48 protein-coding genes (1 of these 48 running past the window's edge) are annotated in these 57,671 nt (G+C 31.1%); 43 read left to right on the top strand and 5 right to left on the bottom strand.

Features of this window, described 5'->3' with window-relative positions:
• Positions 1–409 carry the 5' portion of an ABC transporter ATP-binding protein gene (locus FGK85_RS02710; protein ID WP_138203531.1) on the bottom strand. It extends 494 nt beyond the left edge of the window, so the window shows 409 of its 903 coding nt (coding positions 1–409); it begins with the start codon at positions 407–409; its stop codon lies off the left edge, out of view.
• A gap of 11 nt (positions 410–420) precedes the next feature.
• A complete protein-coding gene (locus FGK85_RS02705) occupies positions 421–792 on the bottom strand; it encodes a GntR family transcriptional regulator (protein WP_138203529.1) in 372 nt (123 codons plus the stop codon).
• 208 nt (positions 793–1,000) lie between these two features.
• On the opposite strand from FGK85_RS02705, the gene FGK85_RS02700 reads away from it, so the two are divergent.
• Entirely contained in the window at positions 1,001–1,813 is an 813-nt protein-coding gene (locus FGK85_RS02700; protein WP_243122784.1) for a YihY/virulence factor BrkB family protein, read from the top strand.
• A gap of 578 nt (positions 1,814–2,391) precedes the next feature.
• Here FGK85_RS02700 and pepT read toward each other — a convergent pair.
• Both pepT and FGK85_RS02690 read right to left on the bottom strand, forming a co-directional pair.
• Positions 2,392–3,612: a peptidase T gene (gene pepT, locus FGK85_RS02695; RefSeq protein WP_138203526.1), complete on the bottom strand. Its 1,221-nt coding sequence runs from the start codon at positions 3,610–3,612 to the stop codon at positions 2,392–2,394.
• A gap of 138 nt (positions 3,613–3,750) precedes the next feature.
• Positions 3,751–5,265, bottom strand: a complete 1,515-nt coding sequence (locus FGK85_RS02690; protein WP_138203524.1) for an FAD-dependent oxidoreductase — start codon at positions 5,263–5,265, stop codon at positions 3,751–3,753.
• A 234-nt stretch (positions 5,266–5,499) separates the two neighbouring features.
• Between FGK85_RS02690 and FGK85_RS02685 the strand changes: the two genes are divergently transcribed.
• The 18 genes from FGK85_RS02685 (at position 5,500) to FGK85_RS02600 (ending at position 22,412) form a co-directional block, all read left to right on the top strand.
• Entirely contained in the window at positions 5,500–6,450 is a 951-nt protein-coding gene (locus tag FGK85_RS02685) for an AAA family ATPase (RefSeq protein WP_138203522.1), read from the top strand.
• Between the two features lie 11 nt (positions 6,451–6,461).
• Positions 6,462–7,553: a DUF58 domain-containing protein gene (locus tag FGK85_RS02680; RefSeq protein WP_138203520.1), complete on the top strand. Its 1,092-nt coding sequence runs from the start codon at positions 6,462–6,464 to the stop codon at positions 7,551–7,553.
• Positions 7,553–8,803, top strand: a complete 1,251-nt coding sequence (locus FGK85_RS02675) for a hypothetical protein (protein WP_138203518.1) — start codon at positions 7,553–7,555, stop codon at positions 8,801–8,803. The genes FGK85_RS02680 and FGK85_RS02675 overlap by 1 nt, the downstream gene beginning before the upstream one ends.
• Before the next feature lie 227 nt (positions 8,804–9,030).
• The gene (locus tag FGK85_RS02670) at positions 9,031–9,384 is read left to right on the top strand and encodes a DUF6514 family protein (RefSeq protein WP_243122783.1); all 354 of its coding nucleotides are present in this window, start codon (positions 9,031–9,033) and stop codon (positions 9,382–9,384) included.
• Between the two features lie 377 nt (positions 9,385–9,761).
• Positions 9,762–10,166 (top strand): holo-ACP synthase, encoded by a 405-nt coding sequence (gene acpS / locus FGK85_RS02665; protein WP_138203516.1) that lies wholly within the window; start codon positions 9,762–9,764, stop codon positions 10,164–10,166.
• A complete protein-coding gene (locus FGK85_RS02660) occupies positions 10,138–11,637 on the top strand; it encodes an NAD(P)H-hydrate dehydratase (protein WP_138203514.1) in 1,500 nt (499 codons plus the stop codon). Before acpS ends, FGK85_RS02660 begins: the two co-directional genes overlap by 29 nt.
• A 63-nt stretch (positions 11,638–11,700) precedes the next feature.
• Complete coding sequence (locus FGK85_RS02655; protein ID WP_138203512.1) at positions 11,701–12,282, top strand: germination lipoprotein GerS-related protein; 582 nt, start codon at positions 11,701–11,703, stop codon at positions 12,280–12,282.
• 20 nt (positions 12,283–12,302) lie between these two features.
• A complete protein-coding gene (gene alr, locus FGK85_RS02650; protein ID WP_138203510.1) occupies positions 12,303–13,463 on the top strand; it encodes an alanine racemase in 1,161 nt (386 codons plus the stop codon).
• Positions 13,464–13,604: 141 nt separating this feature from the next.
• Entirely contained in the window at positions 13,605–13,922 is a 318-nt protein-coding gene (locus tag FGK85_RS02645) for a CopG family ribbon-helix-helix protein (RefSeq protein WP_138203508.1), read from the top strand.
• Positions 13,882–14,235: a type II toxin-antitoxin system PemK/MazF family toxin gene (locus FGK85_RS02640; protein ID WP_138203506.1), complete on the top strand. Its 354-nt coding sequence runs from the start codon at positions 13,882–13,884 to the stop codon at positions 14,233–14,235. The genes FGK85_RS02645 and FGK85_RS02640 overlap by 41 nt, the downstream gene beginning before the upstream one ends.
• A gap of 149 nt (positions 14,236–14,384) precedes the next feature.
• Positions 14,385–15,209, top strand: a complete 825-nt coding sequence (locus FGK85_RS02635; RefSeq protein ID WP_138203504.1) for a transketolase — start codon at positions 14,385–14,387, stop codon at positions 15,207–15,209.
• Positions 15,209–16,147: a transketolase family protein gene (locus FGK85_RS02630; protein WP_138203503.1), complete on the top strand. Its 939-nt coding sequence runs from the start codon at positions 15,209–15,211 to the stop codon at positions 16,145–16,147. The genes FGK85_RS02635 and FGK85_RS02630 overlap by 1 nt, the downstream gene beginning before the upstream one ends.
• Positions 16,148–16,305: 158 nt before the next feature.
• Positions 16,306–16,662, top strand: a complete 357-nt coding sequence (locus tag FGK85_RS02625) for a hypothetical protein (RefSeq protein WP_138203501.1) — start codon at positions 16,306–16,308, stop codon at positions 16,660–16,662.
• A 178-nt stretch (positions 16,663–16,840) separates the two neighbouring features.
• Positions 16,841–17,716: a YitT family protein gene (locus tag FGK85_RS02620; protein ID WP_138203499.1), complete on the top strand. Its 876-nt coding sequence runs from the start codon at positions 16,841–16,843 to the stop codon at positions 17,714–17,716.
• Between the two features lie 155 nt (positions 17,717–17,871).
• Positions 17,872–18,558: a cell division ATP-binding protein FtsE gene (ftsE, locus tag FGK85_RS02615; RefSeq protein WP_138203497.1), complete on the top strand. Its 687-nt coding sequence runs from the start codon at positions 17,872–17,874 to the stop codon at positions 18,556–18,558.
• Positions 18,548–19,447: a permease-like cell division protein FtsX gene (ftsX, locus tag FGK85_RS02610; RefSeq protein ID WP_138203495.1), complete on the top strand. Its 900-nt coding sequence runs from the start codon at positions 18,548–18,550 to the stop codon at positions 19,445–19,447. Before ftsE ends, ftsX begins: the two co-directional genes overlap by 11 nt.
• 436 nt (positions 19,448–19,883) lie before the next feature.
• Positions 19,884–21,080, top strand: a complete 1,197-nt coding sequence (locus FGK85_RS02605; RefSeq protein WP_138203493.1) for a S41 family peptidase — start codon at positions 19,884–19,886, stop codon at positions 21,078–21,080.
• Positions 21,081–21,119: 39 nt separating this feature from the next.
• The gene (locus FGK85_RS02600) at positions 21,120–22,412 is read left to right on the top strand and encodes a PDZ domain-containing protein (RefSeq protein WP_138203491.1); all 1,293 of its coding nucleotides are present in this window, start codon (positions 21,120–21,122) and stop codon (positions 22,410–22,412) included.
• Positions 22,413–22,688: 276 nt separating this feature from the next.
• Here FGK85_RS02600 and FGK85_RS02595 read toward each other — a convergent pair whose 3' ends face one another.
• The gene (locus FGK85_RS02595; protein WP_138203490.1) at positions 22,689–22,877 is read right to left on the bottom strand and encodes a hypothetical protein; all 189 of its coding nucleotides are present in this window, start codon (positions 22,875–22,877) and stop codon (positions 22,689–22,691) included.
• Between the two features lie 376 nt (positions 22,878–23,253).
• On the opposite strand from FGK85_RS02595, the gene uvrB reads away from it, so the two are divergent.
• The 24 genes from uvrB to FGK85_RS02475 all read left to right on the top strand — a co-directional run bounded on the left by uvrB (position 23,254) and on the right by FGK85_RS02475 (position 57,562).
• On the top strand, positions 23,254–25,251 hold the full coding sequence (uvrB, locus tag FGK85_RS02590) for an excinuclease ABC subunit UvrB (protein WP_171011304.1): 1,998 nt from the start codon (positions 23,254–23,256) through the stop codon (positions 25,249–25,251).
• A complete protein-coding gene (uvrA, locus tag FGK85_RS02585; RefSeq protein WP_138203486.1) occupies positions 25,241–28,063 on the top strand; it encodes an excinuclease ABC subunit UvrA in 2,823 nt (940 codons plus the stop codon). Before uvrB ends, uvrA begins: the two co-directional genes overlap by 11 nt.
• A 58-nt stretch (positions 28,064–28,121) precedes the next feature.
• Positions 28,122–28,565 (top strand): FHA domain-containing protein, encoded by a 444-nt coding sequence (locus FGK85_RS02580; protein ID WP_138203484.1) that lies wholly within the window; start codon positions 28,122–28,124, stop codon positions 28,563–28,565.
• 17 nt (positions 28,566–28,582) lie between these two features.
• Entirely contained in the window at positions 28,583–29,785 is a 1,203-nt protein-coding gene (locus tag FGK85_RS02575) for an FtsW/RodA/SpoVE family cell cycle protein (protein ID WP_138203482.1), read from the top strand.
• 2 nt (positions 29,786–29,787) lie between these two features.
• A complete protein-coding gene (locus FGK85_RS02570) occupies positions 29,788–31,215 on the top strand; it encodes a peptidoglycan D,D-transpeptidase FtsI family protein (RefSeq protein WP_138203480.1) in 1,428 nt (475 codons plus the stop codon).
• A gap of 27 nt (positions 31,216–31,242) precedes the next feature.
• Positions 31,243–31,848 carry a metal-dependent hydrolase gene (locus tag FGK85_RS02565; RefSeq protein ID WP_138203478.1) on the top strand — a complete coding sequence of 202 codons (606 nt, stop codon included), beginning with the start codon at positions 31,243–31,245 and terminating at the stop codon, positions 31,846–31,848.
• Positions 31,849–31,911: 63 nt separating this feature from the next.
• Positions 31,912–33,798, top strand: a complete 1,887-nt coding sequence (uvrC, locus tag FGK85_RS02560; protein ID WP_138203476.1) for an excinuclease ABC subunit UvrC — start codon at positions 31,912–31,914, stop codon at positions 33,796–33,798.
• A 1-nt stretch (position 33,799) separates the two neighbouring features.
• Positions 33,800–34,534 carry a phosphatase gene (locus tag FGK85_RS02555; RefSeq protein WP_138203474.1) on the top strand — a complete coding sequence of 245 codons (735 nt, stop codon included), beginning with the start codon at positions 33,800–33,802 and terminating at the stop codon, positions 34,532–34,534.
• A gap of 59 nt (positions 34,535–34,593) precedes the next feature.
• A complete protein-coding gene (gene murB, locus FGK85_RS02550; protein WP_138203472.1) occupies positions 34,594–35,508 on the top strand; it encodes a UDP-N-acetylmuramate dehydrogenase in 915 nt (304 codons plus the stop codon).
• A 110-nt stretch (positions 35,509–35,618) separates the two neighbouring features.
• A complete protein-coding gene (gene hisC / locus FGK85_RS02545; protein WP_138203470.1) occupies positions 35,619–36,707 on the top strand; it encodes a histidinol-phosphate transaminase in 1,089 nt (362 codons plus the stop codon).
• 164 nt (positions 36,708–36,871) lie between these two features.
• Positions 36,872–37,756 carry an RNase adapter RapZ gene (gene rapZ / locus FGK85_RS02540; protein WP_138203468.1) on the top strand — a complete coding sequence of 295 codons (885 nt, stop codon included), beginning with the start codon at positions 36,872–36,874 and terminating at the stop codon, positions 37,754–37,756.
• Positions 37,753–39,090, top strand: coding sequence for a gluconeogenesis factor YvcK family protein (locus FGK85_RS02535; RefSeq protein ID WP_138203466.1), 1,338 nt, complete (start codon positions 37,753–37,755; stop codon positions 39,088–39,090). The genes rapZ and FGK85_RS02535 overlap by 4 nt, the downstream gene beginning before the upstream one ends.
• A 1-nt stretch (position 39,091) precedes the next feature.
• Positions 39,092–40,042 carry a DNA-binding protein WhiA gene (whiA, locus tag FGK85_RS02530; RefSeq protein WP_138203464.1) on the top strand — a complete coding sequence of 317 codons (951 nt, stop codon included), beginning with the start codon at positions 39,092–39,094 and terminating at the stop codon, positions 40,040–40,042.
• An 8-nt stretch (positions 40,043–40,050) separates the two neighbouring features.
• Entirely contained in the window at positions 40,051–41,349 is a 1,299-nt protein-coding gene (locus FGK85_RS02525; protein WP_138203462.1) for a DRTGG domain-containing protein, read from the top strand.
• 94 nt (positions 41,350–41,443) lie between these two features.
• Positions 41,444–44,920: a DNA polymerase III subunit alpha gene (locus FGK85_RS02520; protein WP_138203460.1), complete on the top strand. Its 3,477-nt coding sequence runs from the start codon at positions 41,444–41,446 to the stop codon at positions 44,918–44,920.
• A gap of 345 nt (positions 44,921–45,265) precedes the next feature.
• On the top strand, positions 45,266–46,225 hold the full coding sequence (gene pfkA / locus FGK85_RS02515) for a 6-phosphofructokinase (protein WP_138203458.1): 960 nt from the start codon (positions 45,266–45,268) through the stop codon (positions 46,223–46,225).
• Positions 46,226–46,312: 87 nt separating this feature from the next.
• Positions 46,313–48,067 carry a pyruvate kinase gene (pyk, locus tag FGK85_RS02510; RefSeq protein ID WP_138203456.1) on the top strand — a complete coding sequence of 585 codons (1,755 nt, stop codon included), beginning with the start codon at positions 46,313–46,315 and terminating at the stop codon, positions 48,065–48,067.
• Between the two features lie 753 nt (positions 48,068–48,820).
• A complete protein-coding gene (gene rlmD / locus FGK85_RS02505; RefSeq protein ID WP_138203454.1) occupies positions 48,821–50,251 on the top strand; it encodes a 23S rRNA (uracil(1939)-C(5))-methyltransferase RlmD in 1,431 nt (476 codons plus the stop codon).
• A 175-nt stretch (positions 50,252–50,426) separates the two neighbouring features.
• Complete coding sequence (locus tag FGK85_RS02500) at positions 50,427–51,020, top strand: helix-turn-helix domain-containing protein (RefSeq protein WP_138203452.1); 594 nt, start codon at positions 50,427–50,429, stop codon at positions 51,018–51,020.
• Positions 51,021–51,039: 19 nt separating this feature from the next.
• Positions 51,040–52,557, top strand: a complete 1,518-nt coding sequence (locus FGK85_RS02495; RefSeq protein ID WP_138203450.1) for a class I SAM-dependent DNA methyltransferase — start codon at positions 51,040–51,042, stop codon at positions 52,555–52,557.
• The gene (locus tag FGK85_RS02490) at positions 52,547–53,803 is read left to right on the top strand and encodes a restriction endonuclease subunit S (RefSeq protein WP_138203448.1); all 1,257 of its coding nucleotides are present in this window, start codon (positions 52,547–52,549) and stop codon (positions 53,801–53,803) included. The genes FGK85_RS02495 and FGK85_RS02490 overlap by 11 nt, the downstream gene beginning before the upstream one ends.
• Positions 53,800–54,003 carry a hypothetical protein gene (locus FGK85_RS02485; protein ID WP_138203446.1) on the top strand — a complete coding sequence of 68 codons (204 nt, stop codon included), beginning with the start codon at positions 53,800–53,802 and terminating at the stop codon, positions 54,001–54,003. Before FGK85_RS02490 ends, FGK85_RS02485 begins: the two co-directional genes overlap by 4 nt.
• A 25-nt stretch (positions 54,004–54,028) precedes the next feature.
• A complete protein-coding gene (locus tag FGK85_RS02480; RefSeq protein WP_138203444.1) occupies positions 54,029–57,292 on the top strand; it encodes a type I restriction endonuclease subunit R in 3,264 nt (1,087 codons plus the stop codon).
• Between the two features lie 12 nt (positions 57,293–57,304).
• A complete protein-coding gene (locus FGK85_RS02475) occupies positions 57,305–57,562 on the top strand; it encodes a hypothetical protein (protein ID WP_138203442.1) in 258 nt (85 codons plus the stop codon).
• Positions 57,563–57,671 lie beyond the last annotated feature (109 nt).

Below are 57,671 nucleotides of genomic sequence, written 5' to 3'. Positions count from 1 at the left end.
AAGAAACTTTAGTTTTCATTCCCTTAGAAAGTTCTCTTATCCTTTTTTCTATAGGTATTTTGAATATATTATTTAGCTTGTTAAACTTTTCTATAGAAAATTTGGTATAAGTCATATTGTAAAAGTCCAAGAGTTCTTTTACTTTAAAATAAGATAAAAGGGAATTTTCATCGGAAACATATCCAATACAACTTTTAACTTCTACATTTTCAAAAACATCCTTATTATCTATAAGGACAGCACCACTGTCAACCTGATAGATACCCGTTAAGCATTTAATCAAAGTGGTTTTACCAGCACCGTTTTCCCCAATAAGACCAAATATACTTCCTTTTGGAACCTTCAAATTTATATTTTTTAATATTTTATTTTCTCCTATGTTTTTATAAAGATTAGTTATTTCTATCACGAGTACACCCCCTAAAATTCATTATATATATCATTTAAAAGATTTGATAAATAGTTTTTGTCTAAACCCATGTAATGAGCTTCTATCACTATCTTTTTCATAAGTTCCTTTAATTCTTCTAATTTATCATCTGTGGGTGAAGGAGTGTAGTTTTCTGCTACGAAAGTTCCTTTTCCCCGTATAACTTCTATGGTTTTACTCCTTTCCAATTCTTTATACGCCTTAGCCACTGTATTTGGATTGGCAGTAATCATGGTAGAAAGCTCTCGTACGGAAGGCAACTTGTCTCCAGGCTTTAATATGCCTTTTAAAATACACTCTTTTATTTCATTGATTATTTGCTCATATATGGGTGTACTACTTTTGCTATTGATTTCAATCAAAATCTCACCTCCTAAATACGAATGTGTATTATGTGTACTATATTATATAGTACACATATAATTTATCATTTATTACCTATTAAGTCAATAAGTTTTAGGAAATTTACTAAACAAATTCCATTATTTGAATATATAATGGAAAATGGTTATAATAAATATATCTCAATTAAATAACGATTTCATGTAGTAAATAGAAAGGAAGATTATTTTGTTAGAAGATATAACTTTGCTTATAAAAAGAATAATAGATGATGATGTATTTGCATTGGGGGCACAATTGGCATATGGATTCATATTATCTTTTTTTCCATTTTTAATATTTTTATTAACTATAGTGGGATATAGCTCTGTGAATAGTGCGGATATATTATCCAGTATACAACTTATATTACCTACAAATGCCTTTGAACTAATAAAATCTACAGTTATAGAAGTAGTAGATTATAGGCAAGGGAATTTGTTATCTTTTGGTTTAATAGGTACTATATGGGCAGCATCTACAGGATTTAGAGCGGTAATAAGAGGATTAAACAGAGCCTATGACGAAGAAGAAAAAAGGCCTTACTGGAGAGTATTTGGTATATCAGTTTTATGTATTTTTGGACTAATTTTAATTATTATGAGTGCATTTTTATTGATAATATTTGGAGATATATTAGGAGGCTACATATATAGATGGTTTAATCTTACAAATAACTTTTTTTATTTTTGGAATTCTCTTAGATATGTAATAATGGTTGTATTTATGATATTTGCTTTTGCAGCGATGTATCACTTTATACCAAGTAAAAGAATGGGATGGAAGGAAGTAATGCCAGGAGCTACTTTTACTGCTTTAGGATGGTTAATATCCTCCTTGTTATTTTCTTATTATGTGAACAATTTTAATAATTATTCTAGAGTATATGGAAGTATAGGAGCAGTTATAGTGATAATTTTATGGCTTTATATAACTTCAGTTATAATATTGATTGGCGGAGAACTTAATGCAGTACTCTCTTACAACAACGCCAAGAACTAAGTGACAAGTGACAATGGACAAGTGACAATGGACAATTGACAATTGACAATTAAGTAAGAAGTAAAAGATTAGGTACTGGGTACTAGGTGCTAGAAAAGGAGGATTTTCCTCCACTGCGTTACGGGAAATCTTTAATTGAATATAAGAAATGGTATAGTAGGAAAAGGTATAACTGATTCATTAAACGAAGTGGTTATACCTTTTCTTTTAAGCCCTTTCAAACTATACCATTTATTTAATTAAAGATTTTCCGTAACGAAGTGGAGGAAAATCATCCTTTAGTAGGCTACCCTCTCCCCGTGACTATATACGCATGAACTGAAAAATGTGATTTTAAGGGAACAATAAATATATTTTTTTAGACTATTGAGCTAGCTTTAGAAATTCTTTGTTTTCAAATTTGAATACCCGTTAAGAAGCTTTCATTGCCTGAACGAGGAACGAGTGAGTTTGAAAGCTTTAGGGTATTCAAATTTGAAAACATTAGAATTTTTTAGCGTACTGCGAACAGGCTAAAAAAATATATTTATTGTGGACTTAAAATCACATTTTTCCTATGCTATTACTTCACAATTTTCCTATTTAGCATATAGTTCTACTATTTTAAGAACTACGTCTACTGCTTTTTCCATAGCGAAAGTTGGAATATACTCGAATTTGCCGTGGAAATTGTGGCCGCCTGTAAATAGGTTTGGAGTTGGAAGACCTTCGAAAGAAAGTCTAGCACCGTCAGTACCACCTCTAATAGGAACTACTGCTGGCTCTATGCCTACTTCCTTCATAGCTTTATAAGCAGTATCTACTATATGTTTAACTGGTTCTATTTTTTCTTTCATATTGTAGTATTGATCTTTAATTTCTAGGTGTATTACATTGCCATATTTTTTATTTAGTTCTTCAACTAGCTTTTCCATATTGATTTTTCTTTGTTCAAATATTTCTCTATTATGATCTCTTATTATAAAAGAAAGTTTAGTTTCTTCTACATCACCTTGGAAGGAGCATAAATGATAGAAACCTTCATAATGTTCAGTGTGTCCTGGAGTTTCAACTGCTGGAAGCATATTTACAAGTTCACAACCTATAAGTGCAGAGTTTATCATTTTATTTTTTGCAGAACCAGGGTGAACATTTCTTCCTGAAATTTTAATTTTTACACCAGCGGCATTGAAGTTTTCATATTCTAATTCTCCAATGGTACCGCCATCTACAGTATAAGCAAAGTCAGCATTGAATTTTTTTACGTCGAAGTGATCAGCACCTCTTCCAACTTCTTCATCTGGTGTAAATCCAACTTTAATAGTTCCATGTTTAATTTCTGGATGAACTGCTAAATGCTCTACAGCAGACATGATTTCAGCAATACCAGCTTTATCATCGGCACCTAAAAGAGTTGTTCCATCAGTAGTTATTAGGGTTTTTCCTACATAATTTTTTAACTCTGGGAACTCAGATGGAGAAAGAACTACATTATTTTCTTTGTTTAATACAATATCTCCACCGTCATAATTTTCTACAAATTGAGCATTGACATTTTCACCAGATATTTCTGGAGAAGTATCCATATGCGCTATAAATCCAATAGTAGGAACGGATTTTTCTAAATTTGATGGCAATGTAGCCATAATGTATCCGTTTTCATCCATGGAAGCGTCTTGTAAACCTATAGCTTTTAATTCTTCTACTAAATCTTTACCAAGTATTAATTGTTTACTAGTACTTGGCACAGTATTAGAATCTTCATCTGATTTTGTGTCATACTTTATGTATTTTAAAAATCTTTCAACAACTTTTGACATAAATTCATCTCCTTATGCATAATTTTTACAATATAAAGTTATTATACTATTTTTCTACTTCTAATTCAATTATATAAAATATAAAAAATGAAAGCAATCTTGCCTAAATACAACAAGATTGCAATAAAAACGTGAATATTAGAAATTATTTATTATATCATTTATTTCTTTCTCTTCTTTAATATAGTTAATTATATTTATAGATTTTGAAGAATCACCTATTAATATACAACCAACAATTTTTTCATCCTTAAAGAAGAGTTTTTTATAAATTTTCTTAAGAGTATTGTTTAGTATAACTGTAGTAGTAGATTCATCTTCAGTTATATTTCCACAGGAGAATATCGTAGTATTTAAAGCTTGCAACATAGTGGATGCAACAAAGTTTTTAAATACTAAATTATCGCCTAAACAATTGGCTCCAGCAGTAGTTCCCATTTGATCTGCAGCTGTCCAAGTTCCAAAAACTAAGCCATTTAGTTCCGCTATGTCTCCACAAGCATAAACATCTTTTGTATTTGTTTCCATTTTATCGTTTACTACCACGCCTCTGTTCATTTCTAGAGTTGTGTCTTTAAATAAATTTATATTAGGAGTAATGCCAACGGAGAATAAAACTAAGTCTGTGTTTAAAACTTCACCACTAGATAATTTAAGTCCAGTAACCTTAGTATCACCTAACACTTCTTCAGCATTTGCATTTTTTAATACTTTTATTCCAGTGTTTTCAACTATATTTTCAAATAACTTAGAACCTGTATCATCTAGTTGTCTTTTTAAAAGCCCAGATGACCTTTCTAAAATAGTCACTTTAAGGCCTAGATTTTGAAAACTTTCAGCAGCTTCTAAGCCTAAAAGACCACCACCTATTATAGCTACTTTGGTGCAAGAATTTACTTTAATATAATTTTTAATATCTATTAAGTCGTTTAAATTTCTTAATGTAAAAGCTCCTTCTTTATCATTGCCAGGTATAGGAGGAACAAAACTGCTGCTGCCGTTAGCTAAAATTAGCTTGTCATAGGTTAATTCTTCCCCAGATTCTAAAGTTAAGTAGTGGGATTCAGTGTTTATGGAATTTACTTTAGTATCTAATTTAAGATTTATATCATTATCTTTATACCACTGTTCGTTATATAAATATAATTTATCATTTTCTATAGAACTGCCTATTAAACCTGTAAGTTGAGGTCTATAATAGGTTATATATTTTTCAGCTGATATAATGGTTATTTTACAATTTTTATTACGCTGTCTTATAGCCTTAGCTGCGGAGATTCCAGCTATACCGTTGCCTATTATCAATATATTTTCCTTTGAATTAGATGTAAATGTTATTTCTTTTTCTTCATCACCATTAGAGGATTTTTTTACTTCCTGAAATAATTCTGGTCCAACACCGCAGATAGGACAATATTCAGGTGGTTGTACTCCTTCATAGATGTATCCGCAAATTGTACATTCCCATATTTTTATATTATTATCCTCATGTATATTAGAATTATCATTGGAATTAGGAACATTGATATTTTCAGAGGATTGAATCATTTCTTCAAACATATCTGGGCCAACTCCGCAAAGGGGACATATTTCTGGAGGAGTATCACCTTCATGGACATAGCCACATACTTTACATACCCATTTTTTACCCATATTAATAACTCCCTTCTAAAAATATATATTAGAATATAGTACATAAATTATAATATTATTCTTTCATATTTTAGAAAAAAATTCAATGCCAATTTTTAATTATTATTAATTAATATAAGATTTCTATTTGCAAAAGTGGGTAACTTAAATTTTAAAAATAATTATGAAAGTGATATAATGATAATATGCGGTTTTTATATAATAAAATAAATTCTTAAATTAGGGGGAAATAACATGAATGTGGAGATTTTTAAGGATTTCAGAAAAAAGGTAAATGATAATGTAAGTAAAGTTATAGTGGGGAAAGAAGAAAAGATAGATAAAATAATAGTAGCTTTCATATGTGGAGGGCATGTACTTTTGGAAGATGTACCGGGGGTAGGAAAAACTAAATTGGTAAAAGCTATGTCTAAATCTATGAATTGTTCTTTTAAAAGAATACAGTTTACGCCAGATTTGCTTCCTTCAGATTTGACAGGTATTTATTATTATAATGCAAAAGAGCAAGAATTTCAGTTTAAACCAGGCCCTATATTAAGTCAATTTGTATTGGGTGATGAAATAAATAGAGCCACACCTAGAACTCAATCAGCATTATTGGAGAGCATGGAAGAAAGACAAGTTACAGTGGAAGGAAATACTATAAAGTTAAATAGGCCTTTCTTTGTAATGGCAACGCAAAATCCTATAGAGCAGTTTGGAACATTTCCTCTTCCAGAAGCTCAATTAGATAGATTTTTTATAAGGTTATCCATGGGTTATCCAGAATATATGGATGAGAAAAAGATGATGGATAGATTTATAGAAAAAGATCCAATAGAAGAATTAGAATCAGTGGTTACTATGGAGGAAATAAATTATGTACAGGATAACTATAGTAAAGTTTATGTAAGTGATGAAATGAGAGAGTATATACTAAATGTAATAATTGCTACAAGAAAGCACAATAAAGTGGAAGTGGGTTGTTCTCCAAGAGCTACTTTAGCACTTATGAAAGGAAGTCAAGCCCATGCAGCGGTAAAGGGAAGAGACTACATGATACCTGAGGATGTAAAGGCCATGGCTGTACCTATTATAACACATAGATTAGTATTAAAAAGTGAAAACAGTGTTATGGATAATAAGGGTGAATACATAGTGGAAGAGATTCTAAATACTGTAAAAACCCCTTTAGAAGAGGTATAGAGGTGGTTTAAATGATATCTTTTTTGGTATTTTTATTTATCATAGCTTTGGTGTATGGCATATCGGATTATACTAAGAAAAAGGGATTTGATAAATTATTAGTGTATAGAGATTTAGATAGAAATAGTGTGGTTGAAGGTGAAAAGGTTAAAGTATCTATAATAGTAGAGAATAAAAAGAAAATGCCCATATTTTTCATGTTAATAAAAGAAGAAATTCCTTATGAAATTATGAATAAAAGTTATGTAAATACAACCCAATATTCTATAGGCGGCTATGAAAAAATTAAGAAAACATATGCCATCCCCATGGAAGTTAGGGGAGTGTATCTTTTAAGGAAAATGGAAGTTATTGTAGGAGACTTGTTTGGATTTTTTACTACTAATAAAGAAATAGAGAACTATATGGAAATAGTAGTTTATCCGAAAATAGTTAATTTAATAGATTTGAAATTTGATAGCACTAGTAATCTAGGGGATGCATTGATAAAAAGATGGATTTATAAAGATCCACTGTATATTAAAGGAATAAGGGAATATAACATTGAAGATAGAATGAAGGATATACATTGGAAATCCAGCCTAAAAATGAACAAGCTAATGGTTAAAGAATATGACTATACCTCTGAAAGAGAATTTATAACTATAGTAAATATTCAGTGTCATGAAATTTATTGGAGATATGTAAATAAAAAAGCTATAGATAGAGCTATAAAAGTTACGGTTTCTATAACAGATAGTGCTTTAAAAGAAGGAGTAAAGGCAGCAGCTTGGACTAATGCAAATATAATTAGTTACTCAAATGAAGTTAGAAGCATCACTACTCCTTGTAACTCATTAAAAGAAGTATTAGAACTATGTGCAAGAATGGATTATATGCCTAAAACTAGTTTTAGTGATTTTTTAAACAAGTATATAAAACATTTTAAGCCCAACAACACTTATGTAATAATAAGTTCCTTTTTTACTGAGGAGGATCAAAATATAATATACTATTTAAGAAATAAAGGAATTAATTTGAAAATTGTGGATGTATCAGACAAGGGGAACTTACCAGACATAAGGGGAGTTGAAAAAATAGTGTATGGAGGGGACGGGAATTAATGAGTTGGTATAGGAGAATAAAATGTTTATTTACAATTCAGATTGTAATATTTTCTTATATAGTTTGGTCTAGCTTGAACTTTATAGTTATTAGAAAACACATAAGTACTATGACTTTTTTTTATCTTTTAATTTCTATGTTTTTAATGGAATATATAAATTACAAGAAGGACAATAAGTGGTTGTCCGTGGGGATTCCAGCGTTAATAGGCTTAGTAGTAAATGCTTTGTTATATAGAAGTTATATATCTTTTACATTAAATTATGCCTATTTAATTTTTATAATTTTCTATGGTTATAATTTGGAAAAAAATTATGTAAATTACTATTCTAGTAGAGAAATGTTTAAAAAATCCCTGATAATATTGGTGTTATTGTGGATGATTACCATGTTATTTAAGGGTAGCAATAATAAAGCTTTTTTCAGATTTTATATAATGTATTTTACTATAGGTATAATATATTTAAGGGAGATAAGGGATTATAGCTATAATGTGATAAATAAAAAATCATTACTTATAGATGGAATAACAGCTACTTTAATTTTTAGCTTATCAATTGAAAAGTTTTATGAAATATTTTTTAAGGGATTAATGTTATTAAAAACTGCCTTTGAATATATAGTGGATATAGTTGTAAAGATTTTAATGGTGGTATTGGATAAACCATATACAGCTATTTTAAAATTTTTAAAATCTCTTTTTAAAGATAAAATCTCAATACCATTAGAGCCACTGAAGAAAAAAGTTATTGATGATAAAACAAAGGAAATGGTATCTTATGCTCATGGTGATATGAGATTTATAAGAATGATCATAAGAATATTAATATTTGTTGCAATATGCATAGTTGTATATAAAATAGCATCTAAATTAATTTATAATTCATCTAAACAAGAGAATGTGAATGTAATAAGTGAAGAAAAAGAAAAAATAGAAATGGAAGAGAAGAAAAAAAGCTTTTTTAATAAGCTTATAAACAGTATTTATTTAGGAAAAGATCCAAAGAAAAAGATAAAACATCTTTACAAAAATATACAGTCAGTATCCAAAGAAAAGGATATATTTACTGAGCACATGACGGCAACTCAATTAGAAAACTCAATATTAATAAGTAGAAATGTTAAAAGAGATGAACTAGAATACATTACGGACAAATATAATGAAACTAAATTTTCATATCATAATATAAGTGAAGAAATGGCAGAAGAATTTAAAAAGAATTATACTAAAATTAAAAAGAAAATATAAATCATAAAATAAATTTTTGAGCATTTCGACAAAGATTTAACAAATCAAAAAGAAATTAATGGAATATTCTGAAAAATAAAAGAGTTAATCACTATATCTGTAAGAAAAAACTTTGTTTTGTGTCAATTTAGAACGATAAAAACTTTTTTGTAACTATTATAAAGTGACATATTTTTTCCCCAAGCAGTGATATTATATTAATAAATAAAATATGGGGGGAAAGTTAAATGATTGTAGTAGAAAATTCTATTAGACGACTACAAGATGGGGACTTAACTCGAATTTATTCTTACAGATTATTAAAAAATGAAATTTCTCTTTATTTTAAAGGGAACAACGGAGCAGTACAAGCTTATGGCATAGAAGTGGAAAGACAGGATATGTTAGATGGAAAAGTAATTAATATACAAAGGGATTGTGTAAGTTCTATAAGTCCATATAGACATAAGGTACATAATCTTATGAAAATCCTATACGAAAATACAGTTTCACCTATCCACCTTATAGATATGGTAGGTGAGGAAGTGGATTATAGTATAGAGGATTTTGAATGTGAACTAAAGAATATATTAACCAATTAATTTTTTAATGAAGGAAATTATATTCCTTCATTTTTATTTAAATATTTTATAACTCAACTTTTGCATATAAATTTTAAGTGCTACACTATACAAGGCAATAAGTAAGAGAGAAGGTACTAGGTACTAGGTGCTAGGTGCTAGGTAATAAGTAAGGGATAATAGGTAAAAAGTAAGAGATATTGAAAAAATTCAGCAAAGCTGAATTTTCACCACAACTATTACTTGCAAATTAATTATAAAAAATTCCTAGAGTTTTATCCTTAACTCTTACTTCTTACCTTTTACCTATTACTTATCTACAAATTTTATATTTTTTATTTTATAATTGCGAAAGTTGAATAAGAAACTTTATTAATGCTGTATATGAGGTGAGAATAATGATAGCAGGAGTAGGAACAGATATAGTTGAGATATCTAGGATAGAACGTATACTTAATAATAATTCCTTGTTTTTATATAAGATATTTAATGAAGAAGAAATAGTATATTTAAAGAACAGGAATTTAAGATACGAATACGTAGCAGGAAGATTTGCAGCAAAAGAAGCGGTGGCAAAAGCCTTAGGCACAGGATTTACGGGTTTTTCTTTTAAAGATATAATAATTAAAAGTGATGATTTAGGAAAACCTATGGTGGAACTGAAAAATCCAGCTAAGCAAATAGCAGAGCAACATGGCAAATATAAAATGCATTTAAGTATATCCCACAGTAGGGAGAATGCTATAGCCTATGCAGTTTGGGAGGTGAATAACTTTGAGGATAGGTACAGCCAAAGTAAGTAGGGAAATAGATAAAGTGTGCATTGAAAAGCTTAAAATACCAGGTATAGTTTTAATGGAAAATGCAGCACTAAAAGTTATAAACAACATAAAAATGTCAGAAATAAATTCTTTTGTAATAGTATGCGGCAAAGGAAATAATGGCGGAGATGGTTTTGCCATTGCTAGGCATCTCCATATTAAAGATAAGAAAGTTCAAGTATTTTTCATAGGAAATCCTGAAGCATTAAGTGGTGATTGCAAAACAAACTACATTATAGCATCTAATCTAGGTATTAAAATATGTAAATTAAATAATATAGAGGATTTAGATTATTTTAGAAGCTGTATAAGTGCAAGTGAAATGGTTATAGATTGTATATTTGGCACAGGACTTACGAGAAAAGTTGAAGGCATATACGAACAGGTTATAGGAATAATAAATGAAAATAGCCGCAATACTCTTTCTGTAGATGTACCTTCAGGAATTAATTCTGATGATGGAGAGGTAATGGGAATATGTATAAATGCACATAACACCGTATCTTTTCAACTTTATAAAAGAGGGTTTTTAAAATATTCATCTAATAAATTTATAGGAAAGGTAGTTGTGGAGGACATAGGAATTCCTAAAGAAGTTATTGAAGAAATATGTCCTAAGGAGTTTGTATTACATGAAGACTTTATTAAAAAAGCCATAAAACCTAGAGATAAACATTCTAATAAAGGGGATTTTGGCAGAGCGTTAATAATATCCGGTACAGAGGGTTTTACAGGAGCAGCATATATAAGCACTGAAACAGCAGTTAGAAGTGGAGCTGGACTTGTAACAGTACTTTGTCCTAAGGATATTCAAAATATATTGAGTTGTAAACTTACCGAGGCAATGACTATAAATTTTACACAAAAGGAAAAAATAGAAGAAGTTATGTGTAAAGCAAGGGCCATTGCCATAGGACCAGGTATGGGTAATAACTTATGGACTTTTAGCATTTTAGAGCAAGTAATTGAAAAGTCTAAATGCCCAATGGTATTAGATGCAGATGCTATAAATGTGCTTCAAGATCATAAAGATATTATAAAAAAATCCTCTAACACATTAGTACTTACACCACATCCAGGAGAAATGTCTAGACTTACAGGTTTGGATATAGACTATATTAACGAAAATAGGATAAAGGTTGCTAAGGAATTTGCTTTAGAAAACAATGTAATATTGTTATTGAAAGGCTATAATACTGTTATAACAGATGGGAAGACTACATTTATAAATTCTACAGGAAACAGTGCTATGGCTAATGGGGGAATGGGGGATTGTTTAACAGGTCTTATAACTTCATTCATAGCCCAAGGATATGAACCATTAGAAGCAACTTGTATATCTGCATATATTCATGGATATTGTGGAGAAAAATTAAGCAATGAAATGTTTTGTGTAAATGCAAAGCATGTAATGGAGTATATTCCTTATGCAATAAAAGAAATAATAGAGTAAAATTAGAATATTAATTTCTCTAAAACAATATTAATAAAATATAGTATTGTTTGGGGGAGTAATATGAAAAAATTAAATAAAATAGTTACTTTAATGCTATCTATATTTTTCTTTTTATCTTTAACCGCTTGTGGAAATAAGAAACCAAAAAAGGAAAATGAAGTTATAGATATAGTAAAATCTATAGAAAAATATAATTCAGATGTGGAAATAAATATAGTAAATTCTAGGGAGAAAATACAACTTAAAGGGAAGCAAACATATGTAAAAGGGGAAGTAGCTAAATTAGAAATAGATGGTGGAAGACAACTTGTATACAAAGGTGAAAAAATACAAATAGACGATTTAGAAAGTGACAATAAATATTCAGTACATGAAAGTTTTGATAGTATATATAAATTGAGTTTTATGGATGAATATATAAAACTTATTTATAATAATGAAAAAATTAAATACAAGTATAAACAAATAGATGGACAGGAGTATTTAATAGTAGTATTGGATTTGCCTTATAACAATAGAAATTTAAATGAAATTCATTTATATTTAAATTACGAGGAAAAGAAGCCATACAAAGTAGTAATATATAGCGAAAAACATGAAGAAAAGGTAAATATAGTTTATAAGAACTTTAAATCCTTTTAGTATATTTGGAGGTGGATAAAGTGTTTAGGCACTTAAGACCAGTTTGGGCTGAAATAAATTTAGATAAATTAGCTAGCAATATGAAGGAAATAAGAAGAGTTGCAAAAAGTAAGGATATAATAGCAGTAGTTAAAGCAGATGCCTATGGTCATGGAGCATTGGATGTAGCGCCGGTATTTTTGGAAAATGGAGCAAATAGACTAGCAGTAGCAGTAATAAGTGAGGCAGTGGAGTTAAGAAGGGGAGGAATAGAATGTCCCATAATGATATTAGGTTTTACTCCACCTAATTTAATTGATAATTTACTAAGATATGATATTGAGCAAACAGTTTACTCCTATGATTTTGCAGAAGAAATATCTAACATGGCAGTTAAAAACAAAAAAATAGCTAAAATACATATAGCTGTAGATACAGGCATGGGTAGGATAGGTTTTTTACCTAATGAAGATAGTGTAGAGCAGGTATATAAAATAAGTAAGTTGTCTAATATAGTAATAGAGGGTATATTTTCACACTTTTCTGCTGCAGATGAAAAAGATAAGGAATATACCTATAATCAATTAGAAAGATTTAATTGGTTTTATAACAAGTTAAAAGATAGAGGAGTAAAAATAAACATAAGGCATGTAGCTAATAGCGCAGCTATTATAGATTTACCTGAAACTCATTTTGAAGGGGTTAGACCAGGAATAATACAATATGGATACTATCCTTCAGAAGAAGTTTCTAAGGAAAATATAAATATAAAACCTGCTATGCAGCTTAAGACAAATGTGGTTCACATTAAGAAAATTCCAGCGGGAGAGTACATAGGATATGGAAGAAGGTTCAAAACTACTAGAGATAGTGTGATAGCAACTTTACCAGTGGGATATGCTGATGGTTACACAAGGCTTCTCTTTGGTAAGGGAAAAGTAATTATAAACAATGAATTTGCGCCAGTGGTGGGGAGAATATGCATGGATCAATGCATGATAGACATTACAGATATAAAGGACGTAAAAGTAGGTACAGATGTTATACTTATAGGGGAAACAGAAGAAATAAAATTTAATGCAGAAGATGCAGCAGATATGCTGGGTACTATCAGTTATGAGGTAGTTTGTATGATAAGTAAAAGAGTACCAAGAGTATACATAAAAGATGGGAAAATTGTAAAAATAAGAAACTACGTATAGGAATTATACAATTTTGAATAATATACTTGTAGAAAAATGGGGGTTTAATAGCGCAAAATCTTTGACATATTGACAAATAAGGTTATAATTAAAGAGTAGATACATATTTCGTTTTAATAAATAGGAGGTATCGATTATCGTATGTCAGGCTCAAAGAGATTTGTAGTAAACCTCTCAGAAAAACTTTTTAATGAATTTAATGAAACTTTAAAAAAAGATTCCAAAAAAAGAAGTGAATTTATAAGGGAAGCCATAGTATTATATATTGAGGAGAAAAAAAAGTTGGGCTATGAAGAGATGCAAAAAGGGTATATAGAAATGGCTCAGCTAAACCTTGAATTATGTGAATGTGGCTTTGAAAGGGATATAAAAGAGTTAGAAGAATATGAAGCTATGCTTTCGGAGAGTGATATGCCTGATGACACCGATAGTAAAACGAGGGGATATATTTTATGCTGATCTCAGCCCCGTAGTAGGTTCAGAGCAGGGCGGAGTGAGGCCAGTTATTATAATACAAAATGACGTGGGTAATAAATATAGTCCTACAGTAATAGTGGCAGCTATTACGTCGCAAATTAATAAGGCCAAGCTGCCAACTCATGTGGAAATTTCTTCAGAGGAATATGGTCTTAATAAGGACTCTGTTGTTCTATTAGAACAAATAAGAACTTTAGACAAAAGACGACTTAAGGAAAAGATTGGACACATGACAGATGATGACATGGAGAAGGTCAATGAGTCGATTTTAATAAGTATTGGGTTAAAACAGTAGAAAAATAAGGGTTATATAGCTTTTATATAACCCTTATTTTAATTTTAATAAATAATATTTAAAAAAATGCAAAAAATTTATACAAAGGCTTTTTACTTATTAAAGTAATTGATATAATATTAATATGAGTAAGTTTAGGAGGGATAAGAATGGAAGTTAATACAAAAGAACTTCAAGCTGTTGCGAAAACTGTAAGAAAAGACATAGTAACTATGATAACTCAATCAGCTTCAGGTCACCCAGGAGGATCATTATCAGAAGTTGAAATTTTAACAGCTTTATATTTTAAAGAAATGAATGTAAATCCTCAAAAACCACAGGATCCAGATAGAGATAGATTTGTTCTTTCTAAAGGACACGGTGCTCCAGGGCTTTACAGTATATTAGCTAGAAAAGGATTTTTTGATGTAAGCGAATTAAATAATTTAAGAAAATTAGGTTCAATACTTCAAGGGCATCCAAATATGAACTATGTTCCTGGAATAGATATGTCTACAGGTTCATTAGGACAGGGAATTTCAGCTGCAGTAGGAATGGCTCTAGCTGGAAAGTTAGACAAAAAAGCTTATAGAGTATATGCTTTACTTGGAGATGGAGAATTAGGTGAAGGTGAAGTATGGGAGGCGTCAATGTCTGCAGCTCACTATAAACTAGACAATTTAACAGCATTTGTAGATTTTAATGGATTACAAATAGATGGAAAATGTGAAGAAGTTATGAATCCAAATCCTATAGATGAAAAGTTTAAAGCCTTTGGATGGAATGTTATAACTATAGATGGACATGATTTCGAACAAATAATAAATGCTATTGAAGAAGCAAAAAATACTAAGGATAAGCCAACAGCTGTTATATGTAAAACAGTAAAAGGAAAAGGCGTATCATTCATGGAAAACCAAGCTGGATGGCATGGTTCAGCTCCTAGTAAGGAACAATGTGAAGAGGCTTTAAAAGAAATAGGAGGTGAAAATTAATGGCAAAGATAGCTACTAGAGAGGCTTATGGAAAAGCTCTTGCTAAATTAGGAGAAGAAAAATCAAACGTAGTAGTTCTTGATGCAGATTTATCAAAATCAACTAAAACAGCAGATTTTAAGAAAGTATTTCCAGAAAGATTTATAAATATGGGAATTGCTGAGGGAAATATGATGGTTGTTGCAGCTGGATTAGCAGCTTGCGGAAAAATACCGTTTGTAAGTACTTTTGCTATGTTTGCTGCTGGTAGAGGATTCGAACAAATAAGAAACTCTATATGTTACCCAAAATTAAATGTTAAGGTATGTGCAACTCATGCGGGTTTAACAGTTGGCGAAGATGGAGCATCTCACCAAGCTATAGAAGATATATCATTAATGAGAAGTATACCAAATATGGTTGTAATATCTCCAAGTGATGGAATTGAGGCAGAAGAGGCCATAAAAGCTGTAGCAGAATATCATGGACCTTGTTATGTTAGACTTGGTAGATCAGCGGTGCCAGTAATAAATGATAATGCGGACTATAAGTTCCAAATAGGAAAAGGTGTTACTTTAAGAGAAGGTAAAGATGCCACAATAATAGCTACTGGAATAATGGTAGATGCTGCATTAGAAGCATATAATATGCTAGCAGAAGAAGGAATAAAGGTTAATGTTATAAATATACATACAATAAAACCAATAGATGAGCAAATAATAGTTAATGCTGCAAGAGAAACAGGAGTTATAGTAACAGCTGAAGAGCACAGTGTAATAGGTGGATTAGGTTCAGCAGTTGCAGAGGTTGTAACAGAAAATTATCCTGTGCCAGTATTAAAAATTGGAGTTAAAGATACCTTCGGAGAAAGCGGAAAGCCAGCAGAGCTTTTAGAAAAGTATGGTTTAACAGCAAAAGATATAGTTAAAGCAGTTAAAAAAGGTATGAGCTTAAAATAGAAAAAGCTAGTTAATGATAAAAGGAAGGAGTAAATAGCTCCTTCCTTTTATTAAACCTTTTTATTTATGCAAAAATGAAATTTTTTATTCATTTTTGCATAAATAAAGATTTTTCAAAACCTTTATGATATAATCTGTAATGTAGGAGTGATAGTCGTATGAATAATTTTTTTGTAGACATAAAAGAATGTGTAAAAATATCTATTAAAATAATTTTAATAAGCTTTTTATTAGGTCTATTAGTAGGTTTAATAGGTTCTGCAATAAAAGGTGCATTTGATGCAGTGTACATACTAGAGTGGGGTGGAAGAGTTATAACTTATGCTGCATGCTTTGGGTTATTTATGGCAGCAGTATCATTTACTAAAAAAGACTTAATGAGACCATTAAATTATGAAAAACAATGGAAAACCTATTTTATAAGATTAAATTTAGCTCAGGTTATATTTTTTGTATCTATATTTACTTTGATTATTTCATTGGCGGTAAACTCAATTTTATTTTATTTTAAATAGAATTTGTTAAATAAAATCTGTTAAATAAATTTATATTCAAATAAAAGTTTAGTACACCAGTGATTTTAATCACTGGTAGTATAATGTTTAAAATTATGTACTAAACTTCAATTAATAAGTATCGGCAATAAGCCTAATAGGGTTTATATATTTGTACAATATTATACGGGGGGATATTATGGAAAAAGTGAAGAAGAATAACAAAGGAGTAGTAGTCAAGGAATGGGTATTAGCAACAGTTGGAGTTTTAATTTTAGCAATTGCCACAAGAGCTTTTCTGGAACCCAATCATATAGCTGGTGGAGGCGTTTTGGGTATAGCTATAGTATTACACCATTACATACCAATATCTGTAGGTCTTCTAACAGCTTTAATGAATATTATATTATTTATAATTGCTTTTATAGTAATAGGACCACAATTTGGAGCAAAAACAATTTATTCTAGTTTTGCTTTAGCGGGTTCAATTTGGATAATGGATAGATTAATCGATCCTGCTTGGGTAGTAACAGATAACTTGCTTTTAGCAACTATATTTGGAACTTTATTATCAGGAGTTGGTATGGGATTAGTATTTAATCAAAATGCTTCTACAGGTGGTACTGACATACTGGCAAAAATAATGAATAAATTTATACATATAGATTTAGGTAAAGCACTACTTATGGTAGATTTTTTAGTTACAGTAGCGGCTGGAGTTACATTTAATGCTGAAGTTGGAATGTATTCTTTGCTATCTGTAATAATAAACTGCACTACTATAGATTCAGTAATAAATGGATTGAACATGTGTAAATCAGTTATGGTTATAAGCATGGAGAGGGACAAGATTAGTAAATTTATAATAAATGAATTGGGAAGAGGTTGCACTATCTTTCATGGAAAAGGTGGATTTAGTGGACAAGATACCAATATACTGTATACGGTTTTAGATAGAAAACAATTCATTAGATTAAAAATATTTATAAAAGAAGTAGACCCAAGAGCGTTTATTACAGTTAGTGATGCTAGAGAGGTTTTAGGTGAAGGTTTCAAAGATATAATAGAAGATTAGAAAACGTTTAATTTCCACATATTTTATTTATGTGGAAATTTTTCTATTTTAATAAAAATTAACATATTAAAAACATTACAGTATACGTTACAAAAAACACTTCAATTGTGTTATAATATATAAATAAAACCTACGAGGAATAGGAGTACAGTATAATGATTAAATTTGAGAATGTAACTAAAGTTTATAACAATAATGTTTTAGCTTTATCTAATGTAAATATAGAAATTGATAATGGAGAATTTGTGTTCCTAGTTGGACCAAGTGGAGCAGGTAAATCTACCTTTATTAAAATACTCTTAAAAGAAGTTGAACCTTCTAGTGGAACAGTGATTGTTAATGATACTAATTTAACAGAAATTAAGAGAGGCGAAGTACCTTATTATAGACGTAAAATAGGTGTTGTATTCCAAGATTTTAGATTGATACCTTCATTGAATGTTTATGAGAATGTTGCCTTTGCCATGAGAGTTATAGGGGCATCCAGCAGAGAAATAAGAAAAAAGGTTCCTACAGTTTTATCTCTTGTAGGATTATCTAAAAAATATAAAGCTTTCCCTAATGAACTTTCAGGGGGAGAGCAGCAGAGGGTTTCCTTGGCTAGAGCTATAGTGAACAATCCTTCTCTTTTAATAGCAGATGAACCTACGGGAAATCTAGATCCAGAAACTACTTTGGAGATAATGGATATACTTCAAGATATAAATAGAGCAGGAACTACAATAGTAATGGCTACACATGCTAAGGATATTGTAGATAATATGAAGAAAAGAGTTATTGCCATAGAAAAAGGTACTGTAGCGAGAGATGAGCAAAGGGGTAGATATGGTTATGAGGATTAGTGCGTTTAAATATTTTATTGTGGATGCTTTAAAAAGTTTAAGAAGAAATAAAACAGTAAGTTTAGCATCCATGCTTACTGTAGCAGCTTCCTTATTTTTAATGGGAATATTTTTAATTGCTATTTTAAATGTAGGTCAAGGAGTAGAGAGCGTAGAAGATCAAGTGCAAATAAAGGTTATTTTAAAGGATAGTATAAAAGCAGATGAAAAAAGTAAAGTAGAAAATACTTTAAAAGATACACCGGGAGTTAAAGAGATAGAATTTGAAACTAAAGAAAAGGCTTTAGAAAAGTGGAAAAAACAATTAGGAGAAGAAAATGCATCATTAGCTCAAGGATTAGAAAAACAAAATCCTATGCCAAACTCATATATAGTTAAATTAAAATCACCTGAGGATGCAGCTTCTGTAGCATCAAAAATAAAGGGTATGCCTGGAATAGAACAAATTAAAGATGGAAGAAAAATAGTAAATCAAATTATAAAAATAACTAAAGCTTTAAAATGGATTGGTATAGTGCTTTTCATTATATGTCTTATAGTATCTCTATTCCTAATAGGAAATACTATCAAGCTTACTGTTTACTCTAGAAGAAGAGAAATAAATATAATGAAGTATGTAGGAGCTACAGATTGGTTCATAAGATGGCCTTTTATAATTGAAGGAGTTATAATAGGTATTTTAGGAGCATTAATAGCAATTATAGTATTGTATTATTCTTACAAGTTTATGTATATTAGAATTAATGCCGGTGGTGTAATGGCTATGTTAATGCATTTAATATCACCTGCGTATGTGTTCAATGTAATGGCTTGGAAATTTATATTAGCTGGAATTTTAATAGGTTCAATGGGTAGTATATTATCCATTAGAAAGTTTTTACAAGTATAATGAATATAACCCTGGGGAAACCCAGGGTTTTTATAATTATTATATATGTAAAAGTATACTATTTGCTTAATTCTTGCCTAGAAATTTGAAAAATTATAATATTTTTAATTTGAAATATAGAATAACTGTAGTTAAGTACAAAGGGTGCTTTATTACAATTATGTTAAAATGGTATAATAAAATAATAATAATATTAAATTATAATACTAATAATAATATATAATAGTATAATATATTATAAATGAGTAAAAATCGTAACATAATTTTACAAATATATAAAACCCAATTATCAATTTCTAAGTGTAGATTTTATACTATCTTTTGGGGATTAGGAACTAGGGAATGGATTTTTGGTGGGGTATGCGTAAATATATGTAATTAAATTTGCTCATATATAGTAATGTATTTAAAAGTGTGGAGATAAGAGGTGTAAATTATGACAAATAAGAAAAAGTGGATATCAGTTACTGCGGCATTGTTAATAGTAACTAATTTATTTACAGGATTCATATTTAGCAGAAAAAATAATGTAGTGGTTAAAGATGATACTGTAGCTACGTTCAATAAGTTGTTTTTGGTAAGAGATAGGTTGTACAAATATTACGATGGTGCAATAGACGATGAGGTTTTAGTGGAGGGTGCAATTAAAGGAATGACTGCTGCTCTTAAGGATCCCTATACAGTATTCATGAACAAAAAAGAGTTTGAAGAATTTAATAGCCAGATAGAAGGTAGCTATGTAGGCATAGGAATACAGGTGGGAGTTAAGGATAATAAGATAGTAATAATAAGTGCTTTTGATAATTCACCAGCTAAAAAGGCGGGAATTGTAAGTGGTGATATTATAGAAAAAGTTAATGGTGTATCAGTAAATGGAGAGCAGTTGGAAAAAGCAGTGTCTATGATGAAAGGTAAGGTAGGAAGAGAAATTCAGTTAACTTTGTTTAGAGAGAAAAAAGGCGAATTTAGTTTGAATTTAAAAGCAGAAAAGATAGAATTTCAAACAGTAAAGGGAGAGGTTCTTGAAGGTGGTATTGGATATATAGAAATAAGTATGTTTGATGAAAATACTTCTAAGGACTTTAATAAAAAATTAAAAGAATTAAAAAGTAAAGGAATGAAAAGTATAATACTAGATTTAAGGGGAAATCCAGGTGGTTCATTAAAAACTTGCGTGGAAGTAGCTTCTAATTTTGTACCTAAAAAATCAACCATAGTATCTACTGTTGATAAAAATAAAAAGAAGATAGAATATACTTCAGAAGGTGGAGAAGCTATAGGAATGCCTTTAGTAGTATTAACTGATGGGGGAACTGCCAGTGCATCTGAAATAGTTTCTGGGGCTGTAAAAGATTATAAATTGGGAACTTTAATAGGAGAAAAGACTTTTGGAAAAGGTGTAGTTCAAACAATGCTAGACACAAAAGATGGCACAGCACTTAAGGTGACTATAGCAAAATATTACACTCCATCTGGGAAAAATATACATAAAATAGGTATAAATCCAGATATAGAAGTTAAGTATTCAGAGGAGTTAAAGGAAGAAACCGCAAAGAGTGGATATAATAGAAGTAAGGATCCGCAATTCCAAAAGGCATTAGAGATCATAAAAGAAAAAATGCAAAGTAAGTAGTTAGACGTTTTAATACATTAATTTTAGTAAGGGGGGGTAATGTTGACATTAATACTTTATGTGCTTAGAGCTGTGGCTAAAGCCTTAGTAGAACCTATGTCCCTTTTAGTATTAATATTAATAGGTGCTATGTTTTACAAGCAGAATAAAAAAATCACATTGATGCAGAAAATAGTAGTAGGAAAAAGCATAAACTCTCCTTTAGAGCTAACCATATCACAAATAGTAATAGGAATATTTGGTGCGGTTTTAGCAAGTTTAATAATAGCTTGTTTAGGAATAACCTTTAGAGAAGACTCTTTAATAGATTTTATATTTATATTATCTATAATATTTATGTTTATAAAACCTAGATTTGTATGTTTTGCATATTCGGGAGCAGCCTTAGGATTATTGAGTTTTATATTTGAAAAAATATCTATAATTTTAAATAAGCCTTCACTGGACTTATTTAAAATAGATATAGTAGCGCTAATGTCTTTAGTGGCAGTGCTTCATTTTGTAGAGGGAATTATGATAATACTGGATGGCAAAAGAGGTGCCATTCCAGTATTTAAAAATGATAAGGGTACAATATTTGGAGGATTTTTATTAAAAAGATATTGGATTTTGCCAGTGGCGTTACTTTTTATAATGAATCCTAATTCTTTTGAGGGAATAAGCATAAATTTCCCTAATTGGTGGCCTATAGTTAAGCAAAATATACCCTTTAACACTATAAAAAATTTAATAATATCAGCTATAACATTTTACGGAATATTAGGGTATGAATCCGTTACGTTTACAAGAAGTAAAGAAGAAAAAACCGTTTCTTCAGGAATATGGGTAATATTGTACTCTATAGTTTTATTTTTATTTTCCCAGGTGAGTTCAAATAACGAATTTGCTCAATTGCTTCTTATAATATTTGCTCCACTAGGTCACGAAGCAATGATTTTAATTCAAAGGTTCATGGAGATTAAGGGTAAGGCTATATATGCTAGCGGAGAAGAAGGAATTATGGTACTGGAGGTAATACCTAACTCTTTAGCTGATGAAATGGGAATTAAAAGTGGAGATTTGCTTATGAATATTAACAATAATAAAATAAATGAGGAAAATGATATACTAGATGTACTTAGAGATGCACCAAACTATATAAAGCTTACTGCTAGAAAAATTTCCGGTGAGTTAAAAGAATTAAAATATGATAATTTAGTGAGTAAGAATGATTTGGGGGCTTTAATGGTGCCCAAAGTTGTACCAGAAGATAATGCTGTGATTAAGTTAAAGGGTAAGGAATTTAAAAAATATTTAGATGAAGCCAAGAAAAGGGAAGAGGACAATCAATAAGTTGTATGACTAAATATAAATTAGAAAAAATATTGCATAGGTTTATCCGATGACTACCTGCCGTAACACTACCACTTCTAACAAAGCGGGAGTTAACGGCAGCTACGTCCCTGGATAACGATCTCTAACCTTCAGTTGGAGTAAAAACTCCATGTGAAGGTTAGAGATCTGTTTATATTAATATAATAAAAAGTTAAAAGCATAGGGATATATATCCTTATGCTTTTAACTTTTTAGGTGGTTAGTTGTTTATTGTTAGGGTGATTTATTTAAATTTTATTTTTCATCAATACTAGAAATAACTTTGTCATATAAATCTAACTCACATTTGCAATTTTTACAATGTGAACATTTAGAACAACTTTTGCTTAAGTGAGTTCCTATAGAAGACATTACCACAGAGTCTTGAGATTTAAAAGAAGAACAATTTGAAGCTACGCACATAATTTCATAAATATTTCCCATTATACAATCCTCCCCCATACATGAAACTAGAAAGCTTTAATTAATTTTTCAATAAAATATGTAGTAAATTATCTATATAATAAATTTATGTTCCTTATTTACAATATGATTGTAGCACTTATAAATTATAAATGCAATATATTTATTTAAATATTATACATTAATTATATAAAATACGATATATGTGATATACTATTGAAACATATTGATTCTTCAGTTTTGAAAAGCTTTTGTTTATATTAGTATTTGTAAAGTTGTAGTATGATTTTTTAAATTGATGGAATAGGATATAATATATATGTAATATAGTTGACAATGGTAAAAATAAGGTCTAGAATTAAAGTATCGAACTAATGTTCAATGAGAGGTGAATGATATGGGGAGTTTTAAAATACATTCTAAATTTAAACCTACTGGGGATCAACCAGGGGCTATAAAAAGTTTGATAGATGGTATAAATAAAGGACATGATTTTCAAACTCTTTTAGGGGTAACAGGTTCAGGAAAAACTTTCACTATGGCAAATATAATCGAAAAAATACAAAAGCCTACACTGGTTTTAGCCCATAATAAAACATTAGCAGCACAGTTATGCTCAGAATTCAGAGAGTTTTTCCCAGAGAATTCTGTAGAATATTTTGTATCTTATTATGATTATTATCAGCCAGAAGCTTATGTGGCACAAACTGATACATATATTGAAAAAGATGCATCTATAAATGATGAAATAGATAAATTGAGACACTCAGCCACTTCAGCCCTTTTAGAGAGAAAAGATGTAATTGTAGTGGCATCTGTATCATGTATATATGGTCTGGGTAATCCAGAGGAATACAAAAAATTAACAGTTTCTATAAGAGAGGGAATGCTTAAGGAAAGAGATGAAATAATTAGAAAGCTTATAGATATACAATATGAAAGAAATGATATAAATTTTATAAGGGGAACTTTTAGAGTTAGGGGAGATGTTTTAGACATATTTCCAGCTTCATCTACCAATAGGGGCATAAGAATAGAGTTTTTTGGAGACGAGATAGATCGTATAAGGGAATTTGATGTCATTACCGGGGAAATAATAGGGGTAAGAAAACATGTATCCATATTTCCAGCATCCCACTTTGCCACATCCAAAGATAAGATTGATGGGGCTATTACGGTTATAGAAAGAGAATTAGAACAGAGGCTTCAGGAGTTTAAAAAAGAGGATAAATTATTAGAAGCTCAAAGACTTAAACAAAGGACTAATTTTGACATTGAAATGATAAGGGAAATGGGATATTGTACTGGTATAGAAAATTATTCAAGAATATTTGATGGAAGGGAACCGGGTACACCGCCACAAACATTGCTGGATTATTTTCCAAAGGATTTTCTGCTATTTATAGATGAAAGTCATGTAACTGTTCCTCAAATAAGAGCTATGTATGGTGGAGATAAATCTAGAAAAGAGAGTCTTGTTCAATACGGTTTTAGACTTCCATCAGCTTTTGACAACAGACCTCTTAAATTCCAAGAATTTGAGAAAAAATTAAACCAAGTAGTATTTGTAAGTGCTACACCATCAGATTATGAAAAAGAACATTCAAAAAATATAGCTGAACAAATAATAAGACCAACAGGGCTATTGGACCCAGAGATAATAATAGAAAAAACACAGGGACAAATAGATAATTTATATTCAAGAATAAAGGATACTATAGATAAAGGCTTTAGGGTTTTGGTAACTACTTTAACTAAGAAAATGGCAGAAAATTTGACAGATTATTTTAGGGAAATAGGTATAAAAGTCAATTATATGCACTCAGATGTAGATACTATGGAAAGAATGAAACTAATAAGGGATTTAAGAAAAGGAGAATTTCATGTATTGGTTGGAATAAATCTTTTAAGAGAAGGGCTTGATATACCTGAAGTAGCATTAGTAGCTATACTGGATGCAGACAAAGAGGGATTTTTAAGGTCTGAAACCTCTTTAATACAGACAATAGGAAGGGCAGCAAGAAATTCAGAAAGCAAGGTTATTATGTACGCAGATAATATAACTGGATCCATGGAAAGGGCTATAAGTGAAACAAATAGAAGAAGAGAAATACAAAAGGAGTACAATAGAATTCATGGCATAACGCCTAAAACGGTTATAAAGGATATAAGAGAAGTTATAGAGGCTACGGCCATAGCAGAGGATATTGAAGAAAAATATGAGGTTTTACCTGAAAATACAATACTTACAAAAGATGAATTTGCTAAATTGATTAAGAAATATGAAAAAGAAATGAAAGAAGCAGCTAAAAACTTAGAGTTTGAAAGAGCTGCAGATTTAAGGGATAAAATAACAAAATTAAAGGAGAAAATGGAGAGGAAAAATGAAGGATAAGATATTTATAAAAGGAGCAAAGGTTCATAATTTAAAAAATGTAAGTTTGGAAATACCAAGAGACAAGTTCGTTGTATTTACAGGGCTTTCAGGTTCTGGCAAATCTTCCTTGGCATTTGATACTTTATATGCAGAGGGGCAAAGAAGGTATGTGGAATCATTGTCTGCTTATGCAAGACAATTTTTAGGTCAAATGGATAAGCCAGATGTAGAATACATTGAAGGGTTATCACCAGCTATTTCTATAGATCAAAAGACCACCAGTAGAAATCCTAGATCTACTGTAGGTACTGTTACAGAAATATATGATTATTTAAGACTGCTTTATGCAAGAATAGGTCGCCCACATTGCCCTAAATGTGGAAAAGAAATAAAGCAGCAAACAGTAGATCAAATGGTAGACAAAATTATGAGTTTACCAGACAGGACAAAATTACAGGTATTAGCTCCAGTGGTTAGAGGAAGAAAGGGAGAACACCTTAAGACTTTAGATAAAATAAAAAAAGATGGATATGTTAGGGTAAGGATAGATGGAGAAATATTTGATATAGTTGAGGATGAAATTAAGTTAGAAAAAAATAAAAAACATAATATAGAAATAGTAATTGACAGAATAATAGTGAAAGAGGGCATGGAAGGAAGAATAGCAGATTCATTAGAAACTGCATTACAATCTACAGATGGAATTGTTATTGTAGATGTAATAGGGGAACAGGAGATTTTATTTAGTGAAAAATTTGCTTGTGCAGAATGTGGTATAAGTATAGAAGAATTAGAGCCAAGGTCTTTTTCTTTTAACTCACCTTTTGGGAAGTGTGATCATTGTGATGGACTTGGAACGCTTTTAGAGATAGATGAGGATTTGATAATACCCGATAGGAGTAAGAGCATTTTGGAGGGAGCTATTATTTCTTTGGGCGAGGGAAGCTTAAAGGAAGAATCCTGGACTTACTGCATATTAAAGGCGTTAAGTGAAAAATATGAATTTTCTTTAGAAACTCCTATAGAAAAATTGGATCCTAAAGTTTTAAATATAATTTTATATGGTATGAATGGGGAAAAATTAAGAGTACATTATGTAAAAGAAGATAGAGAAGGAGTTTATAATCATACTTTCGAGGGGCTTATAAATAATTTGAAAAGAAGGTACTTAGAAACTTCTTCCGACTATATAAAAAGGGAAATTGAACAGTACATGAGTAATAATCCCTGTCCAAAGTGTCATGGAACTAGGTTAAGGGAAGAAGTTTTAGGAGTTACAGTAGGTGGCAAAAATATATTTGAATTTTGTAATATGGCTATTAAAGACGAAATAAAATTTTTAGATGAGCTGGTATTAAGTGATAAAGAAGGGGCTATTGCGGAACAAATACTAAAAGAAATAAAAAGCAGACTTAAATTCCTAATTGATGTGGGATTAGATTATCTTAACTTAACTAGAACTGCGGGAACTTTATCTGGTGGAGAAGCCCAAAGAATAAGGTTGGCAACACAAATCGGTTCTAGCTTAGTTGGAGTTTTATATATACTAGATGAACCAAGTATAGGACTGCATCAAAGAGATAATGATAAGCTTATAGATACATTAAAACATCTTAGAGATTTAGGAAATACCCTAGTGGTGGTAGAACATGATGAGGACACCATGAAGGCTGCTGATTATATAGTGGATGTAGGACCTAGGGCAGGTGAGTACGGCGGAGAAATAGTTGCTTGTGGAGATATAAATGCCATAATGAATTGTGAAGAATCTATAACAGGACAATATTTAACAGGAAAAAAGAAAATACAATTACCTTTAAAGAGAAGAGAATTATTAGAAAAAAGCATTAAAATAATAGGAGCTAGTGAGAATAATTTAAAAAATATAGATGTAGAAGTACCAATGGGATTATTTACTTGTGTTACTGGAGTTTCAGGCTCTGGTAAAAGTACTTTGGTTAACGAAATATTGTACAAGGGAGTAAATAAAATATTAAATAATTCTAAAGCTAACCCAGGTAAGCATAAACTTATAGAGGGAGTAGAAAATATAGATAAAATAATAAATATAGATCAGAGTCCTATAGGAAGAACCCCAAGGTCCAACCCTGCTACTTATACAGGGGTATTTGATATTATTAGAGAAGTATATTCTGCTACTCCTGAATCTAAGATGAGAGGATATAAACCAGGTAGATTTAGTTTTAATGTAAAGGGCGGTAGATGTGAAGCGTGTAAGGGTGACGGCATAATAAAAATAGAGATGCAATTTTTATCCGATGTTTATGTACCTTGTGAAGTTTGCAAAGGAAAAAGATATAACAGAGAAACCTTAGAAGTAAAATATAAGGGTAAAAATATAGATGAAGTTCTGAATATGACTGTGAAAGAGGCAAGGGAGTTTTTTGAGAATATACCTAGAATAAAAAATAAACTAGATACTCTTGAGGATGTAGGTTTAGGATATATAAGATTAGGTCAGCCATCTACTCAGTTGTCAGGAGGAGAAGCTCAAAGAATAAAGCTAGCATATGAACTTTCAAAGAGAAGCACAGGAAGAACTTTATACATATTGGATGAGCCTACTACAGGGCTTCATATGGATGATGTAAATAAATTAATAAAAATTTTACAAAGGTTAGTGGAGGCAGGTAATACTGTAGTTGTTATAGAACACAACTTAGATGTTATAAAGTGTGCTGACCACATAATAGATTTAGGGCCAGAAGGCGGGGAAAAGGGTGGCACTATAGTTACCTTTGGTACTCCTGAACAAGTGGCTAATAAGAAAAGCTCTTATACAGGACAATACTTAAAAAAGATGTTATAATTTACAATAGACTAGTATAGCCTAGTCTATTGTATTTTGTAAAAAGAAGGTGAGTTTCATGGATCTAAGTAAATTTAGTTTTATATCTAAAATATTTACTATAGCCATAATAGCTATAATATACGTAATAATCTTTTTTATTCTAAAAATAATGTACAAGGATATAAAAGATACAGGGCGCAGGAAAAAAGGAAGAAGAAAGAAATATGGATTAGAGGTTATAGAGATAAAGGGAAATGAAGTTTTGAAAGAGGGTAGTGTGATTCCTATGGGAGATTGGATAACCATTGGAAGAAAAGAGGACAACACCTTGGTTTTAGCAGATGAATATGTTTCAGGATATCATGCAAAAATATTTTTAAAGAATAATAGTTGTGTAATAGAAGATTTAAATAGTACTAATGGTACTTTTGTAAATGATGAAGCCATAGAAGAAAAAACCTATTTGAGTGCAGGAGATATAGTAAAAATAGGCAACTCTATGTTCAAAATTATAGGATAATATAGGGGGCATTCTCCATGAATTATTTAGCCGATGAAAAAAAGCTTTTAAGATATACTTATTTACTATGTTGTATAATTTTTTTAGATTTGTTTTTAATAAAAAAAACCTTTGATAAGGGTGCAATAATAATGGCAGTACTTATAATTATACTTATAGGCTACTCACATTTTATTATAAGAAGATTTTTTCCTGATGGAGATAAATTTATACTTATTATAAGCAGCATATTATCTATTATAGGCATAGGGGTTTTATATAGATTAGACAATACAGTGGCTATAAAACAGTTAATATGGTTTTCTATGGGAGTAGCAGGTTTTATATTTATAGTAGTGCTTTTACCTGACTTAGAAAGATTTAAAAATTTAAGATATTTATATCTAGTTGTCACTGTAGTAGTCATGTCTTTAGGAACTTTGTTTGCACCAGAACAATTTGGTTCAAAAAACTGGATTACTGTATTTGGTGTTAAATTTCAGCCATCGGAATTCGGGAAATTATTTTTAGTTGCATACTTAGCTTCTGCATTAAAAGAATACGAAAGCTTCAAAAATCTTATAGAACCAGCCATAGTGGTTATGATTTCACTAGGATTTATGGTTCTTCAGAAGGATTTAGGATCTGCACTAATATTTTTTGGAATTTCAGTTACTATGCTTTATATAGCTACTTCTAAATTTAAGTATGTAGCTACCTGCATAGGATTATTCATAATAGGTGGATTTATAAGTTATAAGCTTTTTGGCCACGTAAGACTTAGAATAATGATATGGAAAGATCCTTTAAAATATGCATCTAATGAATCCATGCAGATAGTACAATCTTTAATAGCTATAGCCAGTGGAGGATTATTTGGATCAGGATTGGGATTAGGATATCCTAATTTTGTGCCAATAAATCAAACGGACTTTATATTTGCTGCCATATGTGAAGAACTTGGTTTACTCACAGGCATAGCAATTATCATATTGTATTTTATATTGTTTTATAGATGTAGCAGGGCTGCTTTAAGAGCTAATAATAATTTTTCCAGGTTACTAGCAGTAGGGTACAGTGCAACCATAGCTTCTCAGGTTCTAGTAATAATAGGTGGTGTTATGAGCATCATACCTCTTACTGGAATAACACTACCCCTTGTTAGCTATGGGGGAAGTTCAATGATAATAACATTTTTCTCCTTGGGTATATTACAAAAGATTTCTGAAGAGGGAGTGTAAAAATGAAGGATATTTCACAAAATATTAAAAAGGTAATGATAATTTTTCTATTGCTTTTTTTAGGTTTAGTGGTTTATATAACATATTTTGAAATATTTTTAGGACCTAAATTGGTAACTAGAGCAGATAATAGAAGATTGTGGGCTAAGAGAAATGCTATATTAAGGGGAACTATATATGATAAAAATATGAAATCCCTTGCAGAAAGCTCTAAAAATGGAGATAAGCAAACTAGAAAATATTTATATAATGATTTATTTGTTCATGCCTTAGGATATGAAGATGAAAAGTACGGATTAACAGGTATGGAAAAAAGATATGATAAAGAATTAATGGCATTAGATAGTATAGATATATACAGTGTATTTAATTTTAAAAGCAAAGAAGCAGAAAAAAAAGGATATAATTTAATAACTTCTTTAGATTATAATATCCAAAAGAAGGCATATGACTTATTAGGTGACAACAAGGGTGCAGTAGTGGCATTGAATCCTAAGACTGGAGAAATATTAGCCATGGTTTCTAAACCAGGCTTTAACCCCAATGGATTATCGGAGGTGAATTGGAAAAAAATAAGTACAGATGGAAACTTTCCCCTTATAAATAGGGCTGTTTCAGGAATGTATCCTCCAGGCTCAGTGTTTAAAACACTTACATCTGTAAGCGCGTTGGAAAATATAGATGGAATAATGAACAAGAGGATTCAAGATAAGGGTAAAATAATGTTTAATAGCAAAGAAAAGTTATCAAACTATAATGGAGAAGTACTTGGAAATATAGATTTTCAACAGGCTTTTGTGCACTCAAGTAATGTGTATTTTGGAACATTAGGTATGGAACTTGGCAATGATAAACTCAGGGAAACAGCAGAAAAATTCTTTTTTAATAAAAATATACCTTCTATAGGAGTTACTATAGATAATAGTAAATTTCCAAAATATAAAAACTACGAAAAGGGAAATATAGCTCAAAGTGCTATAGGTCAAAGTGGTGTGTTAGCTACGCCTATGCAAATGGCGCTTGTAGCTTCAACTATAGCCAATGACGGGGTAATGATGAAGCCTAAAATAGTGAACAAAATAACTAATTCTAATAATAAAACCATCAAGAATATTTCCGCAGAGAGTATTGGACAAATTACCAGCAAAGAAAATGCTGATACAATAGAAGAATTTATGAGAAAAACAGTACAACAAGGTACTGCAAGGGCAGCTAAAAATTCAAAGGTAGCTATATGTGGAAAAACAGGAACAGCAGATCATAAGGATGATGGTTCAGAGAATTCTACACCTCATTCTTGGTTCATAGGATTTGCTCCATACCAAAACCCCCAAATTGCCATAGCTGTAATTGTGGAAAATGGAGGAACTGGAGGAGGAATTGCCACTAGAGTAGCTACAGGGGTAATAAATGAAGCTGTGAATAAGTAATTTTATTAAGTTATAGGAGGATAGTACATGACTGGAAAAACTCATGCTGGCATAGGAATAGTAACTTATATAGGTTTATGTGATAAGTTACCTGGCAAGTTTAGTTATATAGGCATAGTAGTAGTGGGAATAGCTTCACTATTGCCGGATGCAGATCATCCTAAGGGTATACTAAATAAGTATATCCTGCCTTTTAAAAACAAGGCTACAAAGGTTGCTGTTTATGTAGGTATGGGTTTAATTACTCTCTTATTAGATCATTTTTGCTTTAATAAGCCTATAGTCAAGGTATTAGGATTTATACTGATAATGATAGGTTTTTCTTCACATAGAGAGGGAATAACCCACAGTATAGTAGGTATGGTGTTATTTACCTTAATAGCTTCTTATTTAGGAAAAATGTATGGAATACATCAAATTACATATTATTTTTTAATAGGATATGGTATGCATTTGATATGTGATATGTTTACAAAAAGAGGAGTTCCCATTTTTTATCCCTTTAAAAATAAGAAATATAAAACTCCGGTAAATTTTTCTACTGGTTCAAAGGTAGGAATAATAGTAGAGGAAATAATAATGATGGTGGGACTTATGTATGTAATATATAGGCTTCCTTTTATACTATTCTAGAAAGTTGCATATTATTTTTATGAGCTATTTAAAATAAAATTTACTGTTGCTTTGGAGGAAGTTATGTTTGATTTTAAATACCATTTGAAGATGCTTCCAGAAAAACCTGGAGTATATATAATGAAAAATTCTGTAGGTACAGTTATATATGTGGGAAAAGCAAAAATTTTAAAAAATAGAGTGAGACAATATTTTCAGAGTTCTAAAAATCATCCTGAAAAGGTTAAACAAATGGTGAAACACATAAGCGAATTTGAGTATATTATTACTGACTCTGAAATGGAAGCGTTGATATTAGAATGTAATTTAATAAAAAAATATAAACCTAAATATAACATATTGTTAAAGGATGACAAGGGATATCCCTTTATAAAGGTAACTTTAAATGAGGATTTTCCAAGGGTAATTATAGCTAGAAATAAAGTTAAAGATGGGGCAAAGTATTTTGGACCTTATCCTGAGTATTCCGTGGTAAAAGAGATAACTTTATTAATAAAAAAAATATTTCCCCTTAGAACTTGTAAAAAAATAATAAAAAGTGAGGACGTAGAATTTAAATCTAATATAAGGCCTTGTTTGAATTATCATATAGGTATTTGTAAAGCACCCTGTGCAGCATATATTTCTAAAGATCAATATGGAAAAATAGTTGACGATGTAATAGAATTATTACTGGGAAAAGATAAAACTTTAAAGAATCAATTGCAAAATGAAATGATGAAAGCTGCTGAAAATTTAGAGTTTGAAAAGGCAGCTTCCTTAAGGGATAAATTAGAAGCAGTAAACAAGGTTTCTGAAAAACAAAAGATAATATTTGGAAATTTTGAAAATGAAGATTACATAAATCTTTACATGGATGAAAAGGATACTTGTGTTCAGGTTTTCTTTTTAAGAAATGGTAAGATTATAGGAAGGGAACACTTTATATTTGAGGAAACCTCAGGAAGCAGCCAAGGAAATATAATAAGCACCTTTATAAAAGAATTTTATGGTGGAACAGCCTTTATACCTAAAAATATTTTAGTACCGGACATAGAGGAAAGAGAGCTTTTGGAAGAATGGCTTTCATTAAAAAAACAAGGAAAGGTAGAAATAAAAACCCCATCCAAAGGTAAAAGATACCAATTAATGCAAATGGTTATGAAAAATGCTAAAATAACACTAGAAGGCTTTAAGCTGAAATACATAATGGATAAAGAGATGAATAATAAAACCTTAGAGGAACTTACAGAAATTCTCCATTTAGAAAGAACCCCAGAAAGAATAGAGGCCTATGATATATCAAATATTCAGGGGGTGGATTCCGTAGGAAGTATGGTGGTTTTTGAAAATGGAAAGCCTAAATCTAGTGATTATAGAAGATTTAAAATAAAAGAAGTAGTAGGACCTAATGACTATGACAGTATGAGAGAAATTCTTTCAAGAAGGTTTTCTCATGGATTTAAAGAAATAGAACACATAAAAGAAAAAAATTTAGAGTATAGTGTAGGAAAATTTTGTGTTTTTCCAGATTTAATACTAATGGATGGCGGCATAGGACAGGTAAATGTAGCCTATGAAGTTTTGAGGGAATTTAATTTGAAAATTCCTGTATGTGGAATGGTTAAAGATGATAAACATCGTACAAGAGGTTTAATATTCAGGGAAGAGGAGATAATTTTAAAAAGAGATTCTAGTGTTATGAAACTCATAACTAGAATACAGGATGAAGTTCATAGATTTGCCATTACTTATCATAGAAGTTTAAGAGAAAAAAGAGTATTACATTCTGTGCTAGAAGACATACCGCTAGTAGGGTCAACTAGGAGAAAGGAACTTTTAAAGAAGTTTGGAAGCGTAGAAAACATTAAGAAAGCATCCTATGAAGAGCTTATTAGCACACCATCTATAAATTCTCAGGTAGCAGATAGCATACTGGAATACTTTAAAAAAAGCAAAGGAAGTGTATAATATGAAGTATATATCAGATCTTCATACCCATACAATTGTAAGTGGTCATGCATATAGTACATTATTAGAAAATATAAATGAAGCTAGTAAAAAAGGGTTGAAAATACTTGGTTCTGCAGAACATGGTCCTAAAATGCCAGGAGGCCCTCATATATTTTATTTTGCAAATTTAAAGGTAATACCTAGGGAAATGCAAGGGGTAAAAATATTAAGAGGCTGCGAAGCCAATATAATTGATTTTGAAGGAAATTTAGATATACCTGAGAGAATATTGAAGAATTTAGACTTTGTAATAGCCAGCTTACACGATGTGTGTATAGAACCAGGTAGTATAGAGGAAAATACTAATGCGGTGATAAAAGTTATGGATAATCCCTATGTAGATATAATTGGGCACCCAGGTAACCCGTCCTTTCCTATTTATGAAGAGGAAATAGTAAAAAAAGCTAAGGAGAAAAATATATTATTAGAAATAAATAATAGCTCCTTTGTAAGTTCAAGGATAGGAAGTAAGGATACTTGTTCAAAAATAGCTGCACTTTGTAAAAAGTATGGTACAAGAATAATAATAAATAGTGATGCACATTTTGCCACAGCCATAGGTGATTTTAAAGAAGCAGAGTTAATATTGGAATCAGTGGGAATGCCAGAGGAATTGATTATAAATAGAAAGCAAAAGGATTTGTTAGATTATTTAAAGCAAAAGGGAAAAGCTATTGACATAGTTATTGATTAACGCATATTATATAAATTATACTATATGTATCAATATAAAATGCTAAAAGGAGATATAATATGAATGAATACAAAGATTTTAGCTTTTTAATAAAATCTATATTAGAACCAGAAGATATATTATTAGATGAGCCTATGAAAAATCATACATCCTTCAAAGTAGGAGGACCTTGTGATATATTAGTAACACCAAAAAAATGTGATGAAATTATTAATATAATAAAGCTTTGTAAAGAGCATGAATTACCTTATTATATAATTGGAAATGGATCTAATCTTCTTGTTAAAGATGGTGGAATAAGGGGAGTAGTAATTAAAACTTCTAAATTAAACAACATTGAGATTACAGGAGAGCGTGTAGTTGCAGAAAGTGGAGCAGTTCTATGTAGTGTTAGTAATAAGGCAGCAAAGGCTGGGCTTACAGGACTAGAATTCAGCAGTGGAATTCCAGGAAGTATTGGCGGAGCTGTAGCAATGAATGCTGGAGCCTATGATGGAGAAATATCCAAAGTGATAGAAAGTGCAGTAGTTTTAAATAAAGATGGAGAAATATTAGAGTTTTCTAAGGAAGAATTAGAGCTAGGCTATAGAAAAAGTGGTATACTTAAATATGGATATATAGTTTTAAAAGTTACTTTTAGATTACATATGGGTGATAAAGAAAAGATAATGAATAGAATTTCTGAATTAGCTTCTAAAAGAAAGGAAAAGCAACCTTTAGAATACCCCTCTGCAGGAAGTACATTTAAAAGACCTGAGGGATATTTTGCTGGTAGATTAATTGAAGAAAGTAATTTGAAAGGTGTATCCGTAGGTGGGGCACAGGTATCAGAAAAGCATGCAGGCTTTGTGATAAATAAAGGAGAAGCTACTGCTAAGGATATATTAGATCTTATTCAGGTGGTTCAGAAAACAGTGAAAGAAAACTTTGGTGTAGAGCTTCAACCAGAGGTTAGAATAATTGGAGAAGAATAATAAGTTCAATATAAAATTAATGGATATTTACATAAGTGTAAATAACCATTAATTTTATATTGAAAAGTTTGATAATTCAAAATTTTATTAAAATAAATGGGGGGTTTGTTATGAAATACGAAATAAGAGAAGAAATACTGAGCTTAAATATGTATAAGGCTGGTAAACCTATAAGTGAGGTGAAAAGGGAACTTGGTTTAGAAGAAGTTATAAAACTAGCTTCTAATGAAAATCCATTAGGATGTTCGCCAAAGGCTAAAGAAGCAATAATAAAGACCTTAGAAGAACCACAAATGTATCCTGATGCATCTAACTATGAATTAAAACATGCTATAGCAGCAAAATTAAATGTTAAACCAGAAGAAGTATTTCTAGGTACAGGTTCAGATTCATTAATAAGAATTATATGCAACACCCTATTAAACCCAGGGGATGAATGCATAATGGGACAAGTTACTTTTCCACGTTATGAAGCAGGGGCTAAATTAATGGGTGCTAAAGCTATATCGATACCTATGAAGAATAATGCTTTAGATATAGAAAAAATGGTGGGAGCCATAACGGATAAGACAAAAATAATATGGTTCTGCAATCCAAACAATCCAACAGGAACTATATTTACTAAGGAAGAGTTTGAAAAAATTCTAGATAAAATACCAGAGCATGTTATTATAATAATGGATGAGGCATATATAGAATATGTTACAGACAAAGATTTCCCAGATGCCTTAAATTACTTTAATAAATATCCAAATATGATAGTATTGAGAACTTTTTCAAAGGCATATGGACTAGCTTCATTAAGATGTGGATATGGAATAGCTCATGAAGAATTGGTAGGATATTTTAATAGGGTAATAGGACCATTTGATGTAAACTTATTTGCTCAAAGGGCAGCTACAGCAGCTGTTAAGGATCAAGAATTCCTAAACAAAGTTTATGAAGAAAATAAAGCTGGAAAAGAATATCTTTACGGGGAATTTGAAAAACTAGGACTTCCATACGAGAAAACTAATGCTAACTTTATAATGGTTGACACTAAGACTGATGATAAGGAAGTATTTGATAAATTATTAAAGCAAGGCTTAATAATTAGACCAGGATACTTATTAGGTATGCCAGGTTGGATGAGAGTTACTATAGGAACTATGGAACAGAATAAAAAATTCATAGAAGCTTTAAAAAACAGTTTACAATAGTAAAAGAAACCACTAGAATGCATCAATATTCTAGTGGTACTTTTTTATTTTGGTTTGCCATGTGTGTGAACAGGGAAAGTAATACAGTAGTTACAGTAGTATATTTTGTGTTATAATAATAAAATAAAACTGTAATAGTAATAAAGATAGGAAGGTGCTCTTATATGAAATTTGTAATAGTTACAGGATTGTCTGGAGCAGGAAAAACACAAGCTATAAGATGCTTGGAGGATTTGGGATATTTTTGTGTAGATAATCTACCAACTACTTTAATACCTAAGTTTGCAGAGGCGTGTTTTCAAACAGAAGGTAAGATAGATAAAATAGCATTAGTAATAGATATCAGAGGTGGAAAATTCTTTGATGATTTATTTAGCAGTTTAAGTTATTTTAAAGCTGAAGGATATCATTATGAAATTTTATTTTTAGAAGCTAGTGATGAGGTTTTAATAAAAAGATATAAGGAATCAAGAAGAAAACATCCTTTAGCACCTGAAGGAAGAATTTTAACCGGTATAGCCTCTGAAAGAGAAAGATTAAAAGAAGTAAGAGAAAAGGCTAATCATATTATAGATACAACTAAGCTTTCTACTAGAGAGTTGAGACAAAAGATAACAAATATATATGGAGATAAAGATCAAATAGAAAATAAATTAATGATAAATGTTTTATCTTTTGGATTTAAATATGGAATACCTTTAGATTCAGACTTAGTATTTGATGTAAGGTTTTTACCTAATCCATACTATATACCAGAGCTAAAGCAATATTCTGGTAATGATAGCTCTGTAAGGGATTATGTTATGGATTTTAAGGAAACTACAGATTTTATAGATAAGCTTGAGGATATGCTTAACTTTTTAATACCAAATTATATTAAGGAGGGAAAAAGACAGTTGATCATATCTATTGGATGTACTGGTGGAAGACATAGGTCTGTAACCATAGCCAACGCTATATACCAAAAATTAAGAGATAAGGGTCATAATGTAGCTATAGACCACAGAGATATAAATGAGGATGTTAACAAGGGTGGGACGAAAATATGAAGATGACTCAATGGCTCAAACCCGGAATAAAGGTTAAAAGATGGATACTTTTTGGAATAATGGGTATTCTTTTAATAGTATTTGGAATAATAGAGTTTTTAAATAAGATGTACTATAATGTATACTATATAACATTTTTTATATTTTTAATAGTATGTGGTATATTTACTCTTTATATTTCTATAAATCAAGGAATGAAGTCAGTTATAGCCTTGATAAATCAAGGATATTTAAAGCTATCCTTTGACTCAAAAAAATTAGGAAATTTGATATATGAAAAAAGATTGTTAGTAAAAGGTCCTAAAATAGTAGTAATAGGTGGAGGAACAGGTTTGTCTACAATGCTAAGGGGGCTTAAATACTATACATCAAATATTACAGCTATAGTTACAGTAGGTGATGATGGAGGCGGATCTGGTGCCTTAAGAGAAGATCTTGGCATATTACCTCCTGGAGATATAAGAAACTGTATTTTAGCTTTAGCAGACACAGAACCTCTAATGGAGGATCTTTTGCAATATAGATTTCTTGAGGGAAGGCTCAAGGGACAGAGTTTTGGAAATTTATTTTTAGCAGCTATGGATGGAATATCTGATAACTTTGAAGATGCTATTCAAAAGATGAGCTCTGTTTTAGCAGTAACAGGTAAAGTGTTGCCAGTGACTTTGGATGATATGATTTTAAAAGCTAAATTGGAAAATGGAACTGTGGTAGAGGGTGAATCTAATATCCCTAGGGAAGCGTTAAAGCAGAATAGTAAAATAGATAGAATTTTTATAGAACCGGAGAATGCTAAAGCTCTTAGGGAAGCGGTACAATCTATAAAGGAAGCAGATGCCATAATACTAGGGCCAGGAAGTCTTTATACAAGTATAATGCCTAATCTTCTTGTAAAAGATATATCTAATGCAATAAAAAAGACAAAGGCATTAAAAATTTATGTGTGTAATATAATGACTCAGCCTGGAGAAACGGACGAATTTTCTGTATCTGACCACATTAAGGCTGTGCATAAACACGTGGGAGAGGGTATGGTTAATTACACTGTGGTAAATAATGGTGAAATTACTGATGAACTTATAGGTAAATATAAGCTTAAAACATCACATATTGTAAGTTGTGATGATGAGGAATTGAAAAATATGAATATTAACGTAGTTAAAGGTGATTTTATAAAAGTAAGAAAAGGTCTCATAAGGCATGATGCAGAGAAGTTATCCTCAATATTGATAGAAACAATTATGGATAAACAATTATTCTATGATAGGAAGAAGATACTTGAATACTTCTACTTATCTGAAAGATTAAAGGAAAATAGAAGGGAAAGAAGTTAAGATGTCGTTTTCGTCAAAGGTTAAAAGTGAAGTTTGTAGATATGTGGATGTTTCTAAAGAAGAGGCTATAGCTATATTATCTGGAGTGATGAAGGTAAGCGGCACCATAGCTTTAGCATCAAATAAACAATTAAGTTTTAAGGTAACCACCGAGAATCCTAGTATTGCAAGATTAGTATTTAAGCTTTTAAAAGCCCACTTTGATATACATGCTAAAATAATGGTTAAAAAAAATAATTCCCTAAAGAAAAATAATGTTTATGTAATACTCATAAATGAAGATATGGGAGTTAAAGCTTTGCTAAAAGAAGTTGGTGTTTTAAAAAAAGAGGATGGTTTTTCATTAGAATTTGGAGTGCCTTCAAGTTTAGCTTATGACGACATAACTAAAAAGGCATTTATAAGAGGATCATTTTTAGGGGGAGGAAGTATTAGCAATCCTGAAAAGACTTATCATTTAGAATTTGTAACTCATGATAATAATTACGCAGAAGAGCTTAGCTCCCTAATTAATACCTATGGATTAAATTCAAAGGTTATACAAAGAAAAAACAGCTATGTAATATACATTAAAGAAGGAGAGCAAATTTCTGATTTGTTGAGTATTATAGGAGCTCATAGTTCTTTATTTTATTTAGAGAATATAAGAATAATGAAGGAAATGAGAAATAATGTTAATAGATTGGTAAATTGCGAAACTGCTAATTTAAGTAAAACTGTAAATGCAGCAGTTAGACAAGTAGAGAGCATAAAATTAATTGAAAATGAGATTGGTTTAAAAAGACTTCCTAAGAATTTAAGAGAGATAGCTGAACTTAGACTAAAGTTTCCAGATGAATCCCTAAAGGAGCTGGGAGAAATGTTGAATCCTAAAGTTGGAAAATCAGGAGTAAATCACAGACTTAGAAAAATAGAAAAAATAGCTGAAGAATTAAGAAAAGAAGGCAGGTAGTGAATTTTATGTCTAAGCATGAGAAAATAATAAATTATATTAACTCATTGATACCAGGGACACGAATTTCAGTTAGAGGTATTGCATCGAGCTTAAATGTAAGTGAGGGTACTGCTTATAGAGCAATAAAAGAAGCAGAGGACTCAGGTATAGTGTCAACAATTCCTAGAGTTGGAACAGTGAGGGTTGAAAAGGTTGAAAAGAAAAGTAGAGAGCTTTTGACCTATGCGGAAGTTGTGAATATAGTAGAAGGGAATATTTATGGAGGAAAAAAGGGAATACATAAAACCTTGAGTAATTTTTTTATAGGAGCAATGACGGAGGATGCTGCGGCCAGGTTTATTGAAAAATCGTCTTTGGTTATAGTTGGAAATAGAGAAGAACTTCAAAGATTAGCATTAATGAATGAATGTGGAGTGCTCATAGCAGGTGGATTTCAGTGTAGTGAAGAAATTAAAAAATTAGGAGACGAAAAATGTTTGCCTATTATATCTTCCAGTTATGATACCTTCACTATAGCTAGTATGATAAATAGGGCTCTTTCTGAAAATATAATTAAAAAGGATATAATATTAGCAGAAGATATAATGACTGAGGCGGAATATATTTTAGATACTGATAATGTGAAAAAGTTTAAGGATTTGGTTAAAGATACCAAACATGAAAGATTTCCTGTATTAGACAAAGAGAACAAGCTAGTGGGTATAGTGACCTTAAGAGATATCAGTGATGGGGTTAGTAATGAGGAACTTATAAGTAATGTAATGACCAAAAATCCTATAACAGTTTTTTCTAAAACTACTATAGCTTATGCTGCTCATATAATGGTTTGGGAAAACATAAAAATGTGTCCTGTAGTGCATAAAAAGAAGCTTTTAGGAGTTATAACCAGGCAGGATGTAATTAAGGCACTTAAATATGTATCAAGACAAGATCATGTAAAAGAAACCATGGAAGATTTAATTTTAGAGAATTTTAAATACAATAATGAAGATGGAAAAATGCATTTTTATGGAGAAATAATTCCTGAAATGCTGAATGAATTAGGTACAGCTTCTAGTGGAGCTTTAAATATGCTTCTTTCTACTACAGCTGAAATTACTGTTAGAAATAAAAATAATGTTAATATATATGTGGATAATATAGTAACTTATTTTATGCGACCAGTGCAAATGAATAGACATATAGATATATATACAGAAATTGTGGACATGGGTAGAAATTCATGTAAAGTGGAAGTTAGCATGTATAATAAAACTAAAGATTTAATTGCAAAGACTATATTATCAGCTAAAATACTAAATTAAAATTTCAAAACTTGCTTTCTCAATAGTTTATAGAAATTATGAGTAGGCAAGTTTTTGTAAAATATAACCAATATAAGGGAAAGGAGGATGTGAGATGGATTTTGTTCATCTTCATGTGCATACAGAGTACAGTCTCTTGGATGGTTCGGGTAAAGTTGATAAACTTATAGCTAGGGCTAAAGAATTAGGAATGCACAGTTTGGCCATAACGGATCACGGAACTATGTATGGATGTGTAGAATTTTATAAGGAAGCTAAAAAGCAAGGAATAAAGCCTATAATAGGTTGTGAAATATATGTATCTGAAAAGTCTATGGAATTAAAAGATAATAAAGAAAATAACATATACCACCTAGTACTTTTAGTAAAAAATGAAAAGGGCTATGAAAATTTAATGAAGATAGTTTCCACAGCATCTATAGAAGGTTTTTACTATAAACCTAGGGTAGATCATGAATACCTAAAAGAACATAGTGAAGGACTTATAGCAACTAGTGCATGTTTAGGCGGAGAGGTTCAATCAAATATATTAAAAGGAAATATAGAAAAGGCAAAAAAAGTTGCGCTTTTGTATAAAGATATATTTAAAGAAGGTTTTTATTTAGAACTTCAGTATCATGGACTTCAAGACCAGCTAAAGGTAAATGATGAACTTATAGAACTATCAAAAGAGTTGGATATACCATTGATTGCAAGTAATGACGTGCATTATATAAACAAAGAGGATACTAAAGCTCATGATGTACTTTTATGTATTCAAACAGGTAAGACGGTGGATGATGAAAATAGAATGAGGTATCCTTCTGGACAATTTTATTTAAGATCCCCAGAGGAAATGTACAATCAATTTTCCTATGCTAAAGAGGCATTGGAAAATACGGTGAAAATAGCAGAACAATGTAACTTTGATTATGAATTTCATGTGTCTAAATTGCCTGAATTCCCATTGGAAAAAGGGCAGAATCATTATGAATATTTAAGAGATTTATGTTATAAGGGACTAGAGGAAAGATATAAAGAAATAGGGGAAGAATTAAAAGAGAGATTAGAATACGAGTTGGGCATAATAAATCAAATGGGTTATGTGGACTATTTTCTTATAGTTTGGGATTTTATAAGATTTGCTAGAGAAAATGGCATAATGACAGGCCCGGGAAGAGGTAGTGGAGCAGGGTCATTAGTGGCTTATACCTTGGGAATAACAAAAATAGATCCAATCAAATATGGACTTATATTTGAAAGATTCCTTAATCCAGAGCGTGTATCTATGCCAGATATAGATAGCGATTTTTGCTATGAAAGAAGGCAAGAGGTAATTGACTACGTAGTTGATAAGTATGGAGAAAGTAACGTATCTCAAATAATAACCTTTGGTACTATGGCAGCTAGGGCTTGTATTAGGGACGTAGGGAGAGCTTTAAATTATTCCTATGCTGAGGTGGATAAAATAGCTAAGATGATACCTATAGTACAGGGAGGCATAACCATAGATAAAGCCTTGAATATGAATCCAGAGCTTAAACTGGTGTATGAAGATGACGATAGGGTAAAAGAGCTTATTGATATAGCCAGAAACCTAGAAGGACTTCCTAGGCATACATCTACCCATGCAGCTGGTGTAGTTATAGCATCTAAACCGTTAGTGAATTACGTACCACTTCAAAAAAATGATGACAATATAGTGGCACAGTTTCCTATGGGAACTTTGGAGGAACTTGGACTTTTAAAGATGGACTTCTTGGGACTACGTACTCTAACGGTAATAAGAGATGCTCTTAATATAATAAAGAAAACTAAAAATATAGACATTGATTTAGATAAATTAGATTTTGAAGATGAAAATGTGTATCGCATGATTGGCGAAGGCAAAACCACAGGGGTGTTTCAGCTAGAGTCACCGGGCATGACTAGCTTTATGAAAGACTTAAAGCCTGACTCGCTAGAGGACATAATAGCGGGTATAAGTCTTTATAGACCAGGTCCTATGGCAGAAATACCAAACTACTTAAAGAATAAGAAAAAACCAAAGGAAATTCAGTACTTAACTCCAGAATTAGAGCCTATATTAAACGTGACTTATGGATGTATGGTTTATCAAGAGCAGGTTATGGAAATTGTTAGAAAGTTAGCTGGGTATTCCATGGGCAGAAGTGATTTGGTTAGACGTGCTATGTCTAAGAAAAAGCATGATGTAATGCTTCAGGAGAGGCAGAATTTTATACATGGAATAGTGGATGAAGATGGCAAGGTATTGGTACCTGGATGTGTTAGAAATGGCATAAGTGAAGATAGAGCAAACAAAATATTTGATCTTATGATGGATTTTGCATCCTATGCCTTCAATAAATCCCATGCCGCTGCCTATGCAGTGGTGGGGTATCACACAGCATACTTAATGTGCTACTATCCTACAGAATTTATAGCAGCTATGTTAAATAGTGTTAAGGGTGACAATGATAAAGTAGCCCATTATATAAGATTTGCCAAGGAAGCGGGTATAAAGGTACTGCCACCGGATATAAATGAAAGTTTCACTGATTTTACAGTTGAAAATGGCAAAATAAGATTTGGCATGTCTGCAATAAAAAATATAGGAGTAAATGTAGTAGATAGTATAGTAAAATCTAGAGAAGAAAATGGAAAATTTAATGATTTTATGGATTTTTGCAATAAGATAGACTTAAGCTCTGTTAACAAAAGGGCAGTGGAAAGTCTTATAAAATGTGGAGCCTTTGATAATTTTTCTGTATACAGATCTAAGCTTTTAGCAGTTTACGAGAAGGTTTTAGAAGGAATAAATAGTAGAAATAAGAAAAATATAAAGGGACAGATGAGCTTGTTTGATACTGCAGAGGAACCAATAATGGATTTAGGGGTAGTTTATCCCAATATACAAGAATTCGATAAAAAATATATTTTGTCTATGGAAAAGGAAATGACAGGTTTGTATATATCAGGTCATCCACTAGATGAATATGCAGAATCTTTAAAGGCAATTACAGATACTAAAACTACAGATATAATTATAAATGAAAATATAGAAGAAAATGTAACAGTAAGTGAAAATGACTTAAAGGTAAAGGATGGAGACAGGGTAATTATAGGTGGAATCATTTCTAGTTTAAGTAAGAAAGTAACTAGAAGTAACACTATGATGTGCTTTATGGCTTTAGAAGACTTATATGGTACTATAGAAGTAGTGGTATTTCCAAAAGTATTAGATAAGTATAAGAGCCTTATAAATGAAGATGAGTTAATCATAGTTAAAGGAAGAGTTACTATAAGAGAAGATGAGCAGCCTAAAATACTTTGTGATACAATTGAGCCACTTGTAAAGATAAATAGTAGTAAAATATATGTGCTTGTGGAGGATGAGAGCAAAATCAAGTTAGCTTCAAGCAGTATAAGAAAATTGGCTGAAGAATTTAGTGGAAATATACCAGTTTATATATGTACTAGCAAAGAGAGAAAAAAATATAGGGTGAGTAGAGAGTTATGGTTAAGTGATGAGCCAGAGGTCATTAGTAGGCTTATACAAATATTTTCTTATGAGAATGTAAAAAAACAATAAAAAATTTATAGAGGCTTTTGCATTAGAATAAAATTCTTTATGTAAAAACCTCTATAAATTTTAATATAATTATGTATAACTTGGGAAAATGCTTAAGAAAAGGTTTAAATTTTCGAATTATTACGGATAATACTTTTTAAATAGTTTGAATAAATTTTATTTTTTTATTAAACTAAAATTAGATAAGAAAACAAATGAATAATTATATTTTAATAGTGAAAAATATCTAATGAAATGATATAATAAAAAATGTGTAGGAAGTTGTCAAAAGACGTGTGTTTTACCATAGAATTTTAACAATAGTGGGACGGAGTATGTCCTAGTGGTCAAAGGAGGTAGGAGCTTATGAAAACTATAGGTATATTAACAAGTGGTGGAGATGCACCAGGAATGAATGCTGCCATAAGAGCAGTGGTTAGAACTGCATTAGACAAAGGCTTAAAAGTAATGGGAATTCAACGTGGATACAGCGGGCTTATAAATGGAGAAATATTTGAAATGAATAGACATAGTGTGTCAGATATAATACATAGAGGAGGAACTATTCTTAGAACTGCTAGATGTGAAGAATTTAGAACAGAAGAGGGTAGAAAAAGAGCTGCTAAGGTTTTAAAGGTATTTGGAATAGATGGTCTAGTAGTTATAGGAGGTGATGGCTCCTTTACAGGTGCAAGATTATTGTCAGAGCTAGGAGTGTCAGCAGTGGGAATTCCTGGAACTATAGATAATGATTTAGCTTATACACAATATACCATAGGATTTGATACAGCTCTAAATACAGTATTGGACGCTATAAATAAAATAAGAGATACCTCTACTTCTCATGAAAGAGTAAGCGTAGTAGAAGTAATGGGAAGAAACTGTGGAGATATAGCATTGTATGCTGGATTAGCTGGTGGAGCTGAAAGTGTTATAATACCAGAAAAGGGATACAATTTAAACGAATTATGCAGAAATATATTAGAGGGTAAATTAAGAGGAAAAATGCACAATCTAATAGTCTTGGCAGAAGGCGTTGGAGGAGCTGAAGAGTTAGCAAAAAAAATAGAAGAAGTTACTGGAATAATCACAAGAGCCACTATTCTTGGCCATATACAAAGAGGAGGAAGTCCTTCAGCCTTTGATAGAGTATTAGCAGCTAGGTTAGGAGCAAAAGCTATAGAAGTGCTTTTAGAAGGTAAAAAAGCAAGAGTAGTAGGAATTAGAGATGGAAAAGTAATTGATCAAGATATAAATGAGGCATTATCAACAAAGAGAGAATTTGATGAAGAGTTATTCGATATAGCAAGAGCCCTATCTTACTAGAATATTAAATTATAGCATATTGGGTAAACTAATATAAATAATTATCTTCTGTTATGTAAAATTAATATTTAATAAGGAGAGTAGCATATGAAAAAAACAAAAATTATATGTACCATAGGACCTGCAAGTGATAATAGAGAAGTTTTATCAAAATTAATGGAAGCGGGAATGAATGCTTCCAGACATAATTTTTCTCACGGAGACCATGAAGAACATAAAGAAAGAATGGATTTTGTAAAGAAATTAAGAGAAGAATATAAAAAGCAAATCGCTATAATTCTTGACACAAAGGGACCAGAAATAAGAACAGGTAATTTTTCAAGTGATGTACAATTAAAACAAGGACAAAAATTTACCATATACTGCGGTGAAGAAGTTATAGGTGATGAAACAAAGTGCTCTGTAACCTATAGTGAGTTATGCGAAGATGTAAATTCTGGAGATACTATATTAATAGATGACGGTTTAGTTGGATTAGAAGTAGAAAGTATAGAAAAAAATAAAATACACTGTATAGTTAAAAATAGCGGAGAAGTTTCTAGTCATAAGGGCGTGAATGTACCAGGAGTTTCTATAAATCTGCCAGCATTAACTGATAAGGACAAGTCAGATTTATTATTTGGTATAGAACAGGGAGTAGATATAATAGCTGCTTCATTTATAAGAAAAGCATCAGACGTTTTAGAAATAAGAAAATTATTAGCTAAAAACGGCGGAAGTGATATTCAGATTTTCTCTAAGGTTGAGAATGCTGAAGGTGTAAGCAATATAGATGACATAATAAAGTTCTCTGATGGAATAATGGTAGCTAGAGGAGATCTAGGTGTAGAAATACCTACAGAAGAAGTGCCAGTGGTACAAAAGATGATAATAGAAAAATGTAATAGAGCAGGCAAGCCAGTAATTACAGCTACTCAAATGCTAGACTCTATGATAAGAAACCCAAGACCAACAAGAGCAGAAGCTTCAGACGTAGCTAATGCCATATTTGATGGTACAGATGCTATAATGTTAAGTGGTGAAACAGCTAAAGGAAAGTGGCCGGTAGAAGCAGTTACAACTATGGCTAAAATAGCTATGAGAGCTGAAGAGACACTAGATCATAATAAAAAATTACAAAAAATAATGGAAACCCATATACCAAATGTTGCTAATGCTATAAGCTTAAGTGCTGTTACTACCGCAGAACAATTAAATGCCTCTGCTATAATTACAGCAACACAAAGTGGAAGTACTGCAAAAAGAGTTTCTACTTATAGACCAAATTGTCCAATAATAGCAGTAACTCCAAATGAAAAAGTGGCTAGAAAATTGGCACTTAACTGGGGAGTATTTCCACTAGTTACTTCTCAATATAAATCTACAGATGAGCTTATAGAGCAATCTGTAAATATAGCTTTAGAAGAAGGATATATAAACAAAGGTGAACTAGTAATAATAGCAGCAGGTATCCCAGTACAATATTCAGGAACTACAAATATGTTAAAAGTTCATATAGCTGGAGATATACTAGTGCAAGGTAATGGAGCAGGAAACAAAGCAGGATATGGTGTTGCTCATGTGGTTAACTCACCAGAAGAAGCAAACAGAATAGTTCAAGATGGAGAAATCCTTATAGTAAAAGATTTAAATAAAGATTATATAGATGTACTAGACAGGGTTGTAGGAATAATAGCAGAAAATGGTGGACTTACATCACACATGGCTATTGAATGTATATCTAGAGAAATTCCAATAATTTGTGGTGCTGAAAATGCTACAAGTATTATAAAAACAGGTTCTTTTATAACTATGGATACAGCTAGAGGTGTAGTATATAGCGGAAGAGCTAATGTAAGATAATATCTAAATAAGATTATTACTTTAATGTAAGCAAGTGTAGACAGTTTTAACAAAATACATTAGAAAAATCATACTTTAATCTAATAAAAATTCAATTTTGTATAGATTTAGTATGATTTTTCTTTAATATAAAAGTTTTTTAATAAAAACTATTGAATAAATAATGTTTTTGTTGTAAAATTATATTTCATATGTATATTTGCTTTCTTTTAGGATATACTAGTATAATAGAAAATACTGGCAACTGATTTTACGATTTTGCACCCTATTGGGTGTATTTTTTTTGCACAAAATATCTGAATAAAATATTTGCAATGTATCAAACTAATAGTATATATAAGTTATTAAACTTTCGTGAATTAGCAATGATTTACAAAGTATTTCATGGGTGAATTGCCCATTTATCATTATTAGTTTATAATTATGATATTAATTATAAATTTAACTTTCGCATATAAATTTTAAGTGCTACATTAGATGAATAAACGTTCTTAATTTAAAATTTATAATGTAAAATAAGAATTTGTAAGTTATGTCAAGTAAGAGGTAAAAAGTAAGAAGTAAAAGAGAAGGATAAAACTCAAGGAGTTTTTTTATAATTAATTTTTAAAAGAGCCTTATTTTTTAGTTTATAGTTGTGAAATTTTGGTTATAAACTAATAATAATATTAATCAACTAAATGTGAATTAATAACGGTATAAATTTGGGAATATTAAAAATGAATAAATTAAATTTATTGAAAGGTTGATAAGATGAATAGAGAAATTCCAATAAAGAAAAATGAAGAATACATAATAGATATATCAGGCATGGGACATGATGGAGAAGGTATAGGAAAAGTAGAAAATTTTACAGTGTTCATTCCTGGAGCTATAGAAGGAGAAACTGCAAAGGTTAAAATATTAAGTGTTAAAAAGAATTATGGTTACGGAAAACTTATGGAGATAATAAAGCCTTCAGAGAAAAGAGTTGCTCCAGTTTGTCCTTCCTTTGGAAAATGCGGCGGATGTAGTATTCAACACTTAGATTATAATTATCAGCTTCAAATTAAAAGAAAAAGAGTACAAGATGCCTTAGAAAGAATAGGAAAGCTTGAGGGAGTTAAAGTACATAATACTATAGGTATGGATAATCCCTATAATTACAGAAATAAAGTTCAGCTTCCAGTGGGAGAAGATAAAGATGGTAATATAGTAATAGGATTTTATGCTCCAAGAAGTCACAATATAATAGATATAGATAAATGTTTTATTCAAGAAGAGATTTCTCACAAAGTAGTGCAGTTATTAAAACAGTGGATGAATAAATACCGCATAAAGCCTTATAATGAAGAAAAACACACTGGCTTAGTGAGACATATAATGGTGAGAAAAGGCTTTAAAACTGGTGAAGTCATGGTAGTTATTGTGACTAATGGGGATAAGTTGCCTAATAAAGATGAATTAATTAAATCTCTTGTGGATAACATAGGGGGAATTCACAGTATAATTCAAAATGTAAATAGCAAAAGAACCAATGTAATATTAGATACTAAGTGCAAAACCTTATGGGGACAAGACCACATAACTGATTACATAGGAAAATTTAAATTTAATATATCACCTCTTTCATTTTTTCAAGTAAACCCTGTGCAAACAGAAGTATTATATGGAAAAGTTTTAGAGTATGCAGATTTAAAGGGAGATGAAGTGGTGTTTGATGCCTATTGTGGTACAGGAACTATTTCTTTATTTCTATCTCAAAAGAGCAATAAGGTATATGGTGTAGAGATAATTAATGAAGCCATAGAAAATGCCATAGAAAATAGCAAAATAAACAATATACAAAATGCGGAGTTTATAGTGGGTAAATCTGAAGAGGAAATACCAAAGCTTATTTCAAAAGGCATAATACCAGATGTAGTGGTAGTAGATCCACCAAGGAAAGGCTGCGAAAAAATACTTATAGAATCTATATGTAAAAGTAATCCCAAAAGGGTAGTTTATGTTTCCTGTGATCCAGGCACCTTGGCTAGGGATTTAGCAATTTTTAAGGAGCTTGGGTACGAAACAGAAGAGGTGCAGCCAGTGGATATGTTTAGCCAGACCTCGCATGTTGAGACGTGCGTACTACTATATAATAAAGAATATTACGAGAAGGAAGTTAAGGGGAAAGTGAAGGCTGAAGTGGTGACGGAAGTATAAATCGATATTTATGTATTATAAAGGGCATCTAGTTTTACAGCTAGGTGCTTTTTTAGTGCGTAAATAACAGAATGTCAATATAATTCCATTAATTTCATAAAAGTAATTGACTTAGACAATAAATAGTACTATAATAATTATATTGACTTAGACAATTTTTTAGGGAGGTGGATGATTGTTAGGATTAGAATACATTTTAGGTTTGTATAATATGCAGCATATAGAACTGGCAGAAAAATTAGGAATAAAAAAGCAAAATATAAACCTTTGGATTAAAGGAAAACAAAATATTCCTAAAAAATATCTCCCTGTACTAGAAGAGCTTTTTGGAATAGATAAAGAGTATTTTATTAAAGAGTTGACTGAAATAGAAAAGTTGGAAATTCAAAAAGAAAAGTTAAAAAAAGATTTGAAACCTGTTATAAAAAACCATGAGCAGCAGTTTATGATTGGAGAGATTAATGATTTAGTAGAAGTACCGATATATGATAAAGAGGAAATGAATGCCATTGAGCGAAATATCGAAAAGGCAAAACTTGTATCAAGATTTAAAGAAGCACTAGATATTGTTGATAATAATCCTTATATGGACACATATAAGCTGATTATAGAGTTATTAGAAAAGGTTCAACACGAGGTGGTTCTTCATAAGACCATTGAAGCATTAGCCCATTATTATGAGGTATTACCAGACTGGGTGGTGAGTGAACCTGAGCAAGAAGAATTTGAAGAAGAAATATTTGAAGTATTTGATGATCATAATTTTTAAGTAAAGGGAGGACAAACAAATGTCAACAGGTAATATTGGATTTGAAGAAACACTATGGAAAGCAGCTGATAAACTAAGAGGAAGTATGGACGCCAGTGATTACAAACACGTAGTATTGGGGTTGATTTTCTTAAAATACATCTCTGATAAATTTGAAACAAAATACAATCAACTTTTAGAAGAAGGAGATGGATTCGAAGAAGACAGAGATGAATACACTTATGAGAATATCTTTTGGGTTCCCAAAGAAGCAAGATGGGATTATATTAAAGACAATGCCAAAGACCCTAAAGTAGGACAATATATTGATGATGCAATGATTTTAATTGAAAAAGAAAATCCAACCTTAAAAGGTGTGTTGGATAAAAGATATGCAAGACCAGAGCTTGATAAAAGAAGGCTTGGAGAACTTATAGATTTAATTTCTACAATAAGACTTCATCAAAATGGAGAAAAAGATTTACTTGGCAGAGTATACGAATACTTTTTGGGTAAATTTGCTAGTGCTGAAGGAAAAGGTGGTGGAGAGTTCTACACGCCTACCAGTGTTGTTAAGACTTTAGTTGAAATGATAGAACCCTATCAAGGTAGAATCTATGACCCTTGTTGTGGTTCAGGTGGAATGTTCGTTCAAAGTGAGAAGTTTGTTGAAGAACATCAAGGAAAAATAGAAAACCTTTCAATATATGGTCAAGAATTAAATTCAACCACATGGAAGCTTTGCAAAATGAATCTTGCCATCAGAGGTTTAGATAGTAATCTAGGAGATCACCATGATGACACCTTCCATAATGATTTGCATAAAACATTGAAAGCAGACTATATCTTAGCAAATCCACCTTTCAATATTAGTGATTGGGGTGGAGATAAATTAACAGATGATGTGAGATGGAAATATGGAACACCACCAACAGGAAATGCAAACTATGCATGGCTTCAACATATGGTTTATCATCTTGCACCAAATGGTGTAGCAGGGGTTGTACTTGCCAATGGAGCATTGAGTTCCAATACCTCTAATGAAGGAGAAATCAGAAAAAATCTATTAGAAGATGATAAGGTTGATGCTATTGTAGCATTGCCTGATAAGTTGTTTTATTCTACAGGAATACCAGTTTCATTATGGATATTAAATAGAAACAAAAAAGATAATCCAAAGTTTAGAAGCAGAGAGCATGAAATACTTTTTATCGATGCCAGACATTTAGGAGAAATGATAGATAGAAGACATAGGGAATTAAATGAAGAGGATATTAAAAAGATTGCAGATACCTATCATCAGTGGAGAAATGTTGATGGTAGTTATGAAGATATAAAAGGTTTCTGTAAATCAGCGAAGCTTGAAGACGTAAGAGAGCATGAATATGTATTAACTCCAGGAAGATATGTAGGAATTGAAGATATAGAAGATGATGGCATACCTTTTGAAGAAAAGATGGAGAAAATGACCAGTGAATTAGGAGAACTATTTGCTAAGTCCAGACGCCTAGAAGAGGAGATACGAAAGAATCTAGGAGGGATTGGGTATGAGTTTTAGTGAGTGGAGAGAAGTTAAAGTTTCTGAAATCGGAAAAGTTGTAACTGGAAAAACGCCCAAAACAGCTATCAGAGAGTATTACGGAGGAAATATTCCATTTCTGACACCTTCTGATAACATGAATATAAAAAATGTTTATAAAACTGCAAGAACACTTTCTGTATTGGGGGTTGATTCAGTAAAAAAATGTTTGTTACCAGCTAAATCTGTTTGTGTTAGTTGTATTGGATCAGATTTAGGGAAGGTAGTTTTAACAAAGGAACCTACTGTTACAAATCAACAGATTAATTCAATAATTCCAAATAAGAATTATGATTCTGATTTCATATACTATGCAATGACTATTTTAGGAAAAGAATTAAACTATATAAGCAAAACTTCTACTGCGGTACCAATTATTAATAAGACTACTTTCTCAAATTTTTCTATAACACTGCCCGCAATAGAAGAACAAAAAGCCATAGCCCACGTACTCTCAACCCTAGATGAAAAAATCGAAGTCAACAACCAAATCAATAAAACCCTTGAAAACATGGCACAAGCAATTTTTAAACAATGGTTTGTAGATTTTGAATTTCCAAATGAAGATGGAGAACCCTATAAATCCAGTGGTGGTGAGATGGTTGAAAGTGAACTTGGGATGATTCCTAAAGGGTGGGAAGTAAAAGGTTTGGATGAAACAGCAGACTATTTAAATGGCTTAGCTATGCAAAAGTTTAGACCCAAAGAAAATGAAAAGGAATATCCAGTTCTTAAAATTAAAGAATTAAGACAAGGATTTACAGATAGTAGTAGTGATGTTTGCTCAGTAAATATTGATAAAAAGTACATTATTCATGATGGAGATATTATATTTTCATGGTCAGGTAGCTTATTAGTGGATATATGGTGTGGTGGAACTTGTGGGTTAAATCAACATTTATTTAAAGTAACTTCAAAAGAATATGATAAGTGGTTCTATTATCATTGGACTGAATATCATTTGAAAAGGTTTGTTGAAATTGCAGCAAGTAAAGCAACTACAATGGGACACATAAAAAGAAAAGATTTGTCAGATTCAAAAGTAGCAATTCCAAGTAAACAAACTTATGATAAGGCATCTCAGGTGTTTAAACCTTTATTTGATAAAATTACTGGAACTAAAATAGAGTCTAAGCGGTTAACAGAAATCAGAGACACACTCCTTCCAAAACTCATGTCAGGTGAAATCAGAGTAACTCTTGATGAAGAAGGTGAAGTATCATGAAATTTGGAATTAGAAAACCAAGTTTAAAGAAACGAATATCCGCAAGAACTAGCATAAAAAGACAAGTTATCCATAGAGCAGGATTAAAAATGCCTAGAGGTTTGGGATGGCTTAGAAATCCTAAGAAGTATGCGTATAATAAGGTGTATAACAAAACATCCTTTGATATTTTTAAGCTGATTAAAAAACTATTCAAATAATTGGAGTTCAAAAGGGGGAAGGAACTTGAGCTTATTCGAGAATTTTACGGAAGATTTTTTAGAAGAGGCTGCCATAGAGATCTTACAAGAATTAGGTTATGAGTATGTATTTGCACCTGATATCTCATGTGATGGAGAATATCCTGAAAGAAAAGATTATCGGGAAGTGTTTTTGGAGCAAAGAGTAAAGGATGCTTTATTCAGAATTAACAGAGACTTACCAGCTGAAGCTTTAGAGGATGCCTATCGGCAGATCATTACTTTTAACAGTCCTATGCTAGAAGAAAATAACCGATACTTTCACAAACTATTGGTAGAAGGAATCGAAGTATCTTATAAGGAAAAGGACGTCATTAGAACGAAACGGGCTTATATTATTGATTTTGATGATATGGACGGAAAGAAAAGCAATAATGAATTCTTAGTAGTAAATCAATTTACCATTATTGAAAATGAAGAAAGAAGACCCGACTTAATTTTATTTATCAATGGGATTCCAGTAGTAGTCATTGAGTTGAAGTCTGCCAGCGATGAAAATGTAGGGATTGAAAATGCCTATAATCAAATCCAAACATACAAAAGAGATATTCCATCTTTATTTAACTATAATGCCTTCTGTATCTTATCTGATGGTATTAATGCCAAAGCAGGAACCATTACTTCTAATGAAGAACGATTTATGAATTGGAGAAGTATTGATGGAGAAACTGTTGAACCATTATCCAAGCCACAATATGAAGTCTTGTTTTATGGCATGCTTGCAAAGGAACGACTTCTTGATATTATTAAAAATTTTCTTCTGTTCCAAGAATCAAAGGAAGAAGAGAAAGATGCTGATGGCAATAAAATTGGAGATAAGAAAACAATTATTAAAATACTAGCTGCATATCACCAGTATTTTGCTGTAAAAAAAGCTATAGAAAAAACAAAGGAAGCCACTAGAGAAGATGGAGATAGAAAGATTGGTGTTATCTGGCATACCCAAGGTTCTGGAAAAAGCTTTTCTATGGTTTTCTATACAGCAGGACTAGTGAGGGAGTTAAACAATCCGACTATTGTGGTGATTACGGATAGAAATGATTTGGATGACCAATTATTTAGTACTTTTGCAAAATCTCAGGATATATTAAGGCAGACACCCAAACAGGCTGATGTTAGAAAGTTAACCGATGAACAAAAGAAACAACAAGCTAAGGAAAATTCAAAAGAAATCAATGGACTGTTTGACTTGCTGAATGATCGAGAATCAGGTGGCATTATTTTTACTACCATTCAAAAGTTCAAACCAGAAGAAGGGGAAATGCCTGCTCTTACAAAGCGGAAAAATGTTATTATCATCGCCGATGAAGCCCATAGAAGTCAATATGGACTTGATGCAAAAACGGATATGAAAACAGGGGAAGTAAAATATGGCTATGCAAAATATTTAAGAGATGCTCTTCCAAATGCCTCTTTTATCGGTTTTACAGGTACACCCATTGACTTAGAAGACCGTTCTACAACTGCTGTGTTTGGTCATTGCATAGATACCTATGATATGACACGAGCAGTGGAAGATGAAGCTACTGTGAAGATTTACTATGAAAATAGGATCATTAAACTGGAAACCGATGAAGAAGAATTGATTAAAATTGATGAGGAATTTGAAGAAGTTACAGAGGGTCAAGAGGATTTTGAAAGAGAAAAAAACAAGACCAAATGGTCAAGGTTAGAAGCCATTGTCGGTTCTCCAAATAGAGTGAAAAAGCTTGCTGAAGATATTGTAAATCACTATGAAGAGAAGTCTAAGACCATAGATGGTAAAGCCATGATTGTTTGCATGAGTCGAAGAATTTGTGTAGACCTTTATGATGAGATTATTAAACTAAGACCTGACTGGCATGATGATGATGTAAATAAAGGGAAAATCAAAGTAGTCATGACTGGAAGTGCCTCAGATAATGAAAGATTACAAAAGCATGTTGGTGGAAAGCAACGAAGAGATACATTGGCGAAAAGAATGAAAGATAATGCTGATGAATTAAAAATCGTTATTGTTCGTGATATGTGGCTTACTGGTTTTGATGTGCCTTCTATGCATACCATGTATATTGATAAGCCTATGAAAGGTCATAATCTTATGCAGGCGATTGCGAGAGTAAATAGGGTATTCAAAGATAAATCAGGCGGTGTAGTAGTTGATTATCTAGGAATTTTAGAAAGCTTAAAGAATGCACTAAAAGAATATACAGATGGAGATAAGAAAAATACAGGAATTGATACTTCTGTTGCCATTTCCATTATGCTTGAAAAACTTGAAATACTACAAGGAATGATGTATGGATTCGATTACTCCAAGTATATGGGAACATCTCAAAAAGAAAGAATCAGAGCAATTACAGGCGGTATGGACTTTATTCTTGGAAAGCCAGAAGAAGACCAAAAGGAATTCAAAAAAATATCTGTAGAATTGGCAAAGGCTCACTCCTTATGTGCAGCTACTGAGGATGGGAAAGCAAAGGCATTGGAAGTTAGTTATTTCAAAGCAGTAAAGGCAAGTTTAGCAAAGTTAAAAGAAAAAGATGCGGTTAAAAAGTCTAAGAAAGAAATAGAAGCAAGAGTAAATCAGATGTTGGAGCGTTCTATTATTTCAGAAGATGTCATTGATGTTTTTGATGCAATGGGACTGAAAAGACCAGATGTTTCTATTTTGTCAGAGGAATTTTTAGATGAAGTAAGAGAAATGAAACATAAAAACTTAGCAGTAGAAATGCTTAAGAAGTTATTAGAGGGCAATATTAAATCAATGGAAAAAAGAAATTTAGTAAAATCTGAAAGATTTTCTGAGAAGTTGAAAAAAGCCTTAAATAAATATAGAAACCAAGCCATTACCAATGCAGAGGTTATAGAAGAACTAATCAGGATGGCTCACGAAATGAAAAGAGCAAGGGAAGAGGAAAAGGATTTAGGGTTAAATGAAGATGAGATTGCTTTCTATGACGCATTAACAGCCGACGAGGTTGTGAAAGATTTTATGGAGGATGAGACCTTAAAAAAGATTGCTCAAGAATTAACTTTTGCTATTAAAAATAACATTACCATTGACTGGAGTGTAAGAAAAAGTGCTCAAGCAGGCATGAGAAGGATCATAAAAAGACTTCTTAAAAAATATGATTATCCACCAGAACAGGCAAAAAATGCACTTAAAGTTGTTATGAGACAGGCAGAAAAGATGTGTGGCAATGTCAACGTAGAAGACATCCAGTATAATAAAGTGGCGGAAGAAAAGCAAGATTACATTTTGAGATAGGAGGATTAAGAAATGCCTGAAAAGAAAATAGATATTACTCAGAAATATAATCGTGAAATATTGGAGATCAAAAATAAACTTAATCAGCTGGAACAAGGAAGGATCTATGAGTTGTCTAGAGCACAGATGGATGGTTATCTGGCTACTAATATTGGTCAATTAAAAAGGATGATAGCAGAACTAATATATAAAGTGGAGTATGGAGAGGAATCGATCGAAGATAATTTGCGTGATATTTTTGACAAAAAATCAATGATGTTGTATAAATAAAGTTGACACCTTATTCTCGTATAATTCAAAATATAATTAAGAGAATAAGGAGGTGCTTATCATGGCACAAAAACGTTATGACCAGGATTATAAAGTCCAGGCAGTTAAG

The sequence above is a fragment of the Haloimpatiens lingqiaonensis genome (genome assembly GCF_901447495.1).
Lineage (GTDB): Bacteria > Bacillota > Clostridia > Clostridiales > Clostridiaceae > Haloimpatiens > Haloimpatiens lingqiaonensis.
Note: the sequence above shows the minus strand (reverse complement) of the source record. Positions and strands in the feature narration are given on the sequence as shown.

Bases quoted from the DNA above. Each gene is read 5' to 3' on its own strand.
- FGK85_RS02605 (WP_138203493.1), top strand. From the start codon at position 19,884: ATGACAAATAAGAAAAAGTGGATATCAGTTACTGCGGCATTGTTAATA.
- FGK85_RS02625 (WP_138203501.1), top strand. From the start codon at position 16,306: ATGAATAATTTTTTTGTAGACATAAAAGAATGTGTAAAAATATCTATT.
- uvrB (WP_171011304.1), top strand. From the start codon at position 23,254: ATGGGGAGTTTTAAAATACATTCTAAATTTAAACCTACTGGGGATCAA.
- FGK85_RS02630 (WP_138203503.1), top strand. From the start codon at position 15,209: ATGGCAAAGATAGCTACTAGAGAGGCTTATGGAAAAGCTCTTGCTAAA.
- FGK85_RS02645 (WP_138203508.1), top strand. From the start codon at position 13,605: ATGTCAGGCTCAAAGAGATTTGTAGTAAACCTCTCAGAAAAACTTTTT.
- FGK85_RS02655 (WP_138203512.1), top strand. From the start codon at position 11,701: ATGAAAAAATTAAATAAAATAGTTACTTTAATGCTATCTATATTTTTC.
- acpS (WP_138203516.1), top strand. From the start codon at position 9,762: ATGATAGCAGGAGTAGGAACAGATATAGTTGAGATATCTAGGATAGAA.
- FGK85_RS02575 (WP_138203482.1), top strand. From the start codon at position 28,583: ATGAATTATTTAGCCGATGAAAAAAAGCTTTTAAGATATACTTATTTA.
- FGK85_RS02485 (WP_138203446.1), top strand. From the start codon at position 53,800: ATGAAATTTGGAATTAGAAAACCAAGTTTAAAGAAACGAATATCCGCA.
- murB (WP_138203472.1), top strand. From the start codon at position 34,594: ATGAATGAATACAAAGATTTTAGCTTTTTAATAAAATCTATATTAGAA.
- FGK85_RS02555 (WP_138203474.1), top strand. From the start codon at position 33,800: ATGAAGTATATATCAGATCTTCATACCCATACAATTGTAAGTGGTCAT.
- FGK85_RS02675 (WP_138203518.1), top strand. From the start codon at position 7,553: ATGAGTTGGTATAGGAGAATAAAATGTTTATTTACAATTCAGATTGTA.
- FGK85_RS02685 (WP_138203522.1), top strand. From the start codon at position 5,500: ATGAATGTGGAGATTTTTAAGGATTTCAGAAAAAAGGTAAATGATAAT.
- FGK85_RS02580 (WP_138203484.1), top strand. From the start codon at position 28,122: ATGGATCTAAGTAAATTTAGTTTTATATCTAAAATATTTACTATAGCC.
- FGK85_RS02635 (WP_138203504.1), top strand. From the start codon at position 14,385: ATGGAAGTTAATACAAAAGAACTTCAAGCTGTTGCGAAAACTGTAAGA.
- pfkA (WP_138203458.1), top strand. From the start codon at position 45,266: ATGAAAACTATAGGTATATTAACAAGTGGTGGAGATGCACCAGGAATG.
- pepT (WP_138203526.1), bottom strand. From the start codon at position 3,612: ATGTCAAAAGTTGTTGAAAGATTTTTAAAATACATAAAGTATGACACA.
- FGK85_RS02495 (WP_138203450.1), top strand. From the start codon at position 51,040: ATGTCAACAGGTAATATTGGATTTGAAGAAACACTATGGAAAGCAGCT.
- FGK85_RS02595 (WP_138203490.1), bottom strand. From the start codon at position 22,877: ATGGGAAATATTTATGAAATTATGTGCGTAGCTTCAAATTGTTCTTCT.
- FGK85_RS02690 (WP_138203524.1), bottom strand. From the start codon at position 5,265: ATGGGTAAAAAATGGGTATGTAAAGTATGTGGCTATGTCCATGAAGGT.
- uvrC (WP_138203476.1), top strand. From the start codon at position 31,912: ATGTTTGATTTTAAATACCATTTGAAGATGCTTCCAGAAAAACCTGGA.
- FGK85_RS02535 (WP_138203466.1), top strand. From the start codon at position 37,753: ATGAAGATGACTCAATGGCTCAAACCCGGAATAAAGGTTAAAAGATGG.
- FGK85_RS02640 (WP_138203506.1), top strand. From the start codon at position 13,882: ATGACACCGATAGTAAAACGAGGGGATATATTTTATGCTGATCTCAGC.
- rapZ (WP_138203468.1), top strand. From the start codon at position 36,872: ATGAAATTTGTAATAGTTACAGGATTGTCTGGAGCAGGAAAAACACAA.
- FGK85_RS02490 (WP_138203448.1), top strand. From the start codon at position 52,547: ATGAGTTTTAGTGAGTGGAGAGAAGTTAAAGTTTCTGAAATCGGAAAA.
- FGK85_RS02475 (WP_138203442.1), top strand. From the start codon at position 57,305: ATGCCTGAAAAGAAAATAGATATTACTCAGAAATATAATCGTGAAATA.
- FGK85_RS02680 (WP_138203520.1), top strand. From the start codon at position 6,462: ATGATATCTTTTTTGGTATTTTTATTTATCATAGCTTTGGTGTATGGC.
- FGK85_RS02565 (WP_138203478.1), top strand. From the start codon at position 31,243: ATGACTGGAAAAACTCATGCTGGCATAGGAATAGTAACTTATATAGGT.
- ftsX (WP_138203495.1), top strand. From the start codon at position 18,548: ATGAGGATTAGTGCGTTTAAATATTTTATTGTGGATGCTTTAAAAAGT.
- FGK85_RS02520 (WP_138203460.1), top strand. From the start codon at position 41,444: ATGGATTTTGTTCATCTTCATGTGCATACAGAGTACAGTCTCTTGGAT.
- FGK85_RS02525 (WP_138203462.1), top strand. From the start codon at position 40,051: ATGTCTAAGCATGAGAAAATAATAAATTATATTAACTCATTGATACCA.
- ftsE (WP_138203497.1), top strand. From the start codon at position 17,872: ATGATTAAATTTGAGAATGTAACTAAAGTTTATAACAATAATGTTTTA.
- hisC (WP_138203470.1), top strand. From the start codon at position 35,619: ATGAAATACGAAATAAGAGAAGAAATACTGAGCTTAAATATGTATAAG.
- FGK85_RS02600 (WP_138203491.1), top strand. From the start codon at position 21,120: ATGTTGACATTAATACTTTATGTGCTTAGAGCTGTGGCTAAAGCCTTA.
- FGK85_RS02670 (WP_243122783.1), top strand. From the start codon at position 9,031: ATGATTGTAGTAGAAAATTCTATTAGACGACTACAAGATGGGGACTTA.
- uvrA (WP_138203486.1), top strand. From the start codon at position 25,241: ATGAAGGATAAGATATTTATAAAAGGAGCAAAGGTTCATAATTTAAAA.
- FGK85_RS02620 (WP_138203499.1), top strand. From the start codon at position 16,841: ATGGAAAAAGTGAAGAAGAATAACAAAGGAGTAGTAGTCAAGGAATGG.
- rlmD (WP_138203454.1), top strand. From the start codon at position 48,821: ATGAATAGAGAAATTCCAATAAAGAAAAATGAAGAATACATAATAGAT.
- pyk (WP_138203456.1), top strand. From the start codon at position 46,313: ATGAAAAAAACAAAAATTATATGTACCATAGGACCTGCAAGTGATAAT.
- FGK85_RS02570 (WP_138203480.1), top strand. From the start codon at position 29,788: ATGAAGGATATTTCACAAAATATTAAAAAGGTAATGATAATTTTTCTA.
- whiA (WP_138203464.1), top strand. From the start codon at position 39,092: ATGTCGTTTTCGTCAAAGGTTAAAAGTGAAGTTTGTAGATATGTGGAT.